Annotated in this window: 54 protein-coding genes and 1 pseudogene (2 of these 55 only partly in view); 17 read left to right on the forward strand and 38 right to left on the reverse strand. The window is 71.0% G+C overall.

Going from position 1 to position 55187, the window contains the following annotated elements; all coding sequences use genetic code 11:
* From araD to AB0L59_RS31100, 6 genes are all read right to left on the reverse strand, one after another.
* On the reverse strand, positions 1-250 hold the beginning of the coding sequence (gene araD / locus AB0L59_RS31075; protein ID WP_365589955.1) for an L-arabinonate dehydratase. The gene continues 1463 nt to the left of window position 1, outside the view; only the first 250 of its 1713 coding nucleotides appear in the window; it begins with the start codon at positions 248-250; its stop codon lies beyond the left edge, outside the window.
* Positions 247-1158: a dihydrodipicolinate synthase family protein gene (locus AB0L59_RS31080; protein WP_365589956.1), complete on the reverse strand. Its 912-nt coding sequence runs from the start codon at positions 1156-1158 to the stop codon at positions 247-249. The genes araD and AB0L59_RS31080 overlap by 4 nt, the downstream gene beginning before the upstream one ends.
* Entirely contained in the window at positions 1155-1838 is a 684-nt protein-coding gene (locus AB0L59_RS31085) for a GntR family transcriptional regulator (protein ID WP_365589957.1), read from the reverse strand. The genes AB0L59_RS31080 and AB0L59_RS31085 overlap by 4 nt, the downstream gene beginning before the upstream one ends.
* A 120-nt stretch (positions 1839-1958) precedes the next feature.
* Positions 1959-2720, reverse strand: coding sequence for an MBL fold metallo-hydrolase (locus tag AB0L59_RS31090; protein WP_365589958.1), 762 nt, complete (start codon positions 2718-2720; stop codon positions 1959-1961).
* 358 nt (positions 2721-3078) lie between these two features.
* Positions 3079-3660, reverse strand: coding sequence for a TIGR03086 family metal-binding protein (locus AB0L59_RS31095; protein WP_365589959.1), 582 nt, complete (start codon positions 3658-3660; stop codon positions 3079-3081).
* A gap of 5 nt (positions 3661-3665) precedes the next feature.
* Positions 3666-4112 carry a DUF6010 family protein gene (locus tag AB0L59_RS31100; RefSeq protein WP_365589960.1) on the reverse strand — a complete coding sequence of 149 codons (447 nt, stop codon included), beginning with the start codon at positions 4110-4112 and terminating at the stop codon, positions 3666-3668.
* Positions 4113-4256: 144 nt separating this feature from the next.
* Here AB0L59_RS31100 and AB0L59_RS31105 point away from each other — a divergent pair, with 144 nt between their 5' ends.
* Positions 4257-5489, forward strand: a complete 1233-nt coding sequence (locus AB0L59_RS31105) for an MFS transporter (protein ID WP_365589961.1) — start codon at positions 4257-4259, stop codon at positions 5487-5489.
* Here AB0L59_RS31105 and AB0L59_RS31110 read toward each other — a convergent pair.
* The gene (locus AB0L59_RS31110; RefSeq protein WP_365589962.1) at positions 5426-6589 is read right to left on the reverse strand and encodes a hypothetical protein; all 1164 of its coding nucleotides are present in this window, start codon (positions 6587-6589) and stop codon (positions 5426-5428) included. The two genes, AB0L59_RS31105 and AB0L59_RS31110, sit on opposite strands and share 64 nt — an antisense overlap.
* 64 nt (positions 6590-6653) lie before the next feature.
* Entirely contained in the window at positions 6654-7595 is a 942-nt protein-coding gene (locus AB0L59_RS31115) for a 5-dehydro-4-deoxyglucarate dehydratase (protein ID WP_365589963.1), read from the reverse strand.
* A gap of 213 nt (positions 7596-7808) precedes the next feature.
* On the opposite strand from AB0L59_RS31115, the gene AB0L59_RS31120 reads away from it, so the two are divergent.
* From AB0L59_RS31120 to AB0L59_RS31150, 7 genes are all read left to right on the forward strand, one after another.
* Entirely contained in the window at positions 7809-8618 is an 810-nt protein-coding gene (locus tag AB0L59_RS31120) for an NAD(P)-dependent oxidoreductase (protein ID WP_365589964.1), read from the forward strand.
* 314 nt (positions 8619-8932) lie between these two features.
* On the forward strand, positions 8933-9703 hold the full coding sequence (locus AB0L59_RS31125; RefSeq protein ID WP_365589965.1) for a DeoR/GlpR family DNA-binding transcription regulator: 771 nt from the start codon (positions 8933-8935) through the stop codon (positions 9701-9703).
* A 78-nt stretch (positions 9704-9781) separates the two neighbouring features.
* On the forward strand, positions 9782-11149 hold the full coding sequence (locus tag AB0L59_RS31130; protein ID WP_365589966.1) for a sugar ABC transporter substrate-binding protein: 1368 nt from the start codon (positions 9782-9784) through the stop codon (positions 11147-11149).
* Positions 11146-12081: a sugar ABC transporter permease gene (locus tag AB0L59_RS31135; protein ID WP_365589967.1), complete on the forward strand. Its 936-nt coding sequence runs from the start codon at positions 11146-11148 to the stop codon at positions 12079-12081. The genes AB0L59_RS31130 and AB0L59_RS31135 overlap by 4 nt, the downstream gene beginning before the upstream one ends.
* A complete protein-coding gene (locus tag AB0L59_RS31140; RefSeq protein ID WP_365589968.1) occupies positions 12078-12923 on the forward strand; it encodes a carbohydrate ABC transporter permease in 846 nt (281 codons plus the stop codon). The genes AB0L59_RS31135 and AB0L59_RS31140 overlap by 4 nt, the downstream gene beginning before the upstream one ends.
* A complete protein-coding gene (locus AB0L59_RS31145; protein WP_365589969.1) occupies positions 12920-13909 on the forward strand; it encodes a zinc-dependent alcohol dehydrogenase family protein in 990 nt (329 codons plus the stop codon). The genes AB0L59_RS31140 and AB0L59_RS31145 overlap by 4 nt, the downstream gene beginning before the upstream one ends.
* Positions 13910-13995: 86 nt before the next feature.
* Complete coding sequence (locus AB0L59_RS31150) at positions 13996-15189, forward strand: TerD family protein (RefSeq protein ID WP_365589970.1); 1194 nt, start codon at positions 13996-13998, stop codon at positions 15187-15189.
* 51 nt (positions 15190-15240) lie between these two features.
* Here AB0L59_RS31150 and AB0L59_RS31155 read toward each other — a convergent pair whose 3' ends face one another.
* The 7 genes from AB0L59_RS31155 to AB0L59_RS31185 form a co-directional block, all read right to left on the reverse strand.
* On the reverse strand, positions 15241-15819 hold the full coding sequence (locus tag AB0L59_RS31155) for a helix-turn-helix domain-containing protein (protein WP_365589971.1): 579 nt from the start codon (positions 15817-15819) through the stop codon (positions 15241-15243).
* Positions 15820-15892: 73 nt separating this feature from the next.
* Entirely contained in the window at positions 15893-16549 is a 657-nt protein-coding gene (locus AB0L59_RS31160; RefSeq protein ID WP_365589972.1) for a 2'-5' RNA ligase family protein, read from the reverse strand.
* 232 nt (positions 16550-16781) lie between these two features.
* Positions 16782-17804, reverse strand: a complete 1023-nt coding sequence (locus AB0L59_RS31165) for a 1-aminocyclopropane-1-carboxylate deaminase (protein WP_365590012.1) — start codon at positions 17802-17804, stop codon at positions 16782-16784.
* Between the two features lie 31 nt (positions 17805-17835).
* Positions 17836-18483 carry a GntR family transcriptional regulator gene (locus AB0L59_RS31170; protein WP_365589973.1) on the reverse strand — a complete coding sequence of 216 codons (648 nt, stop codon included), beginning with the start codon at positions 18481-18483 and terminating at the stop codon, positions 17836-17838.
* Between the two features lie 91 nt (positions 18484-18574).
* The gene (locus AB0L59_RS31175; RefSeq protein WP_365589974.1) at positions 18575-20155 is read right to left on the reverse strand and encodes a TROVE domain-containing protein; all 1581 of its coding nucleotides are present in this window, start codon (positions 20153-20155) and stop codon (positions 18575-18577) included.
* A 356-nt stretch (positions 20156-20511) separates the two neighbouring features.
* Positions 20512-21960 (reverse strand): alkaline phosphatase PhoX, encoded by a 1449-nt coding sequence (locus AB0L59_RS31180; protein WP_365589975.1) that lies wholly within the window; start codon positions 21958-21960, stop codon positions 20512-20514.
* Between the two features lie 162 nt (positions 21961-22122).
* Complete coding sequence (locus AB0L59_RS31185) at positions 22123-23550, reverse strand: hypothetical protein (protein ID WP_365589976.1); 1428 nt, start codon at positions 23548-23550, stop codon at positions 22123-22125.
* A 266-nt stretch (positions 23551-23816) separates the two neighbouring features.
* Here AB0L59_RS31185 and AB0L59_RS31190 point away from each other — a divergent pair, with 266 nt between their 5' ends.
* Entirely contained in the window at positions 23817-25643 is a 1827-nt protein-coding gene (locus AB0L59_RS31190; RefSeq protein ID WP_365589977.1) for an endonuclease/exonuclease/phosphatase family protein, read from the forward strand.
* A gap of 7 nt (positions 25644-25650) precedes the next feature.
* Here AB0L59_RS31190 and AB0L59_RS31195 read toward each other — a convergent pair whose 3' ends face one another.
* From AB0L59_RS31195 to AB0L59_RS31220, 6 genes are all read right to left on the reverse strand, one after another.
* The gene (locus AB0L59_RS31195; protein ID WP_365589978.1) at positions 25651-26388 is read right to left on the reverse strand and encodes an SRPBCC domain-containing protein; all 738 of its coding nucleotides are present in this window, start codon (positions 26386-26388) and stop codon (positions 25651-25653) included.
* 14 nt (positions 26389-26402) lie between these two features.
* Complete coding sequence (locus AB0L59_RS31200) at positions 26403-27014, reverse strand: winged helix-turn-helix domain-containing protein (protein ID WP_365589979.1); 612 nt, start codon at positions 27012-27014, stop codon at positions 26403-26405.
* Between the two features lie 131 nt (positions 27015-27145).
* Positions 27146-27673, reverse strand: a complete 528-nt coding sequence (locus AB0L59_RS31205) for a DUF3618 domain-containing protein (protein ID WP_365589980.1) — start codon at positions 27671-27673, stop codon at positions 27146-27148.
* Positions 27670-28089, reverse strand: a complete 420-nt coding sequence (locus AB0L59_RS31210) for a phage holin family protein (protein ID WP_365589981.1) — start codon at positions 28087-28089, stop codon at positions 27670-27672. The genes AB0L59_RS31205 and AB0L59_RS31210 overlap by 4 nt, the downstream gene beginning before the upstream one ends.
* 61 nt (positions 28090-28150) lie before the next feature.
* A complete protein-coding gene (locus AB0L59_RS31215) occupies positions 28151-28846 on the reverse strand; it encodes a hypothetical protein (RefSeq protein WP_365589982.1) in 696 nt (231 codons plus the stop codon).
* Positions 28843-28983, reverse strand: coding sequence for a hypothetical protein (locus AB0L59_RS31220; protein ID WP_365589983.1), 141 nt, complete (start codon positions 28981-28983; stop codon positions 28843-28845). Before AB0L59_RS31220 ends, AB0L59_RS31215 begins: the two co-directional genes overlap by 4 nt.
* Before the next feature lie 167 nt (positions 28984-29150).
* Here AB0L59_RS31220 and dapA point away from each other — a divergent pair, with 167 nt between their 5' ends.
* Positions 29151-30053: a 4-hydroxy-tetrahydrodipicolinate synthase gene (dapA, locus tag AB0L59_RS31225; protein ID WP_365589984.1), complete on the forward strand. Its 903-nt coding sequence runs from the start codon at positions 29151-29153 to the stop codon at positions 30051-30053.
* A gap of 259 nt (positions 30054-30312) precedes the next feature.
* Here the strand turns inward: dapA and AB0L59_RS31230 are convergent.
* Positions 30313-30507, reverse strand: a pseudogene (locus AB0L59_RS31230) (hypothetical protein); the annotation flags it as partial.
* 96 nt (positions 30508-30603) lie between these two features.
* Here AB0L59_RS31230 and AB0L59_RS31235 point away from each other — a divergent pair.
* Positions 30604-30984: a hypothetical protein gene (locus tag AB0L59_RS31235; RefSeq protein ID WP_365589985.1), complete on the forward strand. Its 381-nt coding sequence runs from the start codon at positions 30604-30606 to the stop codon at positions 30982-30984.
* Positions 30985-31059: 75 nt separating this feature from the next.
* Here AB0L59_RS31235 and AB0L59_RS31240 read toward each other — a convergent pair whose 3' ends face one another.
* Both AB0L59_RS31240 and AB0L59_RS31245 read right to left on the reverse strand, forming a co-directional pair.
* Positions 31060-33030, reverse strand: a complete 1971-nt coding sequence (locus AB0L59_RS31240; protein ID WP_365589986.1) for a SpoIIE family protein phosphatase — start codon at positions 33028-33030, stop codon at positions 31060-31062.
* Between the two features lie 238 nt (positions 33031-33268).
* The gene (locus AB0L59_RS31245) at positions 33269-35710 is read right to left on the reverse strand and encodes a SpoIIE family protein phosphatase (RefSeq protein WP_365590013.1); all 2442 of its coding nucleotides are present in this window, start codon (positions 35708-35710) and stop codon (positions 33269-33271) included.
* Positions 35711-36063: 353 nt separating this feature from the next.
* Between AB0L59_RS31245 and AB0L59_RS31250 the strand changes: the two genes are divergently transcribed.
* On the forward strand, positions 36064-37377 hold the full coding sequence (locus AB0L59_RS31250) for a helix-turn-helix domain-containing protein (RefSeq protein ID WP_365589987.1): 1314 nt from the start codon (positions 36064-36066) through the stop codon (positions 37375-37377).
* 210 nt (positions 37378-37587) lie between these two features.
* Here AB0L59_RS31250 and dapD read toward each other — a convergent pair whose 3' ends face one another.
* The 11 genes from dapD to AB0L59_RS31305 all read right to left on the reverse strand — a co-directional run bounded on the left by dapD (position 37588) and on the right by AB0L59_RS31305 (position 46241).
* On the reverse strand, positions 37588-38574 hold the full coding sequence (dapD, locus tag AB0L59_RS31255; protein WP_365589988.1) for a 2,3,4,5-tetrahydropyridine-2,6-dicarboxylate N-succinyltransferase: 987 nt from the start codon (positions 38572-38574) through the stop codon (positions 37588-37590).
* 64 nt (positions 38575-38638) lie between these two features.
* Entirely contained in the window at positions 38639-39175 is a 537-nt protein-coding gene (locus AB0L59_RS31260; RefSeq protein WP_365589989.1) for a TetR family transcriptional regulator, read from the reverse strand.
* Positions 39175-39498: a multidrug efflux SMR transporter gene (locus AB0L59_RS31265; RefSeq protein WP_365589990.1), complete on the reverse strand. Its 324-nt coding sequence runs from the start codon at positions 39496-39498 to the stop codon at positions 39175-39177. The genes AB0L59_RS31260 and AB0L59_RS31265 overlap by 1 nt, the downstream gene beginning before the upstream one ends.
* Before the next feature lie 195 nt (positions 39499-39693).
* Positions 39694-40026, reverse strand: a complete 333-nt coding sequence (locus AB0L59_RS31270) for a metal-sulfur cluster assembly factor (RefSeq protein WP_031166063.1) — start codon at positions 40024-40026, stop codon at positions 39694-39696.
* On the reverse strand, positions 40023-40490 hold the full coding sequence (gene sufU, locus AB0L59_RS31275; RefSeq protein WP_365589991.1) for a Fe-S cluster assembly sulfur transfer protein SufU: 468 nt from the start codon (positions 40488-40490) through the stop codon (positions 40023-40025). The genes AB0L59_RS31270 and sufU overlap by 4 nt, the downstream gene beginning before the upstream one ends.
* An 18-nt stretch (positions 40491-40508) precedes the next feature.
* Positions 40509-41765: a cysteine desulfurase gene (locus tag AB0L59_RS31280; protein ID WP_365589992.1), complete on the reverse strand. Its 1257-nt coding sequence runs from the start codon at positions 41763-41765 to the stop codon at positions 40509-40511.
* Positions 41762-42526 carry a Fe-S cluster assembly ATPase SufC gene (gene sufC / locus AB0L59_RS31285; RefSeq protein WP_365589993.1) on the reverse strand — a complete coding sequence of 255 codons (765 nt, stop codon included), beginning with the start codon at positions 42524-42526 and terminating at the stop codon, positions 41762-41764. Before sufC ends, AB0L59_RS31280 begins: the two co-directional genes overlap by 4 nt.
* A gap of 7 nt (positions 42527-42533) precedes the next feature.
* Positions 42534-42851, reverse strand: a complete 318-nt coding sequence (locus tag AB0L59_RS31290) for a non-heme iron oxygenase ferredoxin subunit (protein WP_365589994.1) — start codon at positions 42849-42851, stop codon at positions 42534-42536.
* Positions 42848-44032: a Fe-S cluster assembly protein SufD gene (gene sufD / locus AB0L59_RS31295; RefSeq protein ID WP_365589995.1), complete on the reverse strand. Its 1185-nt coding sequence runs from the start codon at positions 44030-44032 to the stop codon at positions 42848-42850. The genes AB0L59_RS31290 and sufD overlap by 4 nt, the downstream gene beginning before the upstream one ends.
* A 56-nt stretch (positions 44033-44088) precedes the next feature.
* Positions 44089-45510 carry a Fe-S cluster assembly protein SufB gene (gene sufB, locus AB0L59_RS31300; RefSeq protein WP_365589996.1) on the reverse strand — a complete coding sequence of 474 codons (1422 nt, stop codon included), beginning with the start codon at positions 45508-45510 and terminating at the stop codon, positions 44089-44091.
* Positions 45507-46241 (reverse strand): metalloregulator ArsR/SmtB family transcription factor, encoded by a 735-nt coding sequence (locus tag AB0L59_RS31305; RefSeq protein WP_365589997.1) that lies wholly within the window; start codon positions 46239-46241, stop codon positions 45507-45509. The genes sufB and AB0L59_RS31305 overlap by 4 nt, the downstream gene beginning before the upstream one ends.
* A 173-nt stretch (positions 46242-46414) precedes the next feature.
* On the opposite strand from AB0L59_RS31305, the gene AB0L59_RS31310 reads away from it, so the two are divergent.
* From AB0L59_RS31310 to AB0L59_RS31325, 4 genes are all read left to right on the forward strand, one after another.
* Positions 46415-47209 carry an AAC(3) family N-acetyltransferase gene (locus AB0L59_RS31310; protein ID WP_365589998.1) on the forward strand — a complete coding sequence of 265 codons (795 nt, stop codon included), beginning with the start codon at positions 46415-46417 and terminating at the stop codon, positions 47207-47209.
* 83 nt (positions 47210-47292) lie between these two features.
* Positions 47293-48216 carry an ABC transporter ATP-binding protein gene (locus tag AB0L59_RS31315; protein ID WP_365589999.1) on the forward strand — a complete coding sequence of 308 codons (924 nt, stop codon included), beginning with the start codon at positions 47293-47295 and terminating at the stop codon, positions 48214-48216.
* A 47-nt stretch (positions 48217-48263) separates the two neighbouring features.
* Positions 48264-48980, forward strand: coding sequence for an ABC transporter permease (locus tag AB0L59_RS31320; RefSeq protein WP_365590014.1), 717 nt, complete (start codon positions 48264-48266; stop codon positions 48978-48980).
* A 48-nt stretch (positions 48981-49028) separates the two neighbouring features.
* Positions 49029-50039, forward strand: coding sequence for a COX15/CtaA family protein (locus AB0L59_RS31325; RefSeq protein ID WP_365590015.1), 1011 nt, complete (start codon positions 49029-49031; stop codon positions 50037-50039).
* Between the two features lie 632 nt (positions 50040-50671).
* Here the strand turns inward: AB0L59_RS31325 and AB0L59_RS31330 are convergent.
* The 3 genes from AB0L59_RS31330 to AB0L59_RS31340 form a co-directional block, all read right to left on the reverse strand.
* On the reverse strand, positions 50672-51778 hold the full coding sequence (locus AB0L59_RS31330; RefSeq protein ID WP_365590000.1) for an amidohydrolase family protein: 1107 nt from the start codon (positions 51776-51778) through the stop codon (positions 50672-50674).
* Positions 51779-51952: 174 nt separating this feature from the next.
* A complete protein-coding gene (locus tag AB0L59_RS31335) occupies positions 51953-52273 on the reverse strand; it encodes a hypothetical protein (RefSeq protein WP_365590001.1) in 321 nt (106 codons plus the stop codon).
* Between the two features lie 58 nt (positions 52274-52331).
* The gene (locus AB0L59_RS31340) at positions 52332-53288 is read right to left on the reverse strand and encodes a heme o synthase (protein WP_365590016.1); all 957 of its coding nucleotides are present in this window, start codon (positions 53286-53288) and stop codon (positions 52332-52334) included.
* A gap of 378 nt (positions 53289-53666) precedes the next feature.
* Between AB0L59_RS31340 and tkt the strand changes: the two genes are divergently transcribed.
* On the forward strand, positions 53667-55187 hold the 5' portion of the coding sequence (tkt, locus tag AB0L59_RS31345; protein ID WP_365590002.1) for a transketolase. The gene runs 567 nt beyond the window's last position; only the first 1521 of its 2088 coding nucleotides appear in the window; it begins with the start codon at positions 53667-53669; its stop codon lies beyond the right edge, outside the window.

Raw genomic sequence — 55187 nt, forward strand, 5'->3', positions numbered from 1 at the left:
CGCTCAGCGTCGAGACGGGGAACTCCAGCGGAAACCCGCCCGCCTGCCACACCCCCCGCTTCACGGCCTGGGCGCGGTCGCGCAGGTGCACATGGCACGGGTTGATGTCGGACCACGTGTTGAGCACGGCGATCACGGGCTTGCCCAGGTGCTCCTCGGGCAGATACCCGAGCTGCCGGGTCCTGGCCCGATGACTGAAGGACCGCAGCCCGTCGGTCCCGTACCACTGGTGGCTCCTCAGCCTGTTCACAGGGACCATCCGGCGGCGATGGCGGCGACCTCGGCGCGCTCGTCCTCGGGCAGCGGCTTGCTCGGCGGCCGCACGTCCCGGCGGCACAGGCCGAGGGCGGCGAGTGCCTCCTTGACGACGGTGACGTTGTTCGCGGAGCCGTGGGCGGCGCGCAGTTCCTCGAAGCGGCGGATCTGCTCCCAGACCTTCATGGCGGCGGGGTAGTCGCCGGATCGAAGCGCTTCAACCATGTTCAGCGAAACGGCCGGGGCGACGTTCACGAGCCCGGAGGTGAACCCGGTGGCGCCCGCGGAGAAGTAGGAGGGGGCGTACGGTTCGGCGAGCCCGGCGACCCAGACGAAGCGGTCGAGGCCCGCGTCCCGCGCGAAGGCCGCGAACCGTGCGGCGTCCGGTACGGCGTACTTCACGCCGATGACGTTCGGGCAGTGGTCGGCGAGCTCGGCGAGCCGGGCGCCGGGCAGCGCCGCGTTGCGGAGGTACGGCACCACGCCCAGCTCGGGCACGGACTCGGCGATGGCACGGTGGTAGTCGACCCAGCCGCCCGCCGAGACGTAGGGATGGACGGGCTGGTGGACCATGACCATACCGGCGCCGACGTCGCGGGCGTGCCGGGCGGAGGCGGTGGCGGTGGGCAGGTCGTGGCCTACGCCGACGAGGATCGCGGCGCGGTCGCCGGCCTCCTCGACGGTCGACTCGGTGACCAGGCGGCGTTCTTCGGGGGTGAGGGCGTAGAACTCGCCGGTGTTGCCGTTGGGGGTGAGGGTCCGGATCCCGCCGTCGAGCAGGCGACGCAGCAGGGCCCGGTGGGCGCCGGTGTCGATGGAGCCGTCCGCGGCGAAAGGGGTCACCGGGATGGCCACCACGTCGGCCAGGGCCGCCCGTTGGGGCTCGAACGTCACACTGCTCATCGATGACCTTCCTCCGGGTGGGGGCCGGCGGCTCGGGTGTCCTCGCTGTCCGCGGGGAAAGCCCGCTCCACGAAGGACGCGATGTGGGCGTGCAGCGCGCCCGCCGCGGCGTCGGCGTCGCCGGCGAGCGCGAGTCGCAGGATCTCCCGGTGCTCGGCGGCCTCCCGCTCCCAGGAGGGTTCGGCGGCCCAGGCGACGGCGGAGACCAGCGCGGCCTGGTCGCGGACCTCGTCCAGCATCCGGCCCAGCAGCGGATTACCGCAGGGCAGGTAGAGGGCGCGGTGGAAGTCCCGGTTGGCGAGGGAGCGTTCCGCGGCGTCGGTGGCGTCGTCCGCACGGATCAGCGCGTCGCGCGCGGCCGCGAGAGAGGCGCCCCGTGCGACGGCTCTCCGTAGCGCCTCCGGCTCCAGCAGCAGCCGTACGTCGTGGACCTCGCGTGCCATGTCCGCGTCCACCATGCGCACCGTGACGCCCTTGTACTGGCTCATGACGACGAGACCGGTCCCGGCGAGCGTCTTCAGCGCCTCACGCACCGGGGTCTTGGACACCCCGAACTGCGCGGCCAGTTCCGTCTCGACCAGGGCCTGGCCTGGCGTCAAATGGCCAGTGAGAATGCGGTGTTTGATCGCGTCCAGCACGTACTGCGTGCGGGACGGGATCGGGGTGGGCACAGAGGTCATGCGGCCCTCTCGGATCTCACATATCGCGTCTCGTATATGACGTACGAAGTACGACGCGGTTGAAGGTAGGAGCGGGCCCGCCTTTCGTCAATGCTTCTGACAAAAGAGCTCGGAGACCTCTCAGACGGTGTGGACGTCGCCCTCGACGGCGGTACGGGTGCGCCGGCCGCAGACCGCGGCGGCGCGGGCGGTGGCCGCCTCGCGGGTGAGCGTGGGGCCGACGTGGGTGACGAGCAGTTCGCGTACGCGGGCGTCGAGGGCGACGCGCCCGGCGTCCTCCGGCGTCAGATGCACCTGCTCTCGGTGTTCGCCTTCGCGATGCGCGTCGATGTCGGACTCACACAGGAACAGGTCGGCGCGGGAGGCGAGTTCGCCGAGCGCGGCACACGGGCCGCTGTCCCCGGAGTAGGCGAGCACGCTCCCCTGGCATTCGGCGCGCAGTCCGTACGCCTCGGTGTCGTGGGCGACGGCGCGGGCGGTGAGGCGGAGGTTCCAGTGCCGCACTTCATGGCCGTCGTACAGGGCCCGGAAGTCGAGGACGCCCTTGAGGAAGTCGACGTCCGCCCGCCCGAAGAAGCCGGCCAGCCGGTGGGCGCAGTCCTGCGGGGCGTACACCGGGACCGGTGCGGCCGGGGTCATCCCGCCGAAGGCGAACGCGTAGGCGGCGGACAGCAGATCGGCGCTGTGGTCGGCGTGCAGATGGGAGATCCAGATCGCGGTGAGCCGTGCGGGATCCGTGTGCCGCTGCAACGCGGCGAACGTACCGGGCCCCGCGTCCACCCACACCTCGGCACCCCCGCCGGACAGCAGGTATCCGGAGCAGGGCCGATCGGGACCGGGGTGCGGGGAGGCGGTGCCGAGGACGGTGAGGGTGAGTGGCATGGGGGGAGGGTACGACGGCCGGGGTCTCCGCTTCGGCGCACCCGGGCAAGCGGAACCCGGGCTTCTCGCAGCCGGGTCGCCTGTGCGACGGCCCCGACCGGCCCCGACGGGGCCGGCGGACGCAGAACGCCAGCGGTCCCGCGGCGGTTGCCCTTGGCCCGTCGGTGGAGCCGCCCGCGGCCGTGGCCGACCGGGGCGGCACGGTCCGGCCGGGTGGCCACGGCCGCGCCCTGCTCGCGCTCCTCGGGGCGGTGTCGACCGCGGCAGCCGGACGGCTGGAGCCCCGGGTGTTCTGTCCCGTCACGCCCCGCGGACGGAAGAAGGGTTTCCCGGCCACGGGGAAGTGACGTGTACGTCCTCAGGGGCGCCATCCCGGGTCCCGCCCGCTCAGCCCCACCGCCCGGTCCAGCAGTGGCGCGTCCTCCGGAACCGGGACGACCGGGCCGAAGATGCCGCCGCCGCGGCTCGCGTCCTCGGCCGCCGCGAGGAGGAAGCCGTGGGCCGAGCCCAGGGCGCCGGGGTCGGGCGCGTAGGAGCGGCCGAGGGCGCGGGCCAGGTCCCAGCCGTGGATGGCCAGTTCGTCGGCCACGACGGCACCGGCGACCTCGCCGGGCAGGTTCACCCCGCCGGCACGGGTCATGCCGGTCCAGGCGGCCGGGTCGCGCCAGGCGTCGGCCAGTTCGTCGAGAACCTTGGGCAGCTCCTCGCGCCAACCGGGGCCGACGTCCGGGAGGGCGGCGACCGGACTGGTGTCGGTCGTCGCCCCCAGGTCCTTGCGCGCGGCGTCGCGGAAGGCCACGGAGAGCATGTGGATGTGGCCCAGCAGGTTCCGCACCGTGTAGTCCGGACACGGGGTGGGCGAGGCCAGCTGCTCGTCGGTCACCGACTCGGCGAGCCGCGCCACGAGCCGGGTCTGCGGGCCGAGGTCGAGCACGGTCATGCGGGTCACTCCTTCACGGTTGCACTCCTCGTACGAAGGGCTGACCGGCCGGCTCCCCGAAACTCATCGGTGCCGCGCAGCCGCGCCCACGGCGAGCGCCCACCGCCGAAACACCACACCGCGATCACCGGGTCGCACAGCGCGCAGCCGAACGAGGAGTCGTGGGCGAACGGCACGATCGGGTGTCCCTTGAGGTGGTGCACGACGTCCCAGGCCGTGTGCAGCAGCCAGCCGACGCCGATCCAGGCCCAGGAGTCCAGGCCCTTGTAGGCGACGTAGGTGGCCACCGCGGTGAACGCGAACTCCCAGCCGCCGAGGCCGCCGCCGCTGAGGTAGGCGGCGCCCGCTCCGGCCACCATGACCGCGTTGAAGCGGCGCCGGTGCGGCTCCGGGACGAGGGACATGAGCAGGACGTAGACAAGACCGATCACGATCGGGGCGAGATAGCGCATGACGCCGACAGTAGGTTCGGGCCGGCGCGCGCCCCAGGGGCATGGCTGCCAGGTTCCGACGGATTGCCGCCGCCGCGCCGCACCGGGCGGACAGGGCATCTTGCCGATGCCGGCCCGCCGGCCTCAGGTCCACGATGAGCAGGCATGACGACTTCCTGGACGCTGCTCCGCGTTGTGCGCGACCGCAACGCGGGGCTGTATCTCACGGGCCTGCTGGTCTCCGCTTTCGGCACCTCGTCGCTGTCGCTGGCGTCGGGCGTGTGGGTCAGGGACCTGACCGGGTCCGACAGCCTGCCCGCCCTGTGCATGCTCACGGCGTGGGCCCCCACCCTCGCCGGCCCGGCGCTGGGCACGATCGCCGACCGCGTGCGCCCGGGGCCCCTGCTCATCACCCTGCACCTGGCGCTCGCCGCCGCCCTCCCGGCGCTCTTCGCCGTCCGCTCGCCCGACGGGCTGTGGCTGCTGTTCACCGTCCTGCTCCTGTACGGCACCGCCGGCGTCGTCGGCGAGGCCGCCGAGTCGGCCCTGATCGCCTCCGTCGTCCCCGGGGACCTCCTCGGGGACTTCAGCGGGCTGCGGACGACCGTCACGGAGGGCATGAAGCTCGTCGCGCCGTTGACCGGGGCGGGTCTGTACGCGGCCTTCGGCGGTCCCGCGGTCGCCTGTCTGGACGCGGGGACCTTCGTGCTCGCCGCCGGGCTGTGCGCCCTGCTGCGGGTGCCCGAGAAGCGGCCCGCCCGGTCAGGCGGCTGCCGGCGGAAGGAGACCGCCGAGGGGGTGCGGTACCTGTGGGGTCACCCGGTGCTGCGCCCGCTGGTACGGGCGGGCGGCACGACGATGCTCCTCGCCTCACTGAGCGGCACGACCGTGTACGCCGTCGTGGACCGCCTCGGCCACTCCCCCGCCTGGACGGGCGTGCTCTACGCCGTCCAGGGCTTCGGTTCGGTGACGGCCGGGCTCGTCTCGGGAGCCGCGCTGCGGCGGCTCGGCGGGCGCCGGTTCGCGGCGACGGGCATCGCGCTGACGGCACTCGCGGTGGCCGCACGGGCGGTGCCGTCGGACGCGATGGCGCTCGCCTCCGCCGCGGCGATCGGTCTGGGTCTGCCCTGCGTGCTCGTCGCTGCGTTCACCGCCGTCCAGCGGGAGACGCCCGGCCCGCTGCTCGGCCGGGTGACGGCCACCGCCAACACCCTGGTCTTCACGCCCAGCGTCATCGGCCTTGCCGTCGGCGCCGGTCTGGTCGAAATCGCCTCTCCGCAGCTGCTGTTGCCCCTCTACGGCCTGGCGCTGCTGGTCACGGCGTCCTTACTGGCTCAGCGCGCGGACAGCGCCGCCCGCACCGCTGCGAGATCCGAGTCGGACGCCAACCCGGCGTGATAGAGCCGCAGTTCGGTCGCGCCCTGGGCACGCGCGCGTGCCGTGTCCGCCGCGAGCGTGCCGGGGCTGCCGCCCATCCCGGAGACGACGGTGAAGTTGGCGGCCAGCACCGTCCGCTTCCGGGCGTGTGCGGCGAAGGGCGCCAGCAGGGCCGTACCACCCGTGCAGGGCACCACCACGCCGTCGGCGAGGGCGAGGACGCGGGCCGGGTCGGCCCCGGCGTTGGCGCCGCAGTGATAGGAGACCGGGTCGGCGTGCAGCAGGACCTGGAAGCCGGCCGGGGCGGCGGCGCGCACGGCGGCGACGGCCTCCTCCTGGAGGGTGCCGGCGGCGGCGTCGCGCCACGCGCGCGTGCGGGCCGCCGCTTCCTCGCCGAGCAGCTTCGCCACCGTCGGCCAGCCCTCGTCGTCCGTCACGCCCCGCCACAGCGGCTCCAGCGCGGCCCGCACAGAGGCCGCCAACTCATCGGCCTCCAGGCCGTGTTCACCGTACCCGGCGCGGCAGGACGGGCAGAAGCACAGGGACATCAGGTACTGCCCGGCCTCGCCGAGACCGACCCCGGAGATCTTGTCGTGGGCGTGCAGATGCTGGAGCCCGTACCAGCCGAGGGACTCCAGCTCGGTGCCCCGCGCGCCGGGGCGTACGGCGGCCTCGGCGGCCAGGTCGACCAGGTACGCGCGCGTGGCGGGCTGGGCGATGCAGGGCGCCCAGGGGTAGTGGTCGCCGTAGGCGTTGACGACGGAGGTGTCCGGATGCTCGGCGCCCATGCGGGAGTTGTGGGCGAGGACGACCCAGGTGTGCACCTCCAGGCCCGCCGCCGCGAGGGCGCGCGCCGCCTCGCCGTGGGCATCGCCCGGGGCCCAGCGGCCGGCCGTGTGGGGGCGCAGGCCACGGCCCGCCCAGCGGTCGCCGGGCGGGTAGAGGACGGCCGCGTACTCGGCGGTGACGATGCGGTGGCGGGGGTGGCGAGGGGTCAGGGCACGAGTGGAGTGGTAGGCGGCGGCGAGGGTCACCTGCTCCACACCGAGCCCGGCGATGCGCGCGGGGGCGTCGGGATCCCCGCACACATCCCAGGGGTAGACGAACACCGACGCCTTCACACGCCCTCCCTCAAGCCGGACCGCCGCTCACCCACACGCCCTCCTCCGAGCCGGACCGCGCCCCTCACACGTCCTCTTCCAGGAGCGCGTAGCCTCGTTCGATCAGCTGGGCGAGTTGTTTGACGTGGTCCTCCGTCGGCTCGTGCAGCGGGGGCCGGACCTCGCCGACGTCCAGGCCGCGCAGCCGTACGCCGGCCTTGACCAGGGAGACGGCGTAGCCGGGGCCCTGGGCGCGCAGTTCCACGAACGGGCGGTAGAAGCCGTCCAGGAGGCGCCGCACGGTCGCCGTGTCGCCCGCGGTCACGGCGCGATGGTAGGCGAGGGCGATCTCGGGTGCGAAGCAGAAGACGGCCGAGGAGTACAGGGTGACGCCGAGGGCGTGATAGGCGAGCTGGGTCTGCTCGGCGGTGGGCAGGCCGTTGAAGTACAGGAAGTCGCCCGGGACTTCGGTGCGTACGACGCTGATGATCCGCTGCATCAGGTCGAGGTCCCCGAGGCCGTCCTTGAGGCCGAGGATCCTGTCGGTGCGGGCGAGTTCCACCACCGTCCGCGGGGTGAAGACGGCGTTGTCGCGCTGGTAGACGATCACCGGCAGGGCGGTGGCCGCGGCGACCTCACGGTAGTGCCGCAGCAGGCCCTCCTGGCCGGCGAGGACGAGGTAAGGCGGCATGGCGAGCAGTCCGTCGGCGCCCGACGCCTCGGCCAGGCGAGCGTAGCGGACGGCGAGCGCGGTGCCGTACCCGGCGCCCGCGACCACCGGGACGCGCCCCTCGGCCGCCTCCACGGCCACCCGGACGCAGGCCGCGAACTCCTCCGGCACCAGCGCGTGGAACTCCCCGGTGCCGCAGCAGGCGAACACGGCGGCGGCCCCGGCCGCCACACCCCCGCGGACATGCGTGCGGTAGACGTCGAGGTCGACCGAGCCGTCGGGGCCGAAGGCCGTGACGGGGAAGAAGAGCGGCCCGCGCGGATCGCTGAGCCGTTCGGTGAGAGGGGCTGGCGTCACGGGCTCTCCCTTGAGGCACACCGGTGCATGTTTCTGATTCACGTCCATATTTCTGAACGCGACCACGCTACGGGGCCCCCTTGTCGCAGGTCAAGCAGGCAAACTCTTAACATCCGGGTCGAATTCGCCGACACCACGCGACACTTGACGGTGCACGCCATGGATCCTTAGCGTGTCCACGTATGTGAATATCGGCCACAAGGAGAACCTAGGATGCCCGCTCCCCGCACCGTCCTGCTCACCGGCGCCGCCGGCGGGCTCGGCACCCTGATGCGGTCCCTGCTGCCGGGATACGGCTACACCCTGTGCCTGTTCGACGTGCGCCCCGTCGAGGGCGTGCCCGACGCGATCACCGCCGACCTCGGTGACACGGAAGCCCTGCGCGAGGCGGTGCGGGGCGTGGACGCGGTCCTGCACCTCGCGGGCATCTCCCTGGAGGCCCCCTTCGAGAAGATCCTGAAGTCGAACATCGAGGGCACCTACAACCTCTACGAGGCCGCCCGCCAGGAGGGCGTGCCCCGGATCGTCTTCGCCTCCTCCAACCACGCCGTCGGCTACACCCCGGCCCCCCGCGCGGGCGAACCGCTGATCCCGGTCGACACCCCGCGCCGCCCCGACACCTTCTACGGCCTGTCCAAGTCCTTCGGCGAGGACCTCGCCCAGCTGTACTGGGACAGGCACGGCCTGGAGACCGTGTCGGTCCGCATCGGATCCTGCTTCCCGGAGCCGACGAGCGTGCGCATGCTGTCGGTCTGGATGAGCCCGGCCGACGGCGCCCGCCTCTTCCACGCGGCGCTGACCGCCGAGGACGTCGGCCACACCGTCGTCCACGGTTCCTCCGCCAACACGCGCCTGTGGTGGGACCTGACGACCGCGCGGGCGCTCGGCTACGAGCCGCAGGACGACTCCGAGCCGTACGCCGAGAAGCTGATCGCCGAGCAAGGTGAGCTGGACCCGGAGAACCCGGCGCACAGCCACCTCGGCGGTCACTTCGTGAACGACCCGCCGATCTGGCCGTACTGATCCCTGCGGACGCCCCAGGAGCACCTCCCGAAGACACGGGAGCACTTTCGAAGAGGCCGGGCGGCGGAAAACGATCCCCACGCGCGCGGGCGGGCACCGAACGGGCCCGCCCGCGGTCGCGTTCGGGCATCCGGGGTGCCCGATCCCACCCACGCCCGCACACCCCCGCAGGTCCGAGCCGGGCACTCCACCCCGGAAACGGGCGCACACGGGCAGCATCGGGCCCGCAACAGACCTGGTCAGCTCCGCACACCCGCTGTAGAACTTTTCCCACAGGGCCCGAACGGGCAGCTCCGCGGAAGGTGGGTGAGGGTATGAGCACGAGGACGGCGGAAGAGCGCCAGCGCGAGATCGTGCGGGCCGCGCGTGCGACCGGCTCGGTCGACGTCACCGCGCTCGCCGCCGAGCTGGGCGTGGCCAAGGAGACCATCCGGCGCGACCTGCGCGCCCTGGAGGACCACGGTCTGGTCCGTCGTACGCACGGCGGCGCCTATCCGGTGGAGAGCGCCGGCTTCGAGACGACGCTCGCCTTCCGCGCCACCAGCCATGTGCCCGAGAAGCGCAGGATCGCGGCCGCCGCGGCCGAACTGCTCGGGGACGCGGAGACGGTCTTCGTGGACGAGGGCTTCACCCCGCAGCTCATCGCCGAGGCCCTGCCGGCCGACCGGCCGCTGACCGTGGTCACCGCCTCCCTGCCGGTCGCGGGCGCCCTCGCGGAGGCCGAGAACACGTCGGTCCTGCTCCTCGGCGGGCGGGTCCGGGCCGGCACGCTGGCCACCGTCGACCACTGGACGACGAAGATGCTCGCCGGCTTCGTCCTCGACCTCGCCTACATCGGCGCCAACGGCATCTCCCGCGAACACGGACTGACCACCCCCGATCCGGCGGTCAGCGAGGTCAAGGCGCAGGCGATGCGGGCCGCGCGCCGCACCGTGTTCGCGGGCGTGCACACCAAGTTCGGCGCGGTCAGCTTCTGCAGGTTCGCCGAGGTCGGCGCGCTGGAGGCGATCGTCACGAGCACTCAGCTCCCGGCCGCCGAGGCCCACCGCTACTCCCTGCTGGGGCCGCAGGTCATCCGGGTCTGACGCGTCGGCTCGCCCGCCTCGCCGGGCACCTCCAATTAAAAAATGCCCATTATGTTCATATACGTCCAGGAGTGATCCATGCGAACCCAGAGCCGACGGAGGCCGCGAGTCCCGCTCGCCATGGCCGCCGCAGGGACGCTGCTCGCCCCGCTGCTGTCCGGCTGCTGGGTCGGTGCGGGCGGGACCGGTTCCGGCGGCAACTCCATCAACGTCCTGATGGTCAACAACCCCCAGATGACCGAGCTGCAGAAGCTCGCCCCCCACTTCACCGAAGAGACCGGTATCAAGGTCAACTTCACGGTCCTGCCCGAGAACGACGTCCGCGACAAGATCAGCCAGGACTTCGCCAACCAGGCGGGCCAGTACGACGTCGCCACGCTCTCCAACTACGAGATACCGATCTACGCCCGCAACGGCTGGCTGCGCGAGATGAACTCGTACGTCGCCAAGGACCCCGCGTACGACGAGCGGGACGTCCTCGCGCCCATGCGCCAGTCCCTGACCGCCGCCGACGGCAAGCTCTACGGCCAGCCCTTCTACGGCGAGTCGTCCTTCCTGATGTACCGCAAGGACGTGTTCGCGGCGAAGGGCCTCAGCATGCCGGCCCACCCCACCTGGCAGCAGGTCGCCGACCTCGCCGCGCGGGTGGACGGCGCCAAGCCCGGAATGAAGGGCATCTGCCTGCGCGGCCTGCCCGGCTGGGGCGAGATGATCGCGCCGCTGACCACGGTGGTGAACACCTTCGGCGGCACCTGGTTCGACAAGCACTGGAAGGCTCGGCTCGACTCCCCCGAGTTCGAGAAGGCGACGAAATTCTATGTCGACCTGGTGCGCAAGCACGGCGAGTCCGGCGCCGCCCAGTCCGGCTTCGCCGAGTGCCTCAACGACATGACCCAGAGCAAGGTCGCCATGTGGTACGACGCCACGTCCGCGGCCGGCCTGCTGGAGGCGAAGGGCTCCCCGGTCAAGGGCGAGCTCGGCTACGTCCCCGCCCCTGTCGAGAAGACCCCCTCCTCCGGCTGGCTCTACACCTGGGCCTGGGGCATCCAGAAGGCCTCCCGCAACCCCGACAAGGCCTGGAAGTTCGTCTCCTGGGCGTCCAGCAAGGAGTACGAGCAGCTGGTCGGCAAGACCAGCGGCTGGTCCAACGTCCCGGCGGGCAAGCGGGCCTCGACGTACACGAACGCCGACTACCGCAGGACGGCCGCCGCCTTCCAGGACATGACGAAACAGGCCATCGAGAGCGCCCGGCCCACTGACCCCGGCGTGCAGCCGCGCCCCGCGCCCGGCATCCAGTTCGTCGACATCCCCGAGTTCACCGACCTCGGCACCAAGGTCTCCCAGGAGATCAGTTCGGCCATCGCCGGGCGCCAGTCCGTCGACTCGGCCCTGAAGAAGTCGCAAGCGCTCGCCGAGAAGATCTCCAAGGAGTACGAGGGACGATGACCGCGGCAACAGCTCCCTACACAGCGACCCCGGCACGCGCCACGCGGCAGCCCTCCGCCCGCCTGCGCGCCTGGGCCACCCGGGCTCCCCTCCTGCCCGCACTGATCTTCATGATCATCGTGACCCAGCTGCCCTTCGTGGCCACGCTGGTGATCTCCTTCTTCCACTGGAACTCCCTCTACCCGAAGGCCCGCCACTTCGCCGGCTTCGACAACTACCAGGAGGTGCTGACCGACCCGGACCTGCGCCACTCCGTGTGGACGACCGTCCTGCTCACCGTGGCGGTGGTGGTGACCAGCCTGGTCATCGGCCTGGCGCTGGCACTGCTGCTGGACCACAAATTCCCCGGCCGGGGCGTCGTCCGCACCCTGCTGATCGCCCCGTTCCTGGTGGTCCCGGTGGCCGCGGCCCTGCTGTGGAAGCACGTCCTCTTCAACCCCGAATACGGCCTGCTCAACGGCCTGTTGCACTATGTCGGCGGCCCACAACCCGACTGGATCTCCAACACACCGCTGCTGGCGGTCGAGGCCGCCCTGGTATGGCAGTGGACGCCGTTCATGATGCTGATCCTGCTCGCCGGTCTGCAGAGCCGCGACCCCGAGCAGATCGAGGCCGCGCGGGTGGACGGCGCGAACGAATGGCAGATCTTCCGCCATCTGACGCTGCCGCACCTGCGCCGCTACCTCGAACTCGGCGCCCTGCTGGGCTCGATCTACATCGTCCAGAACTTCGACGCGGTCTTCACCATCACGTCCGGCGGCCTGGGCACCGCCAACCTGCCCTACACCGTCTACCAGACCTTCTACCAGGCCCATGAGAACGGCCTCGCGTCGGCCGCCGGGGTCCTGGTCGTCATCGGCTCGATCGTCATCGCCACCTTCGCGCTGCGCGTGGTGTCGTCCCTGTTCCGCGAGGAGGTGTCCCGCGCATGAGCGGCATCGCCGTGACTCTCAAGAAGCACCGGGGCCTGAGCATCGGCCTGCTGGCCTGGCTGGTCGGCATCGTCTTCTTCCTGCCCATCGCCTGGATGGCACTGACGTCCTTCCACTCCGAGGCGGACGCGGCGACCAACCCGCCGTCCTTCGCGGCGTCGCTGACCCTCGACGGCTACCGCGAGTTCTTCGGCGCGGGCGGCGGCGCGAGCCCCTGGCCCGCGCTGATCAACTCGGCGGTCGCGTCGCTGGTCTCGACGGCCCTCGTGCTCCTCCTCGCCCTCCCGGCGGCGTACGCGCTCTCGATCCGCCGGGTGAAGAAGTGGACGGACGTCCTGTTCTTCTTCCTGTCCACGAAGATGCTGCCGGTCGTGGCCGGCCTGCTGCCGATCTACCTGTTCGCGAAGAACACCGGGATGCTGGACAACATCTGGTTCCTGGTCATCCTCTACACCTCCATGAACCTGCCGATCGCGGTGTGGATGATGCAGTCGTTCCTCGCCGAGGTCCCGGTGGCGGTGATCGAGGCGGCGCAGATCGACGGCGCCCGCCTGCCGACGGTCCTCGCGCGCGTGGTCGCCCCCATCGCCCTGCCCGGCATCGCCGCCACGGCCCTGATCTGCTTCATCTTCAGCTGGAACGAACTCCTGTTCGCCCGGGTCCTCACGGGCGTGGTCGCCGAGACCGCCCCCGTCTTCCTGACCGGTTTCATCACCAGCCAGGGCCTGTTCCTGGCCAAGGTGTGCGCCGCGTCGCTCGTCGTCTCCCTGCCGGTGCTCGCCGCGGGGTTCGCCGCCCAGGACAAGCTGGTCCAGGGCCTGTCGTTGGGAGCCGTGAAATGAAGGCCGCCGTCATCGAGTCCGTGGGCAACGCCGTCGTCACCGAGGTGCCCGACCCGACGCCGGGCCCCCGCGAGGTCGTCGTCGAGGTGGCTGCCTGCGGCCTGTGCGGCACGGACCTCCACATCCTCCAGGGCGAGTTCGCACCCAAGCTGCCGATCGTCCCCGGGCACGAGTTCGCGGGCGAGGTGGTCGGGGTCGGCAGCCGGGTCACCGAGGTCGCGATCGGCGACCGGGTGGCTGTGGATCCCTCCCTGTACTGCCACGAGTGCCGTTACTGCCGCGTCGGTCACAACAACATGTGCGAACGGTGGGGCGCGATCGGCGTGACGACGGCGGGCGGGGCGGCACAGTACGCGGTGGCGCCCGTGGCCAACTGCGTGAAGCTGCCGGAGCACGTGCGCACCGCGGACGCGGCCCTGGTGGAGCCCCTGTCCTGCGCGGTGCGCGGCTACGACGTCCTGCAGTCCCGTCTGGGCGCGCACGTCCTGATCTACGGCTCCGGGACCATGGGGCTGATGATGCTGGAGCTGGCCAAGCGGACGGGCGCGGCGAGCGTGGACATGGTCGACATCAACCCCGCCCGCCTGGAGACGGCCCGCGGGCTGGGTGTGTCCGGCTCGGCGGCGAGCGCGGACGAGTTGAACCGGCCGCAGGGCTGGGACGTGGTCGTGGACGCCACCGGCAACGCGGCGGCGATCCAGGACGGCCTGGAGCGGGTGGCGAAGGCGGGCACGTTCCTGCAGTTCGGGGTGGCCGACTACGCGACCCGGGTGACGATCGACCCGTACCGCATCTACAACCAGGAGATCACGATCACCGGCTCCATGGCGGTGCTGCACAGCTTCGAGCGGGCGGCCGAACTGTTCGCGAACGGGGTGCTGGATCCGCAGGTGTTCATCAGCGACCGGATCCCGCTGGAGCGCTACCCGCAGGCGCTGGAGCAGTTCGCCGCCGGGGTGGGACGGAAGATCGTGGTCGTGCCCTGAGCCGATCGGGCCGGAACCCTGAGCCGTTTGGGGGCCGGGTAAGGGAACGGTAAAGCGGTGTCGCTCGTTGATCCGGCATGACAGTTATGACCCCTGGCTCGAACATCCCTCTCTCCGCCGTGCGCGTGACGGTGGACGTCGCCGCCCCGGTGCGGCTCGACGTGTCGGGCCTGCTGCTCGCCGCCGACGGCAAGGTGCGCTCGGACGACGACTTCATCTTCTACAACCAGCCGACGGGCCCGGGCGTGAACCACGCGTCCGGTGGGGGTACGGCCCCCGACGCGATCACGGTCGACACCGCCGCCGTGCCGCCGGACATCGAGAAGATCGTGGTCACGGCCAGCCCGGACGCGGCCGGCCAGACCTTCCAGGGCATCGAGCCGACGGCCACGGTCCGCGACGCGGACGGCGGCACGGTGCTGGCCACGTTCACCCCGCCGCGGCTCGGCACGGAGACGGCGCTGGTCGTCGTGGAGATCTACCGCCGGGGCGGCGCCTGGAAGGCCCGCGCGGTCGGCCAGGGGTACGCCGACGGACTGGCCGGCATCGCCACGGACTTCGGTGTGACGGTGGAGGAGCCGGCGGCGGCCCCGTCGGCGCCCGCCCAGCCGGCGGCGCCGGCGGCGCCTCCGCAGCCGGTGGCCCCGCCCGCCCCGCCGGTGTCCGCTCCTGCGGCCCCGCCCGCCCCCGCTCCGGGCGCCGGGAAGATCAACCTGGACAAGGGCCGGGTCAACCTGCAGAAGAACCAGACCGTGTCCCTGATGAAGGGCGGCCGTCCGCTGCTCTCCCAGGTCAAGATGGGCCTCGGCTGGGAGCCTGCGTTCCACGGCTCGGACATCGACCTTGACGCCTCGGTCATCGCCTACGGCCCCCGGCGCAACCACATCGACAGCTGCTACTTCGGCAAGCTGACGATCCTGAACGGCGCGATCAGGCACTCCGGCGACAACCTCACCGGGGAGGGCGCGGGCGACGACGAGGTGATCACCGTCGACCTGGGCCGTCTCTCCCAGGAGGTCACCGGCCTGGTCTTCACGGTCAACTCCTTCTCCGGCCAGAAGTTCACCGAGGTCGCCAAGGCCTACTGCCGCCTGCTGGACGCCACCACCGGCGAGGAACTGGTCCGCTTCGACCTCACCCACGCCGAGTCCCAGACCGGCGTGATGATGGCCAAGCTCATCCGTCAGTTCTCCGGTGAGTGGGACATGACGGCGATGGGCGACTTCGTGAAGGCCCGGACGGTGCGGAACATGGTCGAACCGGCAGCGAAGGCTCTGTAGGCGCTCGCACGACACGGTCGGCGCCCCCGTCGGTCAGGGGGCGCCCGGTGCTCAGGGCCGCCCGCCGGGCCGGAGTCCCTCCGTCAGCAGCGACAGATAACGACGGATCTGACTCCCCTGCCCGTCCGCAAGTTCCGACGCCGACGCCACGCCGTGCGCGAGGCGCAGGACGTCGATCGGCTCGATGTCCGTGCGCAGGCTGCCCTCCCGCTGCGCCGCCTCCACCAGGCGCCGCGCCGCGTCCTGCACGGCGGTGCCGCAGGCCGTGCCCGCGACGGAACCGCCGTCGGTGACGGCCGAGCCCAGCAGCGCCTTCATGCCGCGCACCTGGATCGTCCCCACGCAGACCTCGCCCAGCCACTCCACCAGCGCCTCGCCCGGCGGCAGTACCGCGGCGATGGCGTCGGCCCGGGCCGCCATGGCCTCGATCCGGTCCACGTACGCGGCCTCCAGCAGGTCCTGCCGGGTCGGGAAATGCCGGTAGAGGGTGCCGGAGCCGACTCCGGCCCGTTTGGCTATGTCGTCCAGCGACGCGTTCTCCCCATGCTCGGCGAAGGCCTCGGCCGCCACCTGCAGCAACCGCTCGTAGTTGCGCCGAGCGTCCGCGCGCATGGGCCTGACCTGCGGCATCCAGATACTCCTCGCACACCGGGAATCCCCTCCAAAGCCTATCGGGACTCTGTGCGGCCGCCCCCCGCCACGGTCAGTGCCACTCCGGTGGCTCGTACGCGCCGGTCGCCGGCTCCGGTCCGCGACGGCGGCGTACCGCGCCGGTGCCCAGGCCGATCAGGGCGCGCACCTGCATGGGGCCGTCACCGCGGCGGGACAGCAGGGAGATCTCGGCCACCCGCGCGTGCAGCGTGCCGAGCCGGGCGGCGCACTCGGCCGCGAGGACCCGCGGGGCGCGGGTGCGCCCGAGCGAGAGATGCGGAGTGAAGCGCGGGAAGCGGTCCGTGCAGTACGGGAAGGGCTCCACCAGCAGACGCCGCAGCTCCGCCCACGGCGCGAGGCCGGCCGCCGCGGGGTCGAGCCAGACGGTGGCGTAGGAGCGGTGGCGGAAGGCGTGGACGCCGCCGAGCCGGATGTCGAAGGGGTCGCACCGCGCCGCCGCGGCGGCCAGCAGCGGGAGCGCCGCCGGGAAGTCCTCCTCCGGCACGAAGCCGAACAGGAGGTTCACATGGGGCGGCCAGCGGCGGATCTGCGGGTCGTGCTCGGCCCGGATGCGCTGGATGGCGGGCCACAGTCCGGCCGGGGGCAACCAGGCCACGGCGGTCCGGGGCGTGGGAGCCGACTCGAGGCGGCCGGGGGCGGCAGGCGGGCGGGGGTCCCGCCCGGGCCGGGCGTCGGGGTGCGGGGCCACCCCTTCATCATGGCCCCGCCCCACCGGGCGCGCCCTCGGCGCAGGGCCGCCCAGGGGCCTGTCGTCAGACTCCCGTCGTCCGCCCGCCAGGGCGGGCCTCGCGGCGTCAGGTGCGTGCTCTCGGCGTGCCGGGCCCCGGCCCTCGTACGGGATGGACTTGAGCCCGGCCCCGCGCGACGAGAGTGCGTGCGTGGCGTCGCGGGGCAGACGGGAGTTTGACGACAGGGCCAAGCTAGAACAGGGCACTGTAGGCGTTGAGCGCCGGCTGGCCCCCGAGGTGCGCGTAGAGCACGGTGGAGTCGCTGCCGATCTCGCCGCGCCGGACGAGATCGATGAGCCCGGCCATCGACTTCCCCTCGTACACGGGGTCGGTGACCATCCCCTCGGTCCGCGCGGCCAGCCGCATCGCCTCCAGGGTGGCCTCGTCGGGGATGCCGTACGTGCCCGCGTGGTACCGCTCGTCCAGCTCGATGTCCGCCTCGGTCACCTCGCCCTCGACGCCGATGAGTTCACCGGTGGCCCGGGCGATCCTGGCGATCTGCTCGCGGGTGCGGAGGGGTTCGGCGGAGGCGTCGATACCCAGGACCCGGCGCGGGCGCCCACCCGCCTCCTGAAGGGCCCGGAACCCGGCGACCATGCCCGCCTGGGTGGACCCGGTCACCGAGCACACGATCACCGTGTCGAAGAAGACCCCCAGCTCCTCCTCCTGCAGGGCGACTTCGTGGGCCCAGTTGGCGAAGCCGAGGCCGCCGAGCGGATGGTCGGAGGCGCCGGCCGGGATGGCGTACGGCTTCCCGCCCGCCGCCTCGACGTCCCGCAGCGCCTGCTCCCAGCTCTCCTTGAACCCGATCCCGAACCCGGCCCGCACCAGCCGGACCTCGGCCCCGGCGAGCCGGCTGATCAGGATGTTGCCGACCCGGTCGTACACGGAGTCCGGCCACTCCACCCAACTCTCCTGCACCAGCACGCACGTGAGACCAGCCCGGGCGGCGACGGCGGCGACCTGGCGGGTGTGGTTGGACTGCACTCCGCCGATCGACACCAGGGTGTCGCAGCCCTGGGCGAGCGCGTCGGCGACCAGATACTCCAGCTTGCGGGTCTTGTTGCCGCCGTAGGCGATCCCGGAGTTGCAGTCCTCCCGCTTGGCCCACAGGGAGGCGCCACCGAGGTGGGCGGTCAGGCGCTCCAGGGGGTGCACCGGGGAGGGTCCGAAGAGGAGGGGGTAACGCTCGTACGACGCCAGGGACGCGGGCAGGGACACGGGACCTCCAGGGGCGGGAGAGGGGTCAGTCGGGGTCGGCCAGGGCGGTGAGGGTGCGCCAGATCTCCTCCGTGATCCGGAGCGCGGCGTCCACGTCACCGCCGGCGCAGGCCTCGATCAACCGCTCGTGCAGTCCGGTCGAGCGGCACGAGCCGCCCTCGCCGAAGCGCTGCCGCTCCAGGCGCCGGATGAGCGGGGTGTAGCGGGCGACGGTGGCGGCGGCCGCGCGGTTGCCGCTCACCCGGACCAGCACCTCGTGCAGGTCGTCGTCGGCACGCAGGGCCTCGTCCACGTCACCGGCGCGCACGGCGGCGGCGAAACGGTCGTTGGCCGCCCGCATCCCGTCGACGTGTTCCTGCCGCAGCCGGGGTACGGCGATGCGGGTGACCAGCTCGTGCATGGCGCCGACCACGGCCGCCGCGTCCCGTACGTCGGCGGCGACCAGTGGGGTGACCCTGGTGTAGCTCTGCGGTTTGCTCTCCAGCAGCCCCTCGTCCACCAGCCGGGCGAACGCCTCGCGCACGGGCGCCCGGGAGAGCCCGAGCCGCTCGGCGAGGTCGGCGTCGCGCACCACCGCACCGGGCTCGATCTCCCCCGCCACGATGGCGTCCCGGATCGCTGTGCAGGCGCGGTCCCGGAGCAGGGTGCGGGGGACGGGTCGCAGGGCCACCATGAACTGAAATGTTAGATGTCAGAGCGGGGGCGGACAAGGGCGTGGCCCGCACCCCCGGAGAAGTGCGGGCCACGCCCGTGGCCGGATCCGCTCAGGCCTGCCACGGCCAGCGGCTGTCGCCGACCGCCTCCAGCAGGGGCACCATTCGGAAAGCCGCGTCCGAGAGGCCTCCGAAGGTGTGCCGGTTTCCGGTGCCCGACGGGCCGTGGCCCGCCCGGTAGCCCTCCAGGTTCCAGGTGTAGACGGGCACCCGGGCCGGGATCAGGTCGGTGGGGCCGCCGTGCCGGTTCGGGGCGTACTGCTCGTCGGTGACGATCAGCACCCGGTCGTGCTTCCTGTAGTGCCGGCGCACCGCGTCGGTGGTGTCGGTGCCGCCCAGGTCGCCGAAGCGCTCCAGGATCCTCAGCACCGGCTCCCCCTTGCGGAACCGCACCGTGCGGCTGTTCGTGCCGAACTCCACGAGGTCGGCGTCGGCCGCCCGCAGGGCGAGCGCGGTGCCGAAGATCGCCGCCGCGTCGGCCCGGGTGAGTTCCGAGCGGTCGCGCGACGGCGCCCAGAACATCGAGCCCGACCGGTCGACCAGCACCAGTGTCCGGCCCGGCAGCGCGGGCACGTTGGCCAGCGAGTGGCCGAGCGCCTGCTCCAGCGGGTAGGACCAGCGCAGCGACGGCGCGTGCCGGTGGGCGGCGAGGTAGCGGAAGGGGAACTGCCGCGAGCGCGCGACCTCCGCCGGGTCGCTGATCCTCGCCGCGACCCGGGCGGCCACCTCGTCCGAGACCCCCGCCTCGTCGAAGTTCCGCAGGTTACGGACGAGCGCCATGGCGCCCATGGACGGGATCACGGCCTCCCAGGCCGCCTTGTCCATCGGCCCCTGGAGCCAGCCGGCCAGCGCCTCCCAGGTGAGGCCGGCCGCCGCGAGCCGCTCGGCGCCACCGGGCGTGGTGACGACCGCCCGCCGCTCCTCGATCGGCAGCGCCATCAGCTCGCGGTGCGCGGTGAGCACGGGCAGGGACGTGGGCGGCACGGCGGTGTCCGGGTGGTGCCGGCGGTCGAGCGCGTACCGGAACAGCTCGCCCTGCCACGGCTTGGCCGGGTCGGGGGCGGCGTGCACGAGGTTGAGGATGTCGCCGAAGCGGTAGCCCTTGGCCGCGGTGTCGTACTTGAGCAGCGACTTGGCGTGGTACAGCCGTCGTACGGCGTCGGCGACCCCGCGCTTGACGGGCTTGGGCACGGCACGGCCGTACGTCGACGTCCAGTAGGCGAGCAACTCGCCGGGTTCGTCCGGGCGCTGGAGCACACGGTCCACGACCTGCCGGTTCGACGGGCCGTCGGTCGCGCCCGCGGTCAGACGTGCGTGCACGTACTCCGCGGCGCCCACGAGCGACGCGGTCCGCATGTGACCCTCACCGCGCAGCCAGCCGAGCAGGCCGGCCGTCCACTCCGGGTCGCTGACGGCGAGGTCGCGCACGAGCCGGGCGAACCGGTCGTCGCGGTTCCGGGCATTCTCGTAGAACGTGTCCCCGAGGAAGTGGGACACCGCCAGCAGAAAGAGCTCCGAACGCGCGTCGCGCTCCTGGCCCCGGCCGCCCTCGTGCGTCCGCAGGACACGACCGGTCGTGGTGACGGCCGAGGCCGACTGTGCCTTCGCGGTACGCGTGTTGAATCGCGCCATGGTGGATTCCCCCGAATTCGTCGCCTTTTCGGAGGGGGGCGCCGCACATGGAGGATGTCCGAGGTCAGGGGTCGGCGGCGGACTTTGCCCAGATGCTCTACCCATTGAGCTACACCGACCCGAAGTCGATGACGGGACTCGAACCCGCAACCGTCCGATCCAATGGAGTAACCGCTGCCTGCGCACCGGACACCCGCCATGAGCTGCGCCTCCCGAGATCAAGTCGGCTGCGGTTGTGTTTCATTCCAGGAAAGGGAAGTAACCGCTGCCATCGCACCGGGAGGTGCGTGACGTTGTGATCTCACTGTAGGAGGCGCAGCTCCGGACGGGCGAGCGAATTACGACCGCTTCCGTCGTTACCGCTTCTGCCGCTTCCACGGCCCGGTGATGGCGAGCATGATGCCGGGCGTCTGGATGTTGGCGAACAGGGTCCTGCCGTCGGGCGAGAAGGTGACGCCGGTGAACTCGCTGTACTCCGGCTCCGCTTCGGTGCCGATGTTCATTTCGTTGCGGGCGATCGGATAGGTGCGGCCGCTCTCGGTGGCGCCGAACAGGTGCTGGACGCCCTCGCCGTCCTCGGCGATGACCAGGCCGCCGTACGGGGAGACGGTGATGTTGTCCGGGCCGTCGAAGGCGCCGTCCTTCGCCGGGTCCGGGTTGACGCCCAGCAGCACCTTCAGGGTGAGGGTGCGGCGCTTGGGGTCGTAGAACCAGACCTGCCCGTCGTGCTGGACCGGGCTCTCCGCACGGGCGTAGGAGGAGACGATGTAGGCGCCGCCGTCGCCCCACCACATGCCCTCCAGCTTGCGGGCGCGAGTGATCTGGCCGTCGGTGAACTGCTTCCGGGTGGAGACCGTCTTGGCGTCACGGTCGGGGACGTCCACCCAGTCGACGCCGTAGACCGTGCCGATCTTCGCGGCGCGGGACAGGTCGTCCACGAACTTGCCGCCGGAGTCGAAGCACTTGAAGGCCTGCAGCCGGCCCGCGTCGTCGGCGAGGGTGCGGAGCTTGCCCCGGCCGTGGACGAAGCCCTCCGGCGGGGTCCAGCGGTAGAGCAGGCCGTTGGGGCCGGCGGCGTCCTCGGTGAGGTAGAGGTGGCCGCGCCTGGGGTCGACGACGACGGCCTCGTGGGCGTAGCGGCCGAGGGCCTTGATCGGCTTGGGGTCGCGGTTGGCCCGGCGGTCCTCGGGGTCGACCTCGAAGACGTAGCCGTGGTCCTTGGTGAAACCGTATCTGCCGGCCTTGTCCTCGGTCTCCTCGCACGTCAGCCAGGTGCCCCACGGAGTGCTGCCGCCCGCGCAGTTGGTGGCGGTGCCGGCGATGCCCACCCACTCGGCGACCTCGCCACCGCGGCGGACCTCGACGACGGTGCAGCCACCGGCCGCCGCGGGATCGTAGACCAGGCCCTCGGTGAGCGGGACCGGGTGCGGCCACTGGGCGCGGGCGCCGGCCAGCTCGTGGTTGTTGACGAGGAGGGTGGTGTCGCGGGGGCCTTCGAAGGTGGCGGTGCCGTCGTGGTTGGACGGCGTGAACTCGCCGGACTCCAGCCTGGTCCTGCCGCTGTAGGTGATGATCTGGTAGGTGAAGCCCGCAGGCAGGGCGAGGATGCCGTTCGGGTCGGGGGTCAACGGGCCGTAGCCCACGCCGTGGTGGCCACCGTGCGCCGACTCCGCCTCGGCGCTCTCGATGTCCGTCGCGGCGAGGGCGTTCGGCGCGGTGGCGAGCGCGCCGACGCTGCCCGCCAGGGCGACCCCGGCACCGGTGATCGCGGATTTTCTGGCGAAGTCCCTGCGGGTGAGCGACATGGTGTGTCTCCTGAGACGGTGGGAGTGCCGTGGAGGGTGGCGGACCTCGGTTCGGCGCACACGCTCCCGCCACACCTTGAACAGGAGTTGAACACCGGGCTACTTCAGTAGCCTTTATTCAAGAACCCGTATGCACTGACCCATGGCTGACCCAAGAGAGCGTCAACCCGCCTGCTGGGAGCGGGCCTTGAAGGCGGCCTTCCGGGCCTCCTTCGCCACCCTCTTGTCCGGGTGCAGCCGCCCCATCGCCTCCAGCACGTCCGCCGTGGCCGGGTGCTCCACCCGCCACGCGGTCGCGAAGAACCCGCTGTGCTGAGCGGCCAGCCCCTCCACCAGCGCCTGAAGCTCCTCGGAGTTGCCCTCGGCGGCCAGCTGCGCGGCCACCGTGTCGATGGTCAGCCAGAACACCAGCTCCTCGGACGGCGCCGGCACCCCGGCGGCACCGCGCTCACTGAGCCACACACGGGCCAGGCCGCCCAGTTCAGGGTCGTCCAGCACCTCCCGCAGCGCCGGCTCGGCCTCCGCTCCGACCAGGGACAGGGCCTGCTGACAGCGCAGCCTCCGCACCGGCGCCCCCGCGTCCACGCCCCGTGCCGCCGCCAGCAGCTCCCGGGCGGCGGCGAGCGGTTCCCGCCGGTCGAGCCACTGCTCGGTCTCGGCGCGCGCGGCCGCCTGCCCGAACCGGGCCGTTGCGTCGAGCAGCGCGTCCGCCCCCTTGTCGGCGAGCTCGCCGACGGCCGGCGCCTCGAAGCCGGCCTCCAGCAGCCGCGCCCGCAGCCCGTACACCCCGAGCGGGGTGAGCCGGACCATGCCGTACCGGGAGACGTCGGTGTCGTCCAGGGACGCGGCGGGCTCCTCGTCGGCGTCGGCCATGACGGCCTCGTCCACCGGCTGGTACTCCACGAGCCCGACCGGTTCCAGGGTCCGGAACTGGTCGTCGAGCCGCATCATCGCGTCGGAGACCTGCTCCAGGACGTCGTTGGTGGGCTCGCCCATGTCATCGGGAACGATCATGGACGCGGCGAGCGCGGGCAGCGGGACGGGCCCGTCGCCGGGAACGTCCTCACTCACGGTCAGCAGGTACAGATTCCCGAGGACGCCGTCGAGGAACGCCGCCTCGGCCTCCGGGTCCCAGTCGAGTGACGAGAAATCGATCTCGGCGCCCTCGTCCAGGCCGTCGACCAGATCGTCCAGATCGGGCACGCTCGCGTCCGCGACGACGGTCTCCAGCACGGAGAGCCACACGGCGAGCACCTCGGCCGGGGAGCCCCCGGTGAGCTGGTTCAGCTCCTCGCCCGCCCGGACGGTCCCGGCCTCCTCGTCCACGATCTCGACCAGTCCGGCGTCCAGGGCGACCCGCCAGGCCTCGCTCGCGTACGCGGCGGCGTCGTCGCCGCTCAGACCGAGCAGTTCGGCGGCGGCCGGAAGCTGTTCCTCGGCCAGTCCTCCGCCGGCGTCCACGCGGGTGTCGGGTCCGGCCCAGCGGGCGAGGCGGGCGGCGCGGGAGAGCAGCGGAGTGGACAGCGCGGCGCGTGCCAGCTCCGCTTCGTGGTGCAGCCGTACGGGCGGCAGGGGGGCGCTGTCTGGCATCGGCTGGTTCTCCTCGGACCGTGAATCGGGCTCAGCCGCTCAGCCTAGACGGATTTCCACCCATGCCGCCCGGTTCATCTCCCCGCCGGCCGCCGTACATGGCCGAAACCTTGACAACTCCCGTGCCCAGGCTGGAGATTGACGCGCGTAGAAGTTGGGGGGACAACTGTTCACTCGGCTCTACGCGTGTCACGGAGGGCTACGACCCCCACACGCTCCCGTACCACCCTCGTCCCGGCGCTCAGTCATGTCCCCGGAGGGATCCCTTGCCGAGCAGGTCCACCGCGCGTCTCGCCGCGCTCACCGTCGCCGCCGTCTGCAGCGCGGCGTCCGCCGTCGTCCTCACCTCCCCCGCGCACGCCGACGCGGTGCGCATCCACGACATCCAGGGCACGACCCGGATATCCCCGTTCGCCGGGCAGAAGGTGGCGGACGTACCCGGCATCGTCACGGCCACGCGCACGTACGGCTCCTCCAGAGGTTTCTGGATCCAGGACCCGAACCCCGACGACAACCCGGCCACCAGCGAGGGCGTCTTCGTCTTCACCGGCTCCACGCCGAAGGTCGCGGTCGGCGACTCGGTGACGGTGACCGGCACCGTCTCCGAGTACGTGCCGGGCGGCGCCTCGTCCGGCAACCAGTCGCTGACGGAGATCACCAAGCCGACGATCACCACGGTCTCCACCGGCAACGCGGTCCCCGCGCCGGTCGTGATCGACGAGGACTCGGTGCCGGACGAGTACGCCCCCCAGGGCGACGCCGCCGCCGGCGGTTCGATCAACGGCCTGACCCTCGACCCGTCGAAGTACGCCCTGGACTACTACGAGTCCCTGGAGGGCATGAACGTCCAGGTCGAGGACACCCGCGTGGTCACCGCCACCGACCCCTACAGCGAGCTGTGGGTGACGGTGAAGCCCTGGGAGCACCGCAACCGCCGCGGCGGCACGGTCTACGGCTCCTACGACTCCCAGAACACCGGCCGGCTGCAGATCCAGTCGCTGGGCTCGACCGCCGACTTCCCGAAGGCGAACGTCGGCGACACGCTGGAGGGCGCCACCATCGGCCCGCTGGACTTCAACCAGTACGGCGGCTACACCCTCGTCGCGAGCAGGCTCGGCACGCTGAAGAGCGGCGGCCTGGAGCGCGAGACCACGCGGAAGCAGTCGAGCCGTGAGCTGGCGGTGGCGACCTACAACGTCGAGAACCTCGACCCTTCGGACCACACGTTCGACCAGCACGCCGCCGCGATCGTGAACAACCTGCAGTCGCCGGACATCGTGTCCCTGGAGGAGATCCAGGACAACAACGGCGCCACGGACGACGGCACGGTCGACGCGAGCCAGACCGTGAACAAGCTGATCGACGCGATCGTCGCGGCGGGCGGCCCCAAGTACGACTGGCGCTCCATCAACCCGGTCAACGACCAGGACGGCGGCGAGCCGGGCGGCAACATCCGCCAGGTGTTCCTGTTCAACCCGGAGCGGGTGTCCTTCGTGGACCGCGCGGGCGGCGACTCCACCACCGCGGTCGGTGTCACCAAGGAGCACGGCAAGGCGGAGCTGACGGCCTCCCCGGGCCGGATCGACCCGGGGAACGCGGCCTGGAAGGACAGCCGCAAGCCGCTGGTCGGCCAGTTCGTCTTCCGCGGCAAGACGGTCTTCGTGATCGCCAACCACCTGATCTCCAAGGGTGGCGACCAGCCGCTGACCGCGCAGTACCAGCCGGTGACACGCAGCTCGGAGATCCAGCGCCACGCGCAGGCGACCGAGGTGAACGCGTTCGTCAAGGACATCCTGAAGGTCCAGAACAACGCGAACGTCATCGCGCTCGGCGACATGAACGACTTCGAGTTCTCCGACACCGCGAAAATCCTCGAGGGCGACGGCGAGCTGTGGTCGGCGATCAAGTCGCTGCCGAAGAGCGAGCGTTACACCTACGACTACCAGGGCAACGAGCAGGTCCTGGACCAGATCCTGATCAGCCCGGCGATCCGGCGCGGCTGCGACTTCGAGTACGACAGCGTGCACATCAACTCGGAGTTCAACGACCAGATCAGCGACCACGACCCGCAGGTACTGCGCTTTCGCCCCTGACGTCGGCTCAGGACTGGCTGAACACCCCGTTCAGCCAGTCCTGCCAGGCGGCCTCGTTCGCCTCGGCATCGGCGTCCGGCGCGAAGTCGTGGACGCTGATGCCGAGCGGGGCGCCCCAGTGGCCGCGTCCGAAGAAACGGATCAGGGCGCTGTCGGTGCGCAGCCCGATGAAATAGGGGTTCCGGTAGTCGAGCACGGCGTCCAGCGTCCGCCCGCCGGGTCCCTGGGCGGCGACCTTCGCACCCGCGGCGGCGTCGTCCCCCAGGCCGAGGGCGTGGCCGACGGCCGCGAGCGCCTGCGGGGTCCCCGAGGCCGCGGGCCCGTTCAGCTGGGCGAAGGCGACCGGGCGGGGCGCGAAGTGCGTCAGGTACTCGCGCAGGGTGTGCAGATAGAAGTTGGTGTGCTTGCTCGCGCCGTCGTACTGGTTGTTCCAGTCGTCGGTGAAGATGCCGCTGTGCACATAGCGCACCCAGGCCCGGCGGCCCTCGTCGCGGGACTCGATGGTGTAGTCGAGCTGGTTCAGGGACTGGGTCGGAAAGCCGACGTCCTCGCTGCGGCTGGTGTAGCGGTGGGGCGGGTCCCAGGCGGTGACGGTGGACCCGAACGGCCCCGAGCCGCCGACCCGGGGCTCGGGCGGCTCCATCGGCCACAGATAGCCACCGGTGCCGGTGGTGACGGCCTCCCAGACCTTCTCCGGCGGGACGTCGACCTCGAACTCGCGGACGATCTCGAATTCCTGGGACATGGCGGGGCTCTTTCTCACTGGTCCAGTGCGGGGACGGGCTGGTGGTCCTTGACCGTGGGATGGAGGGCGACGACGATCCGGTGGTCACGGCCGTCCTCGGCGTCGGGGGCGTCGTACTTGCGGACCAGCGCGCTCACGCCCGCCGTCAGCTCCTGGACGAAGGCCGCGCGGTCGGCGGCGGAGGCGAAGCGGACCTGGCCGTCCAGGGCATAGGTCGCCAGCCGTTGACGGGCCCTGGTGGCGCCGGTGATCAGCGCGCCGACGTCGCGCACCAGGCGAGCGCCGAGCGCCAGCAGCCAGCGCGCGGAGAGCTGGTCCCGGAAGCGGTCCGGGTCGGGCTGTACGGCAGACAGGGCAGCCGGCGAGATGACGTACGACGCCGCCGTGGCGCGCATCAGCCGCTCGGTGACATTGCCCTTGCGGCGCTCTCCGGCCAGCTCTACCAGGCCGTGCCGCTCCAGCGCCTTGAGGTGGTAGTTCACCTTCTGACGGGGCAGGCCGACCTTTCCGGCCAGCATCGCCGCCGAGGCGGGGCCGACGGCCAGCTCGGCGAGCAGTCGGGCCCTTGTGGGGTCCAGCGACACCGCTGCCGCCTCGGGATCCTCGATCACGGTCACATCCAGCATGCGTCCACCCTCTCACCGAAAATTTTCCTCGTCCAGACGGGTCGAGTTTTCGGTGAGAGGGTGGGTGAGCCGGCCGGCCGAGCCGCGGCCGTGCGGCGCCCGGCGAAGTCCCTGCCGCGCCGGGCCGGCGGTCAGTGGTGGCGCTGCCGGCGCCAGGCGATGGCGGCCGTCACCGCAGCCGCGCCCAGCACGCCCACGGCGAGGACCGGTCCCGGATGGCGCATGCCCGCGCGCAGCGCGCCGCGCACCGGCTGGGGGACGGCGCCCTGGGCGGTGTGGTGGCCCGGGTGACCGGCCCGTTGCTGGACGGCGTGCCCCATCTGCGCGGCCCGACCCTGCACGGCGTGCCCGGCTTCGGCCGCCCGGCCCTGCATCGCGTGACCGGCCTGCGCGGCCCGGCCCTGCATCGCGTGACCGGCCCTGGCCGCCCTGTCCTGCACGTCATGGCCGGCCTGGGCGGCGCTCGCGCGCAGCTGTACGGTCATGGCGCCGGCCTTGTCCATCAGGTCGGCGGCCCGGACCCGGGCCCGGCCCTTCACGTCGGCCTTGCCGACCAGCTGGGCGACGGTGTCGCCGAGCTGGTGCCTGGTGTGCTCGATCTGCTGCCGCAGCTCGTCGGGGCCCTTGGCGCCCGAGCCGTGCGGGATCCTGTGCTTCATCGGTGTGCCCTTTCCCTGATCTCGTCGACGTCCGCCCTGACGCTGCCGAGCGCCTCCTCGGGGGCGGGCGGCGCCGCACGGCGCAGCTGGGCGCGTCCCGTCGCGGCCAGGACCGCGGCGACGGCGAACAGCACACCGGCGACGATCAGCGCCGCCGCCCACACCGGCAGCACCGAACAGAGGGCGGCGGTGGCCGCAGCGGCCAGAGCCATCAGCCCGACGTACCCGACGGCGCCCGCGGCGCCCAGCAGGCCGCCGCCACGTCCGGCGCGCCGTCCCTTCTCGGCCAACTCCTCCTTGGCCAGGGCGACTTCCTGCCGCAACAGCAAGGAGAGCTGTTCGGCGGCCCGGCCGACGAGTTCACCCGTGGAGGGGTGCCCGTCGGCCGCGGGCCGTGCCTGCGGGGTCACGGTCACGATGTTCCGCCTCCTTCCTGTACGGAACATCCGGGTACCCGGGCCGAAGACCGTCAGTCCGTCAGCCCGGCTGCGATCCCCCGTTCCCCCGCTCGCCGAGCCGTGCGAGTTGGCTCTGGAACCAGTCGAGACGCGCCTGCAACAGCGCTGCCTCCGCGACGAGTTCGGGCACGCCCAGGTCCGCGCCGGCCGCCAATCCGGGGGACGGGGGTGCCGTACCGCCGTCCCGCGCCACCACCCGCAGCCCCTCTCCGGCCAGCCGGGCGAAACCGGCGAGCGAGACGCCCGTACGGCCGCGCAGACAGCCGGCACAGACGGGGGCGAGGGCCTTCCAGCCGGGCCTGCCCCAGCCGGCGTCGGAGAGCGCGGCGGCGGTGGCGCCGCAGGCACACGGGCCGACGGTGGCTGTGCGCACCCGCTGCCGTGCGTAACGGAAGCCGCGCTCGAAGCGGATGTAGGCGCCGAGCACCGAGACCTCCAGCAGGAGGGCCGCGCGGTGTTCCGCGGTGCACAGCATGGCCTCGGCGGCCGCGCGGTCGTGGACGCAGTGGAAACCGCAGTCGCACAGCCGCGCGGGCGAGCGGTGCCGGCGCCCGTAGACGCAGGAGGCGTCGTCGAGCACGGCGTACGGCAGCGCGCCGCCGAGCGACACACCGGTGAACCCGGCCCGGGTACCGTCGTGCGACAGCACCGGGTGGGCGATCTTGTATCCGGTCGGCGGCTCCGTCGGGCGTTCCGCCGGGAGCCGGAGCCTCATCGGGCGGCCGGGACCTCTTCGCGGGCCGGCTCGGCCGGTTCGGTGCGGGCGGTCTCCTCGGGCAGCGGGAGCTCCTCATCGCGGACGAGCGGCCGCTCCTCGGCGACTCCGGTGGCCAGTGCCTTGCCGAGCTTCATGGTGCCTCCCATGACGGACGTCGGTGACCCTCCGGCCATAGTGACCCATGAGGGGCCGAGTTGGACACAGCGCCTTCGGTCGCCCCCCACACTCATCAGCAAAGCTTAGCAATACCTCGAAGAAGAATTAAGTAGAGCTTCATCGATGGGGTGCCGAGACTACTCGTATGACGACCGCACGCACCACCGCCCGGCCCTTCGGCCGCACTCTCTGCGCGATGATCACGCCGTTCACCGAGGAGGGCGCCCTCGATCCGGACGGCGCCCGCAAGCTGGCCACGTGGCTGGTGGCCGAGGGCTGCGACGGCCTCGTGCTGAACGGGACCACGGGCGAATCGCCCACCACCACGGACGCGGAGAAGGCGGAGCTGATCGCGGCGGTCCGCGAGGCGGTCGGCGACGGGGTGTCCCTGGTCGCGGGCGTGGGCACGGCCGACACCCGGCACACCGTCGAACTGGCCCTCGCGGCCGAGAAGGCGGGCGCCGACGGCGTGCTGGTGGTGACGCCGTACTACAGCAGGCCGCCGCAGGAGGCGGTGGAGGCGCACTTCCGCGCGGTCGCCGACGCGAGCGGGCTGCCCGTGATGCTCTACGACATCCCGGGCCGCACCGGCACCCGGATCGAGCCGGAGACGATGATCCGCCTCGCCGCGCACCCGCGGATCGTCGCCGTCAAGGACTGCTCCTACGACCTCCTCGGCACCCTGAAGGTGCTGGCGCACACGGACCTGGCGTACTACGCGGGGTGCGACGAGCACGTACTGGCGCTGTACGCCGTCGGCGCGGCGGGCTGTGTGAGCACGGTCGCGAACGCCGTCCCCGGCCGGATCTCCGCGATCCTCGACACCTTCGACGCGGGCGAAACCGCCCGGGCGACCGAACTCCAGCTGCGGGTGACGCCGTTGATCGAGGCGATGATGGGCGCGGGCCTGCCCGGCACGGTGACCGCCAAGGCGCTGCTCGCCCGGCTCGGCCTGCCCGCGGGCCCGGTGCGCGCACCGCTGCTGCCCGCCGGCCGGGACACGGCCGACGGGCTGCTGGCACGGCACGGGGAACTCCTGGCGGTCTGACCAGCGGTCGGCGAACACCGGCTGCCGTCCCGCCGGCACGTCCGGGTCCCCTTATGAAGTCGTGGCTGCGCCCCTGAGCGGCGTGCCGCACCAGCGCCCTTCCGCGCCGTGGTGGGCCGCCGGAAGGGCACTCCGGGGTGACCGGCACCGGCAACCGCCGTCCGTTGGAGGGCAGTCGCCGGCCGTGGCCGGTGGTGATCAGTTGTGGCCCGGCCTCCAGGTCGGAGGTGGTGGATCCCGAACCGGCCGCCGCCGCTGAGCCCGTCTCCGGGTCGGTGACGGCGAGGATCTCGACCTCGTCGTTCACGGCGAACATGACGTCCACGACCGTCAGCTTCGCGCCGGTGTCGGCGTCGGCGGCGATCTCGCCGGTACCACGGTCGCGAACCTTGGGCCGGCGGTTCCTGGCGACCGTCACGGTCGCGGCGGAGGTGTCCACGGGGATCTGACGCATCGTCTCGTCTCCTGAAGAGTTGAGCCTCTGACCGACGTCCCGTCGGTGAGATCAGGAGACCGCGCGCAGGGGCAGGTCCGCGAGGAAGGACACGTCATGGCGAACGAACGTCTGCGCGCGGCGATTTCGGCGAAGGGCGAGACGATCCAGTCCGTCGTCGAACACGGCGGAGTGGACCCCAAGAGCGTCGAGCGCTGGATCACCACCAGCCGAACGCCTCACCGGGGACACCCCTGGAAGGCCGCGAGCTTCCTCGGGGCCGACGAGGTCTGTCTCTGGCCGTCAGCCGAGGAGCAGGCCGAGAAGGCGAGCGCGTCCGGTTCGTACAGTGGCGCGCTCCACCTTGACGTCCTGAACCACGCCGGCTCCACCACGGTGTGCGGGTCGAAGGCGGACGGGATGGGAGCTGGGGAAGGTGATGGGTTGAGGAGGTGTGGAAGGTGCGGGCGGGGGAAGCGTGGGTCAGCCATCGCGTAGGCGCCTGCGGAACGGCTGGAGCCGGATGAGCGCGAGGGGTGGTCTTGCAACGAGGTCGTGAGGACGTGGGCGCCGTCATGTGCGTCGGATGACCAGCACGGCCACGTCGTCGAGGTGGTCCAGCGCGACCGCGGCGTCGAGGATGCGGTCGGCGGTCTCCTCGGCGTTCAGTCCGTCGTGGAGGGCCCCGCCGGCCAGTGTTCCGGCTCGTTCCAGTCCGGCTTCCAACGTGAGGTTCGGTCCTTCGACCACGCCGTCGGTGAGCATGACCAGCGCGCTGTCCTCGTCCAGGGTGAAGGTCTCCTCGCGGTACTCGGTGTCGGGCACGACCCCCAGGACCGGTCCGCCCGCCAGTTCGTGGATGCCGTGGCTGCCGTCCTTGCGCGCGCACAGCACCGGCACGTGGCCGGCGCTGGCGCCGGTGACCTGTCCGTCGCGCGGGTCGATGTGCAGCATGGTGCAGGTCGCGAATCGTTCCGCGTCCATCGTGACGAGCAGCTCGTTGGTGCGCGTCAACACGGTTGCGGGATCCGGTTCGTGGGCGGCGATCCCACGCATGGAGGCGCGTACCTGTCCCATGGCCGCGGCGGCGTCCACGTCGTGCCCCTGGACGTCGCCGATCTCCAGGGCGACCGCACCGTCGGGCATGACGAAGGCGTCGTACCAGTCTCCGCCGATGTCCAGCCCGTCGCGGCTCGGCCGGTAGCGGGCGGCGACCTCCAGGCCCGCGAGGTGCTCGGGCAGGGTGGGGAGCATGGTCTTCTGCAGCGCCGTGGCCAGCTCGACTCGTGCGTGTTGCGACCTGATGCGTCTCAGTGCCTGGCCTGCCAGGTCGGCCAGAGTACCCACGAGGGTCCGCTCGTCCAGGGACGGCCGGTGCCCGCTGCGGTAGGTCACCAGCCATGCCCCGAGCGGTTGATTGCCGGCCTCGATGAGCGGCACGATCGAGACGGCGTAGTCGGAGCCGAGTCGGCCCAGCCACGGAAATTCGACCCCGTGTGGCCAGCGGCGGATGTAGTCCGTCCGGTCGGGGATGAAGTAGGACTTGCCGGTGCGGATCGCCTCGGGCAGCGGGCTGGGATGGACCAGCGGCATGCCGTGCAGAGCGTCGACCTCGCACATGCCTATCCCGGCATCGGTGGAGACGCGCAGGCGACCTTCGTCGACGAGTGCGAGCAAAGCGCCGCTGGCGCCGAAGGTCGCGGCGAGCCGGGTCAGGACGACCTGCTGCAGCTCCTGCTCCGTGGCCGCAGTGATCAAGGCGGAGGAGAAGTCGGCGATGTCTCTGGCGCGCTGTCGCTCGGCAGTCAGTGCGGCCTGTGCCTTCTTCTTGCGCTTCTCCTGCTTGGTGTCGTCGCGGACCAGCCCGAAGATCCGCTCGGGGCCGCCATATCCCAACTGGATCCGACGGGTCTGGGTGGCCAGTTGGTGCCAGCCCTCGTGCTGCGGGAGGTACCGCAACCTTACCCAGGGGGACTGCTGGGTGGAGGCCGAGCGCAGAAGCTGCCGCAAGGCCTCCCGGTCGTCAGGGTGCACTGCCGACATCACTCTGGAGAGCGGCGTAGTGGGATCCGGGAAGAGCGCGGCCACGGCGGGTGCGCCACCGAGCCACTCCAGCTGGTGGTCGCGGGGTGAATACATCCACAGGCCGAGGTGGGCGGCCGCGGTGGCCATCCGGAACGGGATCAGTAGGCTGGCCAGGTCGTTTCGCGCATCCAGTGCGTGCACCCAGACCAACGGCTCATCACCGGCGGGATCCTTCACTTGCCGCGCCTCGATCAAGCCGGCAATGGGTGCTCCGCCTCGCCCGGGGAAGTCCAGCACCCGCATCGCGACCGTCTTGGTCCTGACGGCGGCCACCACGAGACTCTCGGCCGACGTCCGCTGGCTCGCGGGCCACAGATCACGGAAGTCACGTCCCAGGCACTGCTCCGCCGGCCTGCCCAGTGCGGTGGCCATCGCAGCGTTGAGGCTGCGGATGGCACCGTCCAGCGTCACAAGAGCCGCCGGGTCAGCCCCTCGAAGGAGTTCGTCCGAGGCGTCCATCTGTGACCCCCTGGAACATGCCCAAAACAGCCTCTTCCACCATAATCGCGCATTTCGCCGCGGCGTTTTGGCGAAGGGCGTGTTTGACCGCCGTATTGAGTGACGACGGCAGGGAACTCGCGGGAAACGGTGGACGGCCGGCCGTGAAGGGGCTCGATGGGGTCACCCTGCCCTTGGTCCTCGCCGCACCCGTGCCGCCGGCGCCGATGATCCGGCCTTCTTCGTCGCGCTTCCCCTCTCAGATTCCGGGGTCGAGTTCTTGTTCGGCCCACACGGTTTTGCCGCCGCTCGTCAGGCACCTGGCTCCGTGGCGACGACAGAGCTGCGCGACGATGTAGAGGCCGCGGCCGCCTTCGTCGCTGGCGCACGCGTGGCGCAGCCGGGGGAGGGTGTCGCTGGTGTCGGAGACTTCGCAGGTCAGGACATGGTGCCGGATCAGGCGGAGGCGGATCGGCCCTGTGGCATGGCGGACAGCATTGGTGACCAGTTCGCTGATGATCAGCTCGGTGGATGCCTTCAGACGTTCCAGTCCCCACTGGGTCAGCCGTCGGGTGACCAAGGTGCGGGCGCGGTGGACGACGGCCGGGTCGCTGGGCAGTTCCCAGCACGCGGTACGGCTCGGGTTCAGCGAGTGGGTCTGGGCGACGAGGAGGGTGACGTCGTCGCACGGTGACCGGGTGGGCAATGCCTCGATCACTGAGGAGCAGAGGTCTTCCAGGGACCGGCCAGGGCGTGCCAGGGCGCTGCCCAGGCGCTTCATTCCGGTGTCGATGTCGTGGTCGTAGCTCTCGATCAGGCCGTCGGTGTACAGGGCGAGCCGGCTTCCCTCGGGCAGTTCCAGCTCGACCGCTTCGAAAGGGACCCCCAGCCCGACGCCGAGCGGCGTTCCGGTGGGCAGGTCGGGGAAGGTGACCTTGCCGTGGGGGTCGACGATCGCGGGCGGGGGGTGCCCGGCCCGTGCCATGGCGCATTTCCGGGTGACGGGGTCGTAGACGGCATACAGACAGGTCGCACCGGTGACGCGGGTCAAGTCCTGGGAGTCGGCGTCTTCCTCGGCCAGCCGCCGGACCGTGTCGTCGAGGTGGGTCAGCAACTCGTCGGGGGGCAGGTCGAGGTCCGCGAGCGTGTGTACTACGGTGCGGAGCCGGCCCATGGTCGCTGCGGCATTGATGCCGTGTCCCACCACATCGCCCACGACGAACGCTGTCCGGGCGCCGGGCAGGGGGATGACGTCGAACCAGTCGCCCCCGACGCCGTTGTCCGCATCGGCCGGCAGATAGCGTGAGGCCGTTTCGACGGCCGTGCCCTGCACCAAACGCTGCGGGAGCAGGTGGCGTTGCAGGGTGAGGGCCGCACTGCGTTCCCGTGCGTACCGGCGAGCGTTGTCCAGGGCCAGCGCCGTCCGGCTGACGAGTTCCTCGGCGAGCAGCAGGTCACCCTCCTGGAACGGTGCGGGTTCCTCGGTGCGGATGAATACTGCCGTGCCCAGGAAGGCGCGCTGCGTACGGATCGGGACGACCATCAGGGAGTGCATGCCGTTCTCCCGCATGGTCTGTGCCCGGTCGGGATCTCGGTCGAACCAGGTGCCGGGAGAACCGTCCAGGACCGGTTCCAGATGGGAGCGGCCGGAAGAAAGGACCTTGATGAAGGGCGAGTTGGGTGGCACGGGAACCAGCTCACCGCGCGCCCACGGGGACTCAGGGACCCCGCGATGGATCGAGGCCAGGCCCGCGCGCCTGAGGATGCGGCGGCGGTCGTCCAACGGGCCGATGCGGGCGAAGGGTGCCTCGCCGAACTGGATCGACTCGGCCAGATCGACGTTGACGTAGTCGGCCAGCAGGGGCACAGCGAGGTCCGCCAGCTCCTGACCGATCTGCATCACGTCCAGGGTGTTGCCTATGCGCGTGCTGGCCTCGCTGAGGATGGCCAGGCGCTCGCGCGCCCGCTGGCTGACGGTGACGTCCACACTCGTGCAGCACACCCCCATGGCCTGGCCGTCGGCGCGCTGCAGGCAGAAGTACGAGGCCGCGATCGCGTGCTCACGGCGCGGATCCGCCGCCGGGCAGGCCCGATACTCATGGACCGTGGTGACGCCGCTGTCCAGGACCTGCCGCATCACCTCCTCGAGCCTTTGAGCTTCGATGCCGGGCAGCGCCTCCGGGAGACGGCGTCCCAGCCGCTGGTCTCGAGGAATGCCGTCTTGCCGCTCCATCGCGTCGTTGGTCCAGGCACAGCGCAGGTCCCGGTCGTGCACCACCACGCCGATCGGCGTGCGGGTGAGAAGTGAGTCCCGTACCCACCCGGTGGTCGCCACCGGGGAGAGCGAGGCGATGTCAGTGCCGGAGACGAGCCAATGGATTTCTCGGTCCTGCCCCCACAGCAGCGAGAACCGCAGGCTCGCCTTGACGGCATGGCCGTCGCGGTGCCGGACGGTCGCGGTGCCGGACCAGCCACCCCGGGCAAGGCACTCCTCGGCCGCCGCCCAGTCCAGCAGCGTTCGGCGGGCAAGGGGAAGGAGCGTGGAGACGGCCTGGCCGACCACTTCCGCGGCCGAGTAACCGACAAGCCGCTGCGCCGTACTCGTCCACCCCACCACCGTCCCCTCGGCGTCGATCATCGCGATCGCGGCGTCGGGCGTCTCTCGGGGGTCCAGCCGCTCACAGAGGCTGCCCTGAAGCATCCCGGTCAACGGATTTCTCCCCTCACGTGGATTTCCACGAACCGGGCCGGAGACAGCGGGGCGATCGTTGTCGCACCGGCCAACGGTCGGGCCGTCCTCCTGACGGTCGCCCCCTGCCTCTCCGGCGGCTCTCGGCTGACGGGGGACGCCGCGGCTCCGTCCCGTCCGCGGGGATCGGGGCCGTGCCGTCCGGATCGCGGCGGCAAGAACGAGAGTAGGAGTGGAAGGCGGGACAGGCACCAGGCACAACTCACCATCTTCTGGTTGTAGTTTGTGACATGGAAACAAAGCGGTCACCGTTCGGCGGCGCCGAAGTACAGGTGTGGAAATGGATCCCTTGTAGCCTTTAGAGCATGGGCATGGAGAGTCCGGAACCCGTACGGGAACTGTCCGTGAGTGCGGCAAACGTAGAGTCACACCTCGCGGAGATCTCCCACGACGTATGGGAACACTTGCTCATCGAAATCCCGCAGGTCAGGGGGGACGACACCGCCGAAAGAATTCTGCTGGCGAGCGTCAAGGAAAATGTTGCCACCTTGCTGCACATTTTCGAGAATGACATCCCTCTGGAAAACCTTGAGGGACTTGCCTCGGCCAATGAGCATGCCAGGAGGTTGGCTCAGAGGGATATTCCTGTCAGTGCGTTGATCCGGTCCTACAGGCTCGGGCACTGGCGTTTCCTGCAATGGTGTCTGGACGAGCTTGACCGCCGGGAAGTCGACGACGTCGTCTCCGCCGGCGTCAACCGGCGCATGCTGAAAGTGAGCTTCGGTTACATCGACAGCATCACCGAGCATGTCATCGAGGTGTACCACCTGGAGCAAGAACGCTGGCTGCTGAGCCAGAACGCCATGCGTACCGCGCGCGTGCGGGACATCCTGGCCGAGAAAGAGGTAGACCTCGACTCGGCGGAAGCCGCTCTCGGCTACCGCCTGCGACAGCATCACCTCGGGCTGGTGGCCTGGCTGCCGGCGCCGACGGGTGGCGGCGCCGGACTGGTCCGCCTCGACCGGCTCACCCACGAGATCGCGAAGGAACTCGACTGTCCCGCCAGACCGCTGTTCGTACCCCGCGACGAAGGACTGGCCTGGGCTTGGCTGCCCTTCGGTTCACACCGCAGCGAGGTCTCCTGGGAGCGGTTGTCCAGAGTGGTCGAAAGCGGCGAACCCTCCGCGCGGGTGTGCGCCGGAAGCGTGCTGCGTGGGATCGAGGGGTTCCGCAGCACGAACAGGGAGGCGCTGCGCGCGCAAGAACTTGCCACGGCGGCGAGTGCCGCCGGCCACCGCTTCACCGCGTACTCCCAGGTCGCTCCGGTCGCGTTGATGTGCAAGAACCTGCCGGACCTGCGCACCTGGGTGGGGAGAGTCCTCGGGCCACTGGCCGCCGACGACGAGCAGTGCGCACAGTTGCGGGATACCCTGCACGACTTCCTGACGACCGGGTGCAATTACACCGCTACGGCGAGCAACGAAATCCTGCACAAGAACACTGTGCATTACCGCATCCGTAAGGCCGAGAAGATCATGGGCCACTCGGTCCAGGCAGGACATACTGACCTTGAGGTCGCCCTGCTCGCCGTCAAGTACCTCGGCACCACTGTCATGCAGCCGTCCGGAGGCGGCACGGAGGTACGCCAACGCAGTGGGAGTCCTCGGCGTCGCCACTGAGGTCCGTGCCAGACGCGCGCCAGATCCAGCGGGGAACCACGGGGACTCGATCGAACTCCTGATGCCGTGCTCACGCACGAGCGCCCTCCCGGGCCGTCCTGTGGCCGTGGAAGGGCGCTCAGCGATGATCAATGCTGACAACCGCCGACAACTCGGCAGCAGGTCAGGGCGTTGATCGGCAAGGCGGCCGCAGGTCACGGCCGCCGGTGGTCAGTTGTGGCTGTGCAGAATGTCGTTCAGGCCGCCCCAGACCGCGTTGTTCGGGCGGGCCTCGACCTTGCCGGTGACCGAGTTGCGGCGGAAAAGGATGTGGGAGGCGCCGTTCAGCTCGCGGGCCTTGACGATCTGGCCGTCGGGCATGGTGACCCGGGTGCCCGCGGTGAGGTAGAGGCCGGCCTCCACCACGCACTCGTCGCCCAGTGCGATGCCGACGCCCGCCTCGGCGCCGATCAGGCAGCGCTCGCCGACGGAGATGATCACGTTGCCACCGCCGGACAGGGTGCCCATGGTGGAGGCGCCGCCGCCGATGTCGGAGCCGTTGCCGACGACGACGCCCGCGGAGATCCGGCCCTCGACCATGGAGGTGCCGAGCGTACCGGCGTTGAAGTTGACGAAGCCCTCGTGCATGACGGTGGTGCCCTCGGAGAGGTGCGCGCCGAGGCGGACCCGGTCGGCGTCGCCGATGCGCACGCCCTTGGGGACGACGTAGTCGGTCATCCGCGGGAACTTGTCGATCGAGGTGACCTGGAGGTGCAGGCCCTCGGCGCGGGCGTTGAGCCGCACCTTCTCGACGTCGTCCACGGCGACCGGACCGAGCGAGGTCCAGGCGACGTTGGCGAGCAGGCCGAAGATGCCGTCCAGGCTCTGGCCGTGCGGCTTGACCAGGCGGTGCGAGAGCAGGTGCAGGCGCAGATAGGCGTCGTGCGCGTCGATCGGCTTCTCGTCCAGTGAGGCGATGACCGTGCGGACCGCGACCACCTCGACGCCCCGGCGGGCGTCCGGGCCGATCGCCGCGGTCGCGGCGCCGCCCAGGAGCTCCGCCGCCCGCTCGGCGGCGAGCCGCTCGGTACCGGCGGGGCCGGGCGCCTCGACCAGCTCGGGGGCCGGGAACCAGGTGTCGAGAACGGTGCCGTCGGAGGCGATGGTGGCGAGGCCGGCGGCGACGGCGCCGGTGGTGCGGGGAGCAGAGTCGGTCATGAGAGAAAACCTAACGTGGGCGGGGCGGTCAGGGCGAACCGCGTCTCACGTGCCGGGCGCGGCTTCAGGGGATCAGCCGAGCCAGCGCGGCGCGTGCGTACTCCTCGTCGTAGGAACCACCGGTGAGCAGCACCTGCAGGCAGATTCCGTCCAACAGGGCCACGAGCGCCCGCGCCGTCACCGGGTCCACCCGCGCGGCCAGCCGCTGGGCCGTCTCCTCCGCCCACTGGGCGGCCACCGGACGCAGGGCGGGGCGGCGCAGGGCCGCGAGATACAGCTCGTACTCCAGCTCCGCGCCGGGCCGGTCGCGTCCCAGCCACTCGCCGAGGACCCGGGCGAGACCGGCCGCGAGATCGCCGCCGGCGTCGGTCAGGACCCCGCTCGCGTCGAGCACCCGCGCGAACCCCTCGTTGGCCTGACAGAGGGCCGCCACCAGCAGGTCGTCGAGCGTGGCGAAGTGGTACGTCGTCGAGCCGAGCGGGACGTCGGCCTCGGCGGCGACGGAGCGGTGACTGAGGCCGGCGATGCCGTCCCTGCCGACCACGCGGATCGCCGCGTCGATGAGGCGCCGGCGCCGGTCGGGGTCGTAGCGGCGGGGCATCAGTGGCTCGCCCCGCCCAGGTTCAGCACGACCACGCCCCCGATGATCAGCAGGATCCCGCCGACCTTGGCCGCGCTCAGCCCCTCCCCGAACAACAGCAGGCCGAGGACGGCGATGGCCGCGGTACCCACCCCGGACCAGATCGCGTACGCCGTGCCGATCTGCACGGTCTTCAGGGTCCGGGCGAGCAGCGCGAAGGAGACGAGGTAGCCGACAGCCGTCACAAGCGAGGGCCAGAGCCGGCTGAAGCCCTCGCTGTACTTCATCGCCGTCGTCGCGGCGACCTCGGCGGCTATGGCGCCGGCGAGCGTCAGGTATCCCATGTGTACGAGCGTACACAACGGTGTGTACGGCCGTACACAACGAGAATGTTTCACTTTCACAGAAACCGCCCAGTACGCGCGCCCCCCGGCACCGGCCCCGTGCCGCGCGGACTCGGCGTTCCTGCTGGTGGACGGGCTGGACCACGCCGAAAGGGGCCGCGGCACCCGGCCACGGCCCCTTTCACAGGCTCTGTGTCAGACGTTGAACCCGAGCGCCCGAAGCTGCTCGCGGCCGTCGTCCGTGATCTTGTCAGGGCCCCACGGGGGCATCCAGACCCAGTTGATGCGCAGCTCGTTGACGAGGCCGTCCGTGGCGGACTTGGCCTGGTCCTCGATGACGTCCGTCAGCGGGCAGGCCGCGGAGGTCAGGGTCATGTCGATCGTCGCGATGTTCGCGTCGTCGATGTGGATGCCGTAGATCAGGCCGAGGTTGACGACGTCGATGCCCAGTTCGGGGTCGACCACGTCGTACAGCGCCTCGCGGAGTTCTTCCTCCGAGGCCGGCTTCATCTCAGCGGTCTCGCTCATGCCGTCTTCCTTTCGGCGTCGGCGCCACCCAGGGCCTGGGCCGTCGCGTCCTTCCACGCCATCCAGCTCAGGAGGGCGCACTTGACCCGCGCGGGGTACTTGGAGACACCGGCGAACGCGACCGCGTCCTCCAGGACATCCTCCATCGCCTCGTCCGGCTCGATCCTGCCCTTGGACTGCATCAGCTCCAGGAAGGCCTCCTGGATCTTCTGCGCGTCCGCCAGGTCCCTGCCGACCAGCAGTTCGTTCAGCACGGAGGCCGAGGCCTGGCTGATCGAGCAGCCCTGGCCCTCGTACGAGACGTCCGCGATCCTCGTGCCGTCGTACTTCACGCGGAGGGTGATCTCGTCGCCGCACGTCGGGTTCACGTGGTGCACCTCGGCGTCGCCATCCCGCAGACCACGCCCGTGCGGGTTCTTGTAGTGGTCCAGGATGACTTCCTGGTACATCGAATCCAGCTTCACGGTCTCAGCTCACGCCTCTCAGCCGAAGAAGTTCCGAACGTGCTCCAGCCCCTCGACCAGTGCGTCGATCTCAGCCGGCGTGGAGTACAGATAGAACGACGCTCGCGTGGTCGCAGGAATTCCGTAGCGGAGGCAGACGGGCCGCGCGCAGTGGTGGCCGACGCGGACCGCGATGCCCTGCTCGTCCAGGACCTGGCCCACGTCGTGCGGGTGGATGTCGCCCAGGGTGAAGGAGATCGCGGCGCCCCGGTCCTCGGCCGTGGTCGGGCCGATGATCCTCAGGTCCGGCACCTCGGCGAGCTTCTTCACCGCGTACTCGGTCAGCGCGTGCTCGTGGGCGAGGATCTTGTCCATGCCGATCGAGTTCAGGTAGTCGATCGCGGCGCCGAGACCGACCGCCTGGGCGATCGGCGGCGTACCCGCCTCGAACTTGTGCGGCGCGGGGGCGTACGTCGAGGAGTGCATCGAGACCGTCTCGATCATCTCGCCGCCGCCCAGGAACGGAGGCAGGTCCTCCAGCAGCTCCTGGCGGCCCCAGAGGACGCCGATGCCCGTCGGGCCGCACATCTTGTGGCCGGTGAAGGCCACGAAGTCGGCCTGCAGGGCCTGCACGTCCACCGGCATGTGCGGGGCTGCCTGCGAGGCGTCGATGCAGACCAGCGCGCCGACCTCCTGCGCGCGGCGGATTATCGTCTCGACCGGGTTGACCGTGCCCAGGATGTTCGAGACCAGCACGAAGGAGACGATCTTGGTCTTCTCCGTGATGACCTCGTCGATGTTCGACAGGTCCAGCCGGCCGTCGTCGGTGAGGCCGAACCACTTCAGCTTCGCGCCCGTGCGCTGCGCCAGCAGCTGCCACGGCACGATGTTGGAGTGGTGCTCCATCTCCGTGATGACGATCTCGGTCTCGTGGTCCACCCGGTAGGGCTCGTCGGCCCAGCCCAGCATGTTCGCCACGAGGTTCAGCGACTCGGAGGCGTTCTTGGTGAAGATCACCTCGTCGCGGCTCGGCGCGTTGATGAACTCGGCGACCTTGTCGCGCGCGCCCTCGTACAGCGCCGTGGCCTCCTCGGCGAGCACATGCACACCGCGGTGGACGTTGGCGTTGTAGCGCTCGTAGTACTCGCTCAGGGCGTCCAGTACCTGGCGCGGCTTCTGCGAGGTCGCCGCGTTGTCCAGATACACGAGCTTCTTGCCGTCGTGGACCACGCGGTCCAGCACGGGGAAGTCCTTGCGGATCGCCTCGGTGTCGAGGAGGCCCGGCAGCTGTGTCACTCGGATGCGCCACCCTTCGTGTAGGCCTCGTAGCCCTCGTTCTCCAGCTTGTCCGCGAGCTCCGGGCCGCCGGACTCGACGATGCGGCCGCCGGCGAAGACGTGGACGTGGTCGGGCTTGATGTAGCGCAGGATGCGCGTGTAGTGCGTGATCAGCAGGGTGCCCACCTCGCCGGTCTCGCGGACGCGGTTGACGCCCTCGGAGACGATGCGGAGCGCGTCGACGTCCAAGCCGGAGTCGGTCTCGTCGAGGATCGCGACCTTCGGCTTGAGGAGCTCGAGCTGCAGGATCTCGTGGCGCTTCTTCTCACCGCCGGAGAAGCCCTCGTTGACGTTGCGCTCGGCGAAGGCCGGGTCCATGTTGAGGCGCTCCATGGCCTCCTTGACCTCCTTCACCCAGGTGCGCAGCTTGGGGGCCTCGCCGCGGATGGCGGTGGCGGAGGTGCGCAGGAAGTTGGAGACCGACACGCCGGGGACCTCGACCGGGTACTGCATCGCCAGGAACAGGCCCGCGCGGGCGCGCTCGTCGACGGACATCTCCAGGACGTCCTCGCCGTCGAGCAGCACGGTGCCGCTGGTGATCGTGTACTTCGGGTGACCCGCGAGGGAGTAGGCGAGGGTCGACTTGCCCGAGCCGTTGGGGCCCATGATGGCGTGCGTCTCGCCCTGCTTCACGGTGAGGTCGACGCCCTTGAGGATCTCCTTCGTGGCGTTGTCGGCCTCGACGGTGACGTGCAGGTCTCGGATTTCAAGCGTTGCCATGGGTGCCTCAGGACTCCTGGGTGAGGGAGACGAGAACGTCGTCCCCTTCGATCTTTACGGGGTATACGGGGACGGGGCGCGTGGCCGGGAGGCCGGACGGCTTGCCGGTGCGCAGGTCGAAGGCGGAGCCGTGCAGCCAGCACTCGATCTGGCAGTCCTCCACCTCGCCCTCGGAGAGGGAGACGTTCGCGTGGGAGCAGATGTCGTAGATCGCGAACACCTCGCCCTCGGTCTTGACGACCGAGACCGGCGTGCCGTCGAGTTCCACCCGCTTCGGGGTGTCCTCGTCCAGCTCGCTCAGCCCACAGGCGCGTACGAAGGTCATGCGACCGAAGCCTCCAGCTCCTGCTCGATCTTGGCGAGCAGGCGCTCCTCGATGTCGGCGACGCCGATCTGCTGGACCAGCCCGGCGAAGAAGCCGCGGACCACCAGGCGGCGGGCCTCGTGCTCCGGGATGCCGCGGGCCATCAGGTAGAAGAGCTGCTCGTCGTCGAAGCGGCCGGTGGCCGAGGCGTGGCCGGCGCCGACGATCTCGCCGGTCTCGATCTCCAGGTTCGGCACCGAGTCGACGCGCGCGCCGTCCGTGAGGACCAGGTTGCGGTTCATCTCGTAGGTGTCCGTGCCCTCGGCCTTGGCCTCGATGAGCACGTCGCCGATCCAGACCGCGTGCGCGTCGTCGCCCTGGAGCGCGCCCTTGTAGACGACGTTCGACTTGCAGTGCGGGGTGTTGTGGGTGACCAGCAGGCGGTGCTCCTGGTGCTGCCCCGCGTCGGTGAAGTAGAGGCCGAACAGCTCGGCCTCGCCGCCGGGGCCGGCGTAGGCGACGCGCGGGTGCAGGCGGACGAGGTCGCCCCCGAAGGTGACCACGAAGGACTTGAAGGTGGCGTCCCGGCCGATCAACGCGTTGTGCTGGCCCACGTGCACGGCCTTGTCGTCCCAGTCCTGGACGGAGACGACGGTCAGCTTGGCGCCGTCGCCCAGGACGTAGTCGACGTTGGCGGCGAGCACCGCGTCACCGGTGTGGTCGATGACCACGACGGCCTCGGCGAAGGCTCCCAGCTCGATCACCTGGTGGCCGTAGGCGACCCCGCCCTCGCCGTGCACGGCGATCCGGATCGGCTCGGTGAGCACCGTCTCCTTGGGGACGGTGACCACGCCGGCCTGCCCGAAGGCGGAGTACGCCTGGGCGGCCACGCGGTCCACCGGGGTGCCGGCCCGGCCGATGCGGGCGTCGTCGCGGCCGACGGTCTCGACGGTCACGCCCTCGGGGGCCTGGACGTCCACCTTCACGCCGTCGCCGGTCGCGACCGCGGTGCCGTCGTGCAGCCCGCGCAACCGCTCCAGCGGGGTGAACCGCCACTCCTCCTCACGGCCGTGCGGGACCGGGAAGTCCGCCACGTCGAAGGACGGAGGCGCGCTCATGCGCGAGACGACGGTCGACTCGGCGGCGACCGCGATCTGGCCGGCGGTGGTGGAGCCCACCGGGATGTTCTGAGCCTCAGCCATGGCTGTCGTAGTGCTCGCTTTCTGAGTAAGACGTGTGCTGACCGATGGGGCGGGTCTCAGCCGACCGCGCCTTCCATCTGCAGCTCGATCAGCCGGTTGAGCTCGAGGGCGTACTCCATGGGCAGCTCCTTGGCGATCGGCTCGACGAAGCCGCGCACGATCATCGCCATCGCCTCGAACTCGGAGAGACCGCGGCTCATCAGGTAGAAGAGCTGGTCCTCGGAGACCTTGGAGACGGTCGCCTCGTGCCCCATGGACACGTCGTCCTCGCGGACGTCGACGTAGGGGTACGTGTCGGAGCGGGAGATGGTGTCCACCAGCAGCGCGTCGCACAGCACGTTGGACTTCGAGCCGTGGGCACCCTCGCCGATCTCGACCAGGCCGCGGTACGAGGTGCGGCCGCCACCGCGCGCCACCGACTTGGAGACGATGTTGGACGAGGTGTTCGGCGCCATGTGGACCATCTTCGAACCGGCGTCCTGGTGCTGGCCCTCACCCGCGAAGGCGATGGACAGGGTCTCGCCCTTGGCGTGCTCGCCCATCAGGTAGACGGCCGGGTACTTCATCGTCACCTTGGAGCCGATGTTGCCGTCGATCCACTCCATGGTCGCGCCCTCGTAGGCCACGGCGCGCTTGGTGACCAGGTTGTAGACGTTGTTCGACCAGTTCTGGATGGTCGTGTAGCGGCAGCGGGCGTTCTTCTTGACGATGATCTCGACGACCGCGGAGTGCAGCGAGTCGGACTTGTAGATCGGTGCCGTGCAGCCCTCGACGTAGTGCACGTAGGCACCCTCGTCGACGATGATCAGGGTCCGCTCGAACTGGCCCATGTTCTCCGTGTTGATGCGGAAGTAGGCCTGGAGCGGGATCTCCACGTGCACGCCCTTCGGCACGTAGATGAAGGAGCCACCGGACCACACGGCGGTGTTCAGGGCGGCGAACTTGTTGTCACCGGCGGGGATGACGGTCCCGAAGTACTCCTTGAAGAGCTCCGGGTGCTCCTTCAGCGCGGTGTCGGTGTCGAGGAAGATGACGCCCTGCTCCTCCAGGTCCTCGCGGATCTGGTGGTAGACGACCTCCGACTCGTACTGGGCGGCGACGCCGGCGACCAGGCGCTGCTTCTCGGCCTCCGGGATGCCCAGCTTGTCGTAGGTGTTCTTGATGTCCTCGGGCAGGTCCTCCCAGGACTCCGCCTGCTTCTCCGTGGAGCGCACGAAGTACTTGATGTTGTCGAAGTCGATGCCCGAGAGGTCGGAGCCCCAGTTCGGCATCGGCTTCTTCTCGAAGAGCTTCAGGCCCTTCAGGCGGAGCTTGGTCATCCACTCCGGCTCCGACTTCTTGCCGGAGATGTCGCGGACGACCTCCTCGTTCAGGCCGCGCCTGGCGGAGGCACCGGCGACGTCCGAGTCGGCCCAGCCGTATTCGTACTTGCCCAGGCCGTCGAGCTCAGGGTGGGCAGTCTCCGTGGGGAGAGTCATGCGGGGTTCCTCCCGGCCGTGCTTGCAGGTGCGTCGTTGGAAATCTTGGGGATGAACGTCGTGCAGACGCCGTCGCCGTGCGCGATGGTCGCCAGTCGTTGGACGTGGGTACCCAGCAGCTCGGCGAAGATCTCCGTCTCCGCCTCGCACAGCTGCGGGAACTGCTCCGCGACATGGGCGACCGGGCAGTGGTGCTGGCAGAGCTGCTCGCCGACCGGTGCGCTGCGCGCCGTAGCAGCGTACCCGTCGACACTCAAGGCCTTGGCCAGTGCTTCGGCCCGCTTGTCCGGCGTGACGGCCTCGATCGCCTTGCGGTACGCGCTCGACTGGGCGGCGATCCGGGCGCGGGCGAAGGCCGCGACAGCCTCGGGGCCACCCCCCTGCTCGGCGATCCAGCGGAGCGCGTCCGCGGCGAGCTTGTCGTAGGACTGGTCGAAGGCGTCCCGGCCGCAGTCGGTGAGCGCGAAGACCCTGGCGGGGCGGCCACGCGTGCGCGTGCCGTACACGCGCTGCTCGCGGGCCTCCACGACGTCGTCGGCGACCAGGGCGTCCAGGTGACGCCGGACGGCCGCCTGGGTCAGTCCCAGCCGGCCGGCGAGTTCGGCGACGGTCGACGGGCCGTGGTCCAGGATGGAGCGCGCGACGCGGTTGCGCGTGGAGCGCTCACCGGTCGCGAGTTCCTCCTGTGGGGACCCCAGGGGGGTCTCCCGAGCCTCGCCGACGTTTTTCACAACGCCATTGTTGCGTAATTCCGCGGAGACTGACAAGCGCCGTCCGGATCATCGAGCGGTGCCCTGCGTCACTTAGGCATACCTAATGTGACCTGCGAAAACGATCTTTGATCGATCATCCCGCGTTCAATTCGGTGGCGTCGCCCCGGGCCCGTCCGGAAGACTCCGCAACCATGCCGACACCCCCTCCGACCGGCCCTCTTGTCACGCGGGACACCATCGCCGCACAGGTGCGCCTGCTGGGCGTGGAGACCGGCGAGATCCTGCTCGTGCACTCCTCGCTCCGTTCCCTCGGCTGGGTGAACGGCGGCCCCGTCGCCGTCGTCCAAGGGCTCCTCGACGCCCTGGGCCCGTCCGGCACGCTCGTCGTCCCCGCCCAGTCGGCCCAGCTGTCCGACCCGGCGCTGTGGTCGAGGCCGCCGGTGCCCCGGGAGTGGTGGGACCGGATCCGGGCCAGCATGCCGCCGTACGACCCGCTGACCACCCCCACGCGCGGGATGGGCGTGATCCCCGAGACCGTACGGACCTGGCCGGGTGCCCGGCGCAGCGCCCACCCGCAGACCTCCTTCGCGGCGCTCGGCCCGCACGCGCGGGAGATCACCGACGGTCACGCGCCCGACTGCCGGCTCGGCGAGCACAGCCCGCTGGCCCGGCTGGAGAAACGGGGCGCCCGGGTCCTGCTGCTCGGCGCGGGCTACGGCTCCTGCACCTCGTTCCACCTGGCCGAGTACCGGATACCCGCCCCGCTGGTCGAGGTCGGACGCCCCGCGCCCGGCGGCGGCTGGGAGACCGTGGTCGAGGTCTCGATCGACGCCGACCGGTTCGACGAGCTGGGCCACGACTTCGAGCGGGACCGACCCGTCGTGCGCGGCAGGGTCGGCGCGGCGGACGCACGGCTGTTCCCGGTGGCGGACGCGGTGGCCTACGCCGAGCGGTGGCTGCCGCTGCACCGGCCCCGCGAGCAGTGAGCCGGGCGCCCCGAACCCCGTGCGGAGGACTTCCCCGCACCCCCGCGCCTGAGCGCTCCGGCCTCTCCTTAGACTCTGGATCCATGCGAAACGAGCCCGTGGTCCAGGTGCAGACCCTGGTGAAGCGGTACGGCACGAAGACCGCGGTGAACGGCCTCGACCTGGTGGCCGAGGCGGGCGTGACCGCCGTGCTCGGTCCCAACGGGGCCGGGAAGACGACCACGGTCGAGACCTGCGAGGGGTACCGGAAGCCGGATTCCGGCACGGTGCGCGTCCTGGGCCTCGACCCGGTACGGCAGTCCGCCGAGCTGCGACCCCGAATCGGTGTGATGCTCCAGTCCGGCGGCGTGTACTCCGGCGCCCGGGCCGACGAGATGCTCCGGCACGTGGCCAAGCTGCACGCACATCCGCTGGACGTGGACGCGCTGATCGAACGCCTCGGCCTCGGCTCCTGCGGCCGGACCTCCTACCGGCGGCTCTCCGGCGGCCAGCAGCAGCGGCTCGCGCTCGCCATGGCCGTCGTCGGGCGCCCCGAGCTGGTCTTCCTGGACGAGCCGACCGCGGGCCTGGACCCGCAGGCCCGCCGGGCCACCTGGGACCTGGTGCGGGACCTGCGCGCCGACGGCGTCTCGGTGATCCTCACCACCCACTACATGGAAGAGGCCGAGCAGCTCGCCGACGACGTGGCGATCATCGACGGCGGCCGGGTCATCGCCCAGGGCTCCCCGGAGCAGCTGTGCAAGGGCGGCGCCGAGAACACCCTGCGCTTCTCCGGCCGCCCCGGCCTCGACGTGGGCTCGCTCCTCAAGGCGCTCCCGGCCGACTGCACGGCCGCCGAGCTGACCCCGGGCAGCTACCGGGTCGTCGGCAAGGTCGACCCGCAGCTGCTGGCCACCGTGACCTCCTGGTGCGCCCAGCACGGGGTGATGCCGGACCGGATCTCGGTGGAACGGCACACGCTGGAGGACGTCTTTCTCGAGCTGACCGGCAAGGAGCTGCGCTCGTGACTGTTGGTACCTACACCCCGAAGCCGGGCCCGGCACCCCTCCCCCGCATGATCGCGGCGCAGGCGGCGCTGGAGACCAGGATGCTGCTCCGCAACGGCGAGCAGTTGCTGCTGACGGTCGTCATCCCGACGCTGCTGCTGGTGCTCTTCAGCTCCGTGGACATCGTCGACACCGGCAAGGGCAAGGCGGTGGACTTCCTCGCCCCCGGCATCCTGGCCCTGGCCGTGATGTCGACGGCGTTCACCGGGCAGGCCATCGCGACCGGCTTCGAGCGCCGCTACGGCGTGCTCAAGCGGCTCGCCGCCTCGCCGCTGCCCCGCTGGGGCCTGATGACCGCGAAGACCGCTTCCGTGCTGGTCACGGAGGTGCTCCAGGTCATCCTGCTGACCGTGATCGCGTTCGCGCTGGGCTGGGCGCCGCACGGCAACCCCGTCGCGGTGCTCCTGCTGCTGATTCTGGGTACGGCCGCCTTCTCCGGCCTGGGCCTGCTGATGGCGGGAACGCTGAAGGCGGAGGCGACCCTCGCGGCCGCCAACCTCGTCTTCCTGCTGCTGCTCGTCGGCGGCGGTGTCATCGTGCCGCTGGACAAGTTCGGCTCGGCCGCGCAAGCCGCGCTCGGGCTGCTGCCCATCTCCGCGCTGTCGGACGGCCTGCGGGACGTGCTCCAGCACGGCGCCGGGATGCCGTGGGGCGACCTGGGGATCCTCGCGGCGTGGGCGGTCGTGGGACTGGCCGCGGCCGGAAAGCTCTTCCGCTGGGAGTGAGCCGTCACGGTGGACCCTCGTGAAAGCGTGCACAAGCGGCGGCCTACGATGGTGGGCGTGCCCAAGCTGAACCCCGCCGACGCCGCAGCGGCTCTGCGCAACCCGCTCGCCTTCATCGCCGAACGCTGGACCCCGTCCTCGCGGACGGTCCAGCGGGCGGCCCTCGCCGCGCTCGTGATGTCGGTGGTCATCGTCGTCACCGGCGGCGCCGTGCGCCTGACCGGTTCGGGCCTCGGCTGCCCGACCTGGCCGGAGTGCACCGACGGCTCGCTGACCCCGACGACCGCGCTGAGCTATCACAGCGCGATCGAGTTCGGCAATCGCATGCTGACGTACGTGCTGTGCGCCGCGGTCGGCTGGGCGATCATCGCCGCCCGCTCCGAGAAGCCGTACCGGCGCGGCCTGACCCGGCTGGGCTGGGCGCAGTTCTGGCTGGTGATGAGCAACGCGATCCTCGGCGGCGTCGTCGTGCTCGTGGGCCTCAACCCGTACACCGTCGCGGCCCACTTCCTGCTCGCGACGGCGCTGACCACCGTCGCCGCGGTGATGTGGCAGCGCACCCGCGAGGGCGACGGCGCGCCGCGGCCGCTGGTCGGCAAGGCCGTGCAGCAGCTGGTGTGGTTCCTGGTGGCGGCATCCCTGCTCCTCATCGTGGCCGGCACGGTGGTGACCGGCGCCGGTCCGCACGCGGGTGACTCCAGCGAGGTCAAGCGGATCCCCATCGGCTGGGAGACGGTGGCCAAGCTGCACGCGGTGCTCGCCTGGATCGTGGTGACGCTGACGTTCGCGCTGTGGTTCGTGCTGAAGGCGGTCGACGCGCCGAAGGGCCCGCTCACGCGCGCGCGCGAGCTGTTCCTGATCCTGCTCGGTCAGGGCGTGATCGGTTACGTGCAGTACTTCACCCATCTGCCCGAGCTGCTGGTGGGTCTGCACATGTTCGGCTCCTGTCTGGTGTGGATCGGTGTCCTGCGCGTCCTGCTGTCCCTCCGCGAGCGCCCGGAGGCCGCCCTGGACCTGCCCGGACCCTCGGCCGAGGTGACGGTGGGCACGCGCGCGTGAGTCACCCGTAGGCGGCGTGTCGACCGCCGCTCCCAGGGGGGCACGGCTCAGCTCCGCGCGGCGGGCGATCCAGGTGGGGTCCGCCGGCGCGGGGTGCTCGTAGCGCCGCGGCTGATGTCCGCGACGACCTCGGCGGGAGCGCCGAGCGCCGGGAGGTCGGCGAGAGCCCGCAGCCTGGACCCGGCCGACGGCCGCTGGCACCGAGATGGGCCGTCCGTCCCGGAGGATCACGGGTCAGCGGGCCGAGGTCCACCCAGGCGTCCTGCCGCCACCGCCGGGCCCTGCCGACGGCGGGCCGTCGTAAGTCCCGCTGGTCCCGGGCGACGAAAGCGTCCAGCCACCCGTCCGGCACCGGCGGGAGCAGCCCCGCCGACGGTTCCCGTGCAGCAGCCGCCGAAGTCGTGCGGTTGATGTCCGTACCGACCTCGGCGGGAGCGCGCCGAGCGCCGGGAGGTCGGCGAGAGCCCGCTTCGAGATGGGCCGTCCGTCCCGGAGGGTCACGGGGGCGCGGGCGAAGGTCAGCGGGCCGAGGTCGACAGCCAGGGGCTCGCAGCGCGGGGTCGCAGCGGCGTGAGTCCTTCGAGGAACGGGTCGAGCAGCGATGCGGTCGGCGTCCGCCCGGTCCGGACCGCTCACTCCAGCCCGTACACCCGGCGCGCGTTGTCCGCCGCGACCATCCGGGCCACCCGCTGGGCGTCCTCCAGGGACCAGGCGCCCTCGGCGACCCAGGTGCCCAGGACCCGGCCCAGGGCCTCACGGAACAGGCGGGCGCCGACGACGTGCAGTTCGGGCAGGCCGTGGGCGCCCGTGGAGAAGAGGATCTTGCCGAAGGGGGCCAGCTCCAGGATCTCGGCGAGGACGGTGGCCGCGCGGGCGCCGGTGCGGAGGAGGGCGGCGCCGGAGTCGGTGTACACGTGCGGGAAGACGCCGGCCAGATGAGCGGCGTGGCGGTGGTACGGATAGCCGTGCAGCAGGATCAGGTCGGTGCCGAGCCCGGCCGTTGCCCGTACGAAGTCGGTGAGCAGCACGGGGTCGGTGCGGTCGATGCGGGAGCCCGGCTCGCCGAGCCCGGCGTGCAGTTGCAGGGGCCGGCCCGAGGCGACCGCGATCCACAGCAGGTGCCGGAGCAGGACGGGGTCGGTGAGCGCTCCGCCGACCCGCCGGCCGGCCAGCCAGCGGCCCGCCGCGCCCCGCGCCTCCCCCGGACCCGGCGGTTCGGGCGCCACCGCCAGCCCGTGTCTCAGCCCCGCGACCGACGTGAAGGCGACCGCGTTCGCCGCGGCGCCGTGCACGGACTCGGCGAGGTTGGCGAGGAAGGACTCGACGGTGCCGGAGGTGTCGGCGACCTGCTCCGCGAGCTGCTCCAGCCGGACGATCTCATGGGCCTCGGCGGAACCGGCGGAGGCCAGTTCGACGGGGCCCGTGAGGTCGCCGGGCAGGCCGGTGTCCACGAGGTAGGTGGTGATGCCGCTGCCGCGCAGCAGCCTGCGGCCCGCCTCGAGGACGCCGAGCTCGCGGCGCCGGGCCAGATAGCGGGCGGGCGTGCAGTGCGGTTCCAGGCCGAGCAGGGGCGGGCACCAGCGCCGGACGGCGAATCCCGTCTGGGTGTCGAAGAGGGTGGTGCCGGGTGCCGGGGGGCCCTCGGTGCGGGCGAGTTGGGCCTCGAAGGTGCCGAGGCCCAGCTCTGTGCGCAGTACGCCGTGGCAGTACTGGTCCACGAGGGACGGCGTTTCGATCATCCGGACTCCCCGTGTGCGCTGGCTTGCACGGCCTAACGGGTGAACGGGGTTCGAGGTCGCGGATGAGCTCGGGGCTGCGGGTTATTCGGCGGCTTCAGACCGAGTGTGGCTGGTCGTGCCCACGCGGCGGGCCCGCATCTCGACACGGCCCCGCGCCCCGTCGGGCGCGCCGGCTCAACCGCCGATCTGGATGCCGGCCATCCGCTTCCACTCGTACGGCCCGGTCTTCACCTTCGCCGCGAACTCGCCGTCGAAGGACTCGTGGACGGTGATGCCGGACTTCTCGACGGCCTTCTCGGCGATCTCGGTGCTGGGCGCGACCAGGTCGCCCCAGCCGCCGTCCTCGCCGACGAGGACGATACGCGCCCCGCGCTCACCGATGTGGGCCACCTGGGCCTCGGCGCCGCCGTGCGCCTTGGCGAAGGTGCTGATCTCCCGGGCGAGCCTGGCCACCTTGCGCTCGGCCCTCGCGTCAACCTGCTGCGTGTCTGCCATGACCAGGATGCTACTAACGAGTAGATCGACTGGCGAGAGCAGGCCCCTGTGACGTGCGTCAGCGCAGGAACGGGTCCACCGCGACCGCGACGAAGAGGATCGACACGTAGGTGATCGACCAGTGGAAGAGGCGCATCTCCTTGAGCTTGACGCCGGTCACCTCGGCCTTCGCACGGTTCTGCAGCCCGTGCGCCTCCCACAGCCAGAAGCCGCCGGCCGCGAGGGCGACCACCGTGTAGAACCAGCCGGTGTAGCCCAGCGGGGTCAGGAGCAGCGAGACGAGGACCATCACCCAGCTGTAGATGACGATCTGCCGGGCGACGACCTTGTTGGAGGCGATGACCGGGAGCATCGGCACGCCCACGCGCGCGTAGTCCTCCTTGACCTTCATGGACAGCGGCCAGTAATGCGGCGGCGTCCAGAAGAACATGACGAGGAAGAGGATGACCGGTGCCCAGGACATCGAGTCCGTCACGGAGGACCAGCCGATCAGCACCGGCAGGCAGCCGGCGATGCCGCCCCACACGATGTTCTGCGAGGTACGCCGCTTGAGGATCATCGTGTAGACGACGACGTAGAAGAGGAGCGCTCCGAGGGAGAGCCAGGCACTCAGCCAGTTGACGGTGAACCCGAACAGCAGCGTCGAGACGACCGCCAGGGTGATGCCGAAGGTCAGGCACTCGCGCGGGCTGACCATGCCGGTCACCAGCGGCCGCTGCGAGGTGCGGTCCATCAGGGCGTCGATGTCCCGGTCGATGTACATGTTCAGCGCGTTGGCGCCGCCCGCGGAGAGGTAGCCGCCGACGCAGGTCAGCAGGACCAGCTTCAGGTCGGGCACGCCCTGCTGCGCCAGGAACATCACCGGAACGGTGGTGATGAGCAGCAACTCGATGATCCGCGGCTTGGTCAGAGCCACGAACGCCTTGACACGGGCCCCGAACGGCCGGTGAACCGGGCCTTGGCTCGCACCACCCAGCACGCCCGCTGGACGTGATTCGACGGCCGTCACGCACACCCCTGACAGAGACATCCCAGCAAGCCTCCCCGTGTGAAGTGCGGGTAAAGGCTCGCGCGTACCACGCCACTTTAGACGTTGCCCATACCCCGGCCTTCGCGGGGGTGGGGTCGTGTTGGCGCACGTCCCATCCGAGGGGTTCGAGCACTCGATTGAGCGCTCAGATGACCACCTCCGTATTCATGTGCCAAATGCTGCGTTCGGCCAGTCGGGAGGCGGATCCGACGGACTCCCGGCAGTCTGGAAACACTCGAAAAAACGCACATCCTTACGGGGGTAGGCTCGACAGCGGCCGGTGGGCAGAAGCACGCCGGCGGCCGGGTGGGCGCATGCCCCGAAGACCGGCGACCGACATGTGGAGAGGAGCCCTGACCCAGGGTGAGCACCAAGCCGACCACCACAGACCTTGAGTGGACCGAGCTGGACCAGCGGGCCGTCGACACCGCCCGTGTCCTGGCCGCCGACGCCGTACAGAAGGTCGGCAACGGCCATCCCGGTACGGCGATGAGCCTCGCTCCGGCCGCGTACACCCTCTTCCAGAAGGTGATGCGGCACGACCCGGCCGACCCCGAGTGGGTCGGGCGCGACCGCTTCGTGCTGTCCGCCGGCCACTCGTCCCTGACCCTCTACACGCAGCTCTACCTGGCCGGCTTCGGCCTGGAACTGGAGGACCTGGAGTCCTTCCGCACCTGGGGTTCGAAGACCCCGGGCCACCCGGAGTACGGACACACCAGGGGCGTCGAGACCACCACCGGTCCGCTCGGCCAGGGTGTCGCCAACGCGGTGGGCATGGCGATGGCCGCCCGCTACGAGCGCGGTCTGTTCGACCCGGACGCTCCGCAGGGCGAGTCCCCCTTCGACCACTACATCTACTGCATCGCCGGTGACGGCTGCCTGCAGGAGGGCATCTCCGCCGAGGCCTCCTCGCTGGCCGGCCACCAGAAGCTCGGCAACCTGATCCTGCTGTGGGACGACAACCACATCTCGATCGAGGGCGACACCGAGACGGCCGTCTCCGAGGACACCGTCAAGCGGTACGAGGCCTACGGCTGGCACGTGCAGCGCGTGGAGGCCCAGGACAACGGCGACCTGGACCCGCAGGCGATCTACGCCGCGATCCAGGAGGCCAAGGCGGTCACCGACCGGCCGTCCTTCATCGCGATGCGCTCGATCATCGCGTGGCCGGCCCCGAAGGCCCAGAACACCGAGGCCGCGCACGGCTCGGCGCTGGGCGAGGAGGAGGTCGCGGCCACCAAGCGCGTCCTCGGCTTCGACCCCGAGCAGCACTTCGCCGTCGAGGACGAGGTCATCGCCCACACCCGCAAGGCCCTGGAGCGGGGCGCACAGGCGCGGGCGGACTGGGAGAAGTCCCTGCAGGTGTGGCGGGACGACAACCCCGAGCGGGCCGCCGAGTTCGACCGGATCAGCAAGGGCGAGCTGCCCGTCGGCTGGGAGGACACGATCCCGGTCTTCGAGCCGGGCAAGGCCGTCGCGACGCGTGCCGCCTCCGGCAAGGTGCTGCAGGCGCTCGGCGCGGTGATCCCCGAGCTGTGGGGCGGCTCCGCCGACCTCGCCGGGTCGAACAACACGACCATCGACAAGGAGAGCTCGTTCCTGCCCGCGGGCAACCCGCTCCCCGAGGCCAAGCCGTACGGCCGTACGATCCACTTCGGTATCCGCGAGCACTCGATGGGTGCCGAGCTGAACGGCATCACGCTGCACGGCAACACCCGTGTCTACGGCGGTACGTTCCTCGTCTTCTCCGACTACATGCGCAACGCGGTGCGCCTGTCGGCCCTGATGCACCTGCCGGTGACGTACGTGTGGACGCACGACTCCATCGGCCTCGGCGAGGACGGTCCGACCCACCAGCCGGTCGAGCACCTGGCCTCGCTGCGC

This window comes from Streptomyces sp. NPDC052109, from assembly GCF_040680195.1.
GTDB lineage: Bacteria > Actinomycetota > Actinomycetes > Streptomycetales > Streptomycetaceae > Streptomyces.

Excerpts from the sequence above, each read along its gene's own strand:
- AB0L59_RS31200 (WP_365589979.1), bottom strand. The coding sequence starts at position 27,014 with ATGCTGGATGTGACCGTGATCGAGGATCCCGAGGCGGCAGCGGTGTCG.
- AB0L59_RS31180 (WP_365589975.1), bottom strand. The coding sequence starts at position 21,960 with ATGTCGCTCACCCGCAGGGACTTCGCCAGAAAATCCGCGATCACCGGT.
- AB0L59_RS31310 (WP_365589998.1), top strand. The coding sequence starts at position 46,415 with ATGCCGACACCCCCTCCGACCGGCCCTCTTGTCACGCGGGACACCATC.
- AB0L59_RS31095 (WP_365589959.1), bottom strand. The coding sequence starts at position 3,660 with ATGACCGTGCTCGACCTCGGCCCGCAGACCCGGCTCGTGGCGCGGCTC.
- AB0L59_RS31135 (WP_365589967.1), top strand. The coding sequence starts at position 11,146 with ATGACCGCGGCAACAGCTCCCTACACAGCGACCCCGGCACGCGCCACG.
- AB0L59_RS31130 (WP_365589966.1), top strand. The coding sequence starts at position 9,782 with ATGCGAACCCAGAGCCGACGGAGGCCGCGAGTCCCGCTCGCCATGGCC.
- AB0L59_RS31170 (WP_365589973.1), bottom strand. The coding sequence starts at position 18,483 with ATGGTGGCCCTGCGACCCGTCCCCCGCACCCTGCTCCGGGACCGCGCC.
- AB0L59_RS31090 (WP_365589958.1), bottom strand. The coding sequence starts at position 2,720 with ATGCCACTCACCCTCACCGTCCTCGGCACCGCCTCCCCGCACCCCGGT.
- AB0L59_RS31240 (WP_365589986.1), bottom strand. The coding sequence starts at position 33,030 with ATGGACGCCTCGGACGAACTCCTTCGAGGGGCTGACCCGGCGGCTCTT.
- AB0L59_RS31250 (WP_365589987.1), top strand. The coding sequence starts at position 36,064 with ATGGGCATGGAGAGTCCGGAACCCGTACGGGAACTGTCCGTGAGTGCG.
- AB0L59_RS31085 (WP_365589957.1), bottom strand. The coding sequence starts at position 1,838 with ATGACCTCTGTGCCCACCCCGATCCCGTCCCGCACGCAGTACGTGCTG.
- sufB (WP_365589996.1), bottom strand. The coding sequence starts at position 45,510 with ATGACTCTCCCCACGGAGACTGCCCACCCTGAGCTCGACGGCCTGGGC.
- AB0L59_RS31270 (WP_031166063.1), bottom strand. The coding sequence starts at position 40,026 with ATGAGCGAGACCGCTGAGATGAAGCCGGCCTCGGAGGAAGAACTCCGC.
- AB0L59_RS31235 (WP_365589985.1), top strand. The coding sequence starts at position 30,604 with ATGGCGAACGAACGTCTGCGCGCGGCGATTTCGGCGAAGGGCGAGACG.
- dapD (WP_365589988.1), bottom strand. The coding sequence starts at position 38,574 with ATGACCGACTCTGCTCCCCGCACCACCGGCGCCGTCGCCGCCGGCCTC.
- AB0L59_RS31290 (WP_365589994.1), bottom strand. The coding sequence starts at position 42,851 with ATGACCTTCGTACGCGCCTGTGGGCTGAGCGAGCTGGACGAGGACACC.
- AB0L59_RS31120 (WP_365589964.1), top strand. The coding sequence starts at position 7,809 with ATGCCCGCTCCCCGCACCGTCCTGCTCACCGGCGCCGCCGGCGGGCTC.
- AB0L59_RS31205 (WP_365589980.1), bottom strand. The coding sequence starts at position 27,673 with ATGAAGCACAGGATCCCGCACGGCTCGGGCGCCAAGGGCCCCGACGAG.
- AB0L59_RS31320 (WP_365590014.1), top strand. The coding sequence starts at position 48,264 with ATGATCGCGGCGCAGGCGGCGCTGGAGACCAGGATGCTGCTCCGCAAC.
- AB0L59_RS31140 (WP_365589968.1), top strand. The coding sequence starts at position 12,078 with ATGAGCGGCATCGCCGTGACTCTCAAGAAGCACCGGGGCCTGAGCATC.
- sufC (WP_365589993.1), bottom strand. The coding sequence starts at position 42,526 with ATGGCAACGCTTGAAATCCGAGACCTGCACGTCACCGTCGAGGCCGAC.
- AB0L59_RS31185 (WP_365589976.1), bottom strand. The coding sequence starts at position 23,550 with ATGCCAGACAGCGCCCCCCTGCCGCCCGTACGGCTGCACCACGAAGCG.
- AB0L59_RS31330 (WP_365590000.1), bottom strand. The coding sequence starts at position 51,778 with ATGATCGAAACGCCGTCCCTCGTGGACCAGTACTGCCACGGCGTACTG.
- AB0L59_RS31145 (WP_365589969.1), top strand. The coding sequence starts at position 12,920 with ATGAAGGCCGCCGTCATCGAGTCCGTGGGCAACGCCGTCGTCACCGAG.
- AB0L59_RS31265 (WP_365589990.1), bottom strand. The coding sequence starts at position 39,498 with ATGGGATACCTGACGCTCGCCGGCGCCATAGCCGCCGAGGTCGCCGCG.
- AB0L59_RS31215 (WP_365589982.1), bottom strand. The coding sequence starts at position 28,846 with ATGAGGCTCCGGCTCCCGGCGGAACGCCCGACGGAGCCGCCGACCGGA.
- AB0L59_RS31080 (WP_365589956.1), bottom strand. The coding sequence starts at position 1,158 with ATGAGCAGTGTGACGTTCGAGCCCCAACGGGCGGCCCTGGCCGACGTG.
- AB0L59_RS31195 (WP_365589978.1), bottom strand. The coding sequence starts at position 26,388 with ATGTCCCAGGAATTCGAGATCGTCCGCGAGTTCGAGGTCGACGTCCCG.
- AB0L59_RS31105 (WP_365589961.1), top strand. The coding sequence starts at position 4,257 with ATGACGACTTCCTGGACGCTGCTCCGCGTTGTGCGCGACCGCAACGCG.
- AB0L59_RS31175 (WP_365589974.1), bottom strand. The coding sequence starts at position 20,155 with ATGGCGCGATTCAACACGCGTACCGCGAAGGCACAGTCGGCCTCGGCC.
- AB0L59_RS31125 (WP_365589965.1), top strand. The coding sequence starts at position 8,933 with ATGAGCACGAGGACGGCGGAAGAGCGCCAGCGCGAGATCGTGCGGGCC.
- sufD (WP_365589995.1), bottom strand. The coding sequence starts at position 44,032 with ATGGCTGAGGCTCAGAACATCCCGGTGGGCTCCACCACCGCCGGCCAG.
- AB0L59_RS31100 (WP_365589960.1), bottom strand. The coding sequence starts at position 4,112 with ATGCGCTATCTCGCCCCGATCGTGATCGGTCTTGTCTACGTCCTGCTC.
- AB0L59_RS31260 (WP_365589989.1), bottom strand. The coding sequence starts at position 39,175 with ATGCCCCGCCGCTACGACCCCGACCGGCGCCGGCGCCTCATCGACGCG.
- AB0L59_RS31150 (WP_365589970.1), top strand. The coding sequence starts at position 13,996 with ATGACCCCTGGCTCGAACATCCCTCTCTCCGCCGTGCGCGTGACGGTG.
- AB0L59_RS31245 (WP_365590013.1), bottom strand. The coding sequence starts at position 35,710 with ATGCTTCAGGGCAGCCTCTGTGAGCGGCTGGACCCCCGAGAGACGCCC.
- AB0L59_RS31220 (WP_365589983.1), bottom strand. The coding sequence starts at position 28,983 with ATGAAGCTCGGCAAGGCACTGGCCACCGGAGTCGCCGAGGAGCGGCCG.
- AB0L59_RS31155 (WP_365589971.1), bottom strand. The coding sequence starts at position 15,819 with ATGCCGCAGGTCAGGCCCATGCGCGCGGACGCTCGGCGCAACTACGAG.
- AB0L59_RS31315 (WP_365589999.1), top strand. The coding sequence starts at position 47,293 with ATGCGAAACGAGCCCGTGGTCCAGGTGCAGACCCTGGTGAAGCGGTAC.
- dapA (WP_365589984.1), top strand. The coding sequence starts at position 29,151 with ATGACGACCGCACGCACCACCGCCCGGCCCTTCGGCCGCACTCTCTGC.
- AB0L59_RS31325 (WP_365590015.1), top strand. The coding sequence starts at position 49,029 with ATGGTGGGCGTGCCCAAGCTGAACCCCGCCGACGCCGCAGCGGCTCTG.
- AB0L59_RS31335 (WP_365590001.1), bottom strand. The coding sequence starts at position 52,273 with ATGGCAGACACGCAGCAGGTTGACGCGAGGGCCGAGCGCAAGGTGGCC.